This is a genomic window from Paraburkholderia sp. EG286B, from assembly GCF_040965655.1.
Lineage (GTDB): Bacteria > Pseudomonadota > Gammaproteobacteria > Burkholderiales > Burkholderiaceae > Paraburkholderia.
This window is the reverse complement of record NZ_JBFRCF010000033.1, coordinates 1-57,671: the sequence shown is the minus strand read 5'-3', so window position 1 is coordinate 57,671 and position 57,671 is coordinate 1. Positions and strand designations below refer to the sequence as shown.

Genomic DNA, 57,671 nt, shown 5'->3' with positions numbered 1-57,671 from the left:
GACAAAAAGCTCATGCGGTACATACGTCAATACGATAAGCAGGCACTCCCATTGAAATGGAAGTACTTCGATCCATCGCGGCGAATCCGGTGCAATTCATCTGGTTCAACGGACCTAGCGCCGTATTCGTCCACGGAGGGTTGTGTTAGACGCGTCCATTTGCGTGTTCCTCGGAGAAGACTAGCGTGCGATTCCCGCTTTACACCAGCAGGACTTGCTTCCGCTGCCCTCTCTCATTGAATCAAGTTAATTCAGCGAGATTTGCAACTTCCAGCAAGCGCTTTTAGAGCAAGGTTGCGAATCGGACTACGGAGCGCGGCCATACCTGGGTGCTGTGGACGACTAGTCAAAAAGTCGTGCGGACCGCGCCCTGCTGAGCGGCCGCGCACGATCGCCCACGTCGAGGGGCTGGGCAAACCAAGCCTAGGAAACAACCATCCTGCCATCATCGAACAATGTCATAACTGTAATCAGTCTTCGCAATATCAATCGTACTAGCATCGAGCTTCTCGAAGAATTCGTCAAGTAGTGCCAATAGAACGCGCAATGCTCCCTCATACCCCCAAGTCGGAAAGCGGTGATAGTGATGCCGGTCAAAAATAGGAAACGCGAGTCGCACTAGCGGTGTCCCCGTATCACGCTCCAGGTACTTCCCGTGAGTGTTGCCGATCAGGAAATCGACTGGTTCGGTAAACAGCAGCGAGCGCAGATGCCAGAGATCGCGCTTCGGATAGGCGTTGCATCCGGCCCCGTATGGCGACGCGTCTAACAACGCCCTGACCTTCTCGGCCCAGCCGTCGTTACCGTTTGTCGACACAACATGCACCGGCTCTGCACCGCACTCGAGCAAGAATTGCGTGTAACCTAGCATCTGGTCAGGATCGCCGAAGAGCGCATAGCGTTTGCCATGGAGAATAGCCTGACTGTCCGCCATTGCATCAACGAGTTGCCCCCGCTCCCTCTCCAGTTCAGGTGGAATCGGTTGGCCCGTGACACGGGATATCTCCATGAGGAAATGGTCGGTGCCAGCAACGCCGACTGGGGAATTAAGCACAATTACCTCTTGGCCGTGTTCCACGATATACTTCGCCGTCTTTTCGCAGCAATACTCTTGGAAAATGAACGTTGCTTTCGCATTCAGAGCACGTTCAACTTCTTCCTTCGTTGTCCCACCCTCGTACATGCGGAATTCTCCATCCGTTGGCGTATTCCATGTATCGGAAGGATCGCAGATGATGTTGACCCTCACGCCGAACAGATCGAAGATACGACGAATCTCCTTGATGTTGCCCACCACGAAACCGTCAAAGCCACCGATAAAATTTACACTCTCGTCCTGCACACGCATGAGTGGTGTTGCGGTACCGGCCTTCCCGTCCCAGAAGTGTTTGAGAATGCCGAGTAGAGCATTGTCATAACCCGTCACGTGACTGCCGACAAACGCGGGCGTATGAGCGAACGGCACATCGTAGTCTTGCGGAACGCTCCCCTTCTGCTTACTGTTCTTGATGAATGCATCGAGGTCGTCACCGATGACTTCTGCCATGCAGGTCGTCGATACGGCGATCATCTCGGGCTTATAAAGGTTGTATGCATTCGCCAGACCGTCGATCATATTATTGAGGCCCCCGAAGACCGCCGCGTCTTCTGTCATCGACGAACTCACGCACGACGTCGGTTCCTTGAAGTGCCGAGAAAAGTGTGAGCGGTAATAGGCCACGCAGCCCTGAGAGCCGTGCACGAACGGCAGTGTTTTATGAAAGCCGTTTGCCACGAATACCGCCCCCAGAGGCTGGCAGGCCTTCGCGGGATTGATGGTTAGCGAGTCGCGCGCGAAGTTCTTCTGCTTGTAGTCTTCAGTCTTCGTCCATTCGGCAACCTCCCTCACTGCCTCATCAGGATGACCGAACTCAAAATCTTGCTTCTTGTTGCGCAAAAGCGCCTGATATTCCGGCTCGCGAAAGAGCAGTTCGTGATCGAGAATGTTGTCGCTTGATTGGGGCATGACTCGCTCCTGAATCGATTTCCTGAAGAGCCATCAGGCGACACAACCGTATCGCCAGCGGCCCGCCTAGCTCACACTGCCTTTTTCCACGGCGCCTTGGAAAGAGTCCAGACCGGACTAGAAATTGCAATGTCCATGTCGCGCGCAAAGATCGCGAATCCGTCGTAGCCGTGGTACGGGCCTGAATAATCCCAACTGTGCATCTGGCGGAACGGAACACCCATCTTCTGAAAGACGTATTTTTCCTTGATTCCTGAACCGACGAGGTCCGGCCGCATGCGTTCGACGAACCGCTCGAATTCGTAGCCGGTCACGTCGTCGTAAATTAGCGTGCCGTCGTGAACGTGATGCGTAGTGCGCTGATAGTCATCGTTGTGGGCAAACTCGTAGCCGGTTCCAACGACTTCCATGCCGAGGTCTTCGTACGCCCCGATGATATGGCGCGGGCGAAGGCCGCCTACAAAAAGCATCACTTTCTTACCCTCGAGGCGTGGCTTATACCTCGCGATTACCGCATCCATCAGCGGGCGGTATTTGGCGATCACCTTCTCCGCATTGGTCTTAATTGTGTCGTCAAATCGGCTCGCGATCTCCCTCAGGCTCCTTTCAATCATTGTTGGACCGAAAAAGTTGTATTCCAGCCAAGGAATACCATACTTCTCTTCCATATGTCGGCTGATGTAATTCATTGACCGGTAGCAGTGGAGCAGGTTAAGCTTTGCGCGCGGCGTATGCTCCAGTTCAGCGAGCGTACCATCGCCCGACCACTGCGCAATAACGCGCAAACCCATCTCCTCAAGGAGAATGCGGCTTGACCATGCGTCGCCGCCGATATTGTAGTCACCGATGATCGCAACGTCGTACAGAGTTGATTTGAGCGCGGAATGTTTATTCGGGTCGGCACGGTCGAGCACGCAATCGCGAATCGCATCGTTCGCGAGATGATGCCCAAGCGACTGTGATACGCCGCGAAATCCCTCGCAGCGTACGGGTACGATTGTGTGCCCGCCGTACTGCGTGCTCTTCTTCTTCGAGACTGCCTCGATGTCATCGCCGATCAGACCGATCGGGCATTCCGTTTGAACTGATATGCCTCTGTTGAGCGGAAACAGCTCCTGAATCTCATCGACGATTTTGTCGAGTTTCTTGTCGCCACCGAACACGATGTCCTTCTCCTGAAAATCAGAAGTGAACTGCATCGTGACGAACGTATCGACTCCGGTTGTTCCGACATAATAATTGCGGCGCGAACCCCACGAATACTGGCCGCAGCCGACGGGTCCGTGACTGATGTGAATCATGTCCTTGATCGGTCCCCAGACGACGCCCTTCGAACCGGCATATGCGCAGCCGCGAATCGTCATAACACCAGGCAGCGACTTAATGTTGGACTTCACCCCACAGTCCGGCCTACCCTGCTCAAAAGTGCCTAAATGCTTGGCCCGCCGCTTGGCCATCTTTTCCGGGTAAGCTCGCAGCACTTCGTCAATGAGAGCCTTGTGAGCGGCCTTACGTTCTTCAACCGTTGCGGTCATTGCATATCCATAAATGGAGAAATGTGATCGGCGAAATCAGTTGCCGTACGCCGCACGGCAACCGTCATCCCTGCAGCCGTCAGACCGTCAGTTCAGCCGCTGTCTTGCCAACCTTCGACTCATCGACCTGCACCATAATTCCTTTTTCCATCAGGAGATCTTCGAGTTGGTCCATCGTGATCGGCGTTGGGATCACACCATTGCCAGCGTTGTTATGCACCTTCTCTGCAAGCGCGCGATACTCGGCGGCCTGTGCACTCTCTGGCGCGTACTCGATCACCGTCATACGGCGTAGTTCCGCATGCTGCACGATGTTGTCGCGCGGCACGAAGTGGATCAGACGTGTACCGAGCATCGCTGCGAGCGATTCCGCAAGCTCGAATTCCTTGTCTGTCTTGCGCTCATTGCAAATGAGGCCGCCCAAACGCACACCACCGCTGTTAGCATATTTGAGAATCCCTTTTGAGATATTGTTCGCAGCGTACATAGCCATCATCTCGCCTGACATCACAATATAAATCTCCTGTGCCTTGTTCTCTCGAATTGGCATTGCAAAGCCCCCGCACACCACGTCGCCCAGCACATCGTATGAGACGTAGTCCACTCCGTCGTAGGCACCGTTCTCCTCCAGGAAGTTGATCGATGTAATCACACCGCGACCCGCGCAACCGACACCCGGCTCAGGACCGCCCGACTCCACACAGCGTATGTCTTTGTAGCCAATCTTCATGACATCCTCGAGTTCGAGGTCCTCCACCGAGCCAGCTTCCGCCGCGAGGGAGAGAATTGTGTCCTGCGCCTTCGCGTGCAGTATCAGCCGTGTCGAGTCTGCCTTCGGATCGCAGCCGACAATGAGGATCCTTTGCCCGAGGTCGCTGAGCGCCGCGAGCGTGTTTTGCGACGTGGTCGATTTTCCAATCCCGCCCTTTCCGTAGAAAGCGATCTGCCGAAGTTGAACCATCGTGATACTCCATTGAGATAGAAGGATTAAACCAAGGTTGCCAATCAAGGCTGCAAAGCCGCGATCATGTCCTCAGCGTGCAGTGTCCATATGATCTTCTTCTGTGGAGTCACGCATCGGCCGGATGCTGTCCGCGCGAATCGCTATAGTGCAGTTTCTATGCCAAGGCTCCAGAATCGTCGAAGTGCCTTGCAAATCGCGCTTTGAGCAAGCATGCCGGCATGGCGCCTACCGACGTTCGCAGCGTCGGCTTCCTGACAAATCGTGCGTTGTTGTCGCAAACGAGATTTTCACCACCATTGTCGGCCCGCCTCGGTCAATGGCAGCGGGCCAGAAAGGGAGGGATTGGTGGTACGAAAGTTGCGAACGAAACGTCATACTTCTTGACCAATTGCGAACTGTCACTGCCATTTCACAAGTTATTCAAACTTAAGAGGAAAACCAAATGAACGATATGACTATCGACAAGGGCCTTGACCAGACCGTTTTCGCCCGCTTGCAGCGCGAGGGCCGTTTGCTCAATGCAGTGTTCAAGGGTCCCACCAGTACACCTCGTCGCATCGGTTTTCGCGGCGAACTTGCGCTGCGCTTCGGACCGCAACTCGCTGACGAAGCGCGCCCGCCTGAGCTGTCTTGCGAGCAGGTCATGGCAGTGGCCGACGTCGGCAACCCGCATCTCATATTTTTTGCGGGGTGGCTATTGAGCTTCGAAGATCTGAAAGACGTCGCCGAAGTGTTGGGAGACGCACTCTCGCCCAACGGAAAGTACTTTCTGTTCTGCGACAACATCGATCTTTCGAGTCGCTATCAGGCGCACTACCAGGGCGCAGTATTCTATGTCCTGCCTATCGTGGAATCGACGGTCTACAACGAAATACTTGAACTCCTGTATCTCGACAAGGCAGAGCTGAGGAAAAAGGACACCGCGGGAAAACTCGACGCGGTCGCCGATGCTGGGTCGAAGTTCGACTTGTGTTTCGATCCCATCAGTTACGCGCAGGGACTCGAACTGATGGGTCCAGTCCGTGATCCTAACGAAAACAGACCGGTCTAAGCTGCATTTCGCCGCGGTGCTTCTACATGAAGATGCCGCCATGCACACAAGTTACCAAAACGCTCACGTAATCTAACTGGAGAATTTCTATGGCCTTGCTAATCGATGCTGCCGCACGTCGAAAAGGGAACGGTCAAAGCCTCCCGCTCGCTGATGAGGGTCTGCAAGCTCGGCCACGTTCGTCAGTCGCTAGATGGCTGTCGGCACACGACTTTCCGGATGCCCATTCCTGCAGCGTTGACGGCATAACGCCGCTGATGCTCGCAGCGATGCATGGGGAAGACCGTATCGTCGCCGCGTTGCTCGACGAAGGGGCACCGGTCAGTGCGCTCGACGACAACGAAAACGATGCGCTATGGTACGCATGTCTATGCGGAACGCCCGGACCGATTCTACGGTTGGTCAGTGCCGGTCTTAATGTCGATCATGCCAATGCGCATGACGTCACATGCCTGATGCAGGCAGCCGCCAACGGCAGAGTCGACGTCATGTGGTTGCTAATATCCCTTGGTGCGAGTAACAGCTTGGTCGCGCCAGATGGGCGAACTGCTTTCGACATGGCCACGGATTTTGGACTACAGCTGCTGCTAACGGTAGACCGACTCAAAAACGCCATGCGCGAATCGTCGCGTTTCGCCGATGATGCTCCGTCGCACAACCTTGCCCATTGAGGAGAACTTCTCATGCCGCTTTACGACTACGTATGCCGCAACTGCAATTTTCGGTTCGAGACACTCGTACGCACCAATTCGTTGGCGTCCTGTCCGCGCTGTAGCAGTAATGCGATGGATAAGCAGGTCAGCGCACCGTCCGCCCCTCCACGCAACAAGGCACTCATTACGGCAGCACGCCGCCAGGCCGCTCGTGAAGGGCATTTGAGCAATTATTCCGCGGCTGAGCGCATGCAATTATTGCATCGACCTTGAAACGCCACAAGGAGCTGGCGCCTGTCATTCCATATCTGCCTTGCAAAAAAGTTAACTCCAAAATCATATGTCGCCGCAGTCTATTTACCTCATCGCACAAGAATTCTCCGTTGTAAATCCCGACAACGGGAAACAACTCGGTAGACTTGCAAACACAATTCGGTATGCCTCTTCTGTGTGTCTGATCTGGATATTAACATGGACAATGCCCGCATACTCGCAGAGCATGGATTCCCATATCGAATCATTTGACAGATTCATGGCTGACACGAGAGCGGCCGCCGCTCAGGATTTTATTGGTCGCTCTTGGCCCGAGTCTGGGGCGCATCTTGAGTCAGATCATCAACCTCCAATCTCGCGCAACTACAAAGTCAATGATCCGTCTGCTTTTGAAGGGATGCGCCAAGCGATTATTGAACGTTACAATGGAGTACACGTCTCAAGGAGTTTTTTTGCGAACGGCCAAACCTATGACTGCGTTCCGTTGATGGAGCAACCAGCTGTCCGGAGATATCAAATAAGGCAAATCGCAACACCTCCACAGTTAGCGTCAGCGACAAACCTCAACGGTGACTTATCCAGCCGATCGGTAGGGTCGTCTGAACAGTTGCAAAACGGTGTGAATACGCCAAGCTGTGGTACGGGCAGCGTCCCCTTGAATAGAGTCACATTGGAAGAGCTTAGTCGATTTACGACAGTAGATGCATATCACAGAAAGGCGCCTCCACCGATGACCAGGCTCCCGTCAAGCGGCGAATCAGCGAATGCACCCTTTTTCGCGAGTCAATTACTCTCCGCGGATCCCTATGCACACAAATATGCGACATTCGTGCAAAACGTCGAGAATCTCGGGGGCAACGTCACGTTCAATGTCTGGAATCCGAAAGTGGATGCTGCGGCGGGTCAGTATTTCAGTTTGTCCCAGATCTGGATTCTTGGTGGAGACAGAGCCGGCGGCGCAAACCCTCTTCAGTCGGAAGAGACTGGCTGGGTAGTCTCTCCTTCCATGTTTGCGGACAATCTGCCGCACTTCTTCATCTTCAGCACCGCCGATAACTACGTGAACACCGGATGCTGGAACAACAGCTGCGGGGATTTCGTGCAGGTTTCGGAGAAAGCGGTACTCGGGGGCGCGTTAGTTGACATCAGTTCTCCCGGCGGTCAACAGCACGAGTTCAGTGCCGGATATCATCGCGACGCACACGGGAACTGGTGGCTCCTTCGTAACGGAGTCGCGATTGGTTACTACCCCGCGGAGTTCTATCAAGGCGGACAGAACAGTCATAACGCGACGTCGATTGGGTTTGGTACAGAAACAACTGGGCTTACGTCTTGGCCAGGCGCCGGTAGTGGTAATTGGGACAGTCAACTATATGGCCACGCAGCTTATCAGCGCAACCTCTACTACTACGACCTCGCTGATACTGTTGCCTGGGACGATCCGCACTTGTTGGGACAATCGACTTGCTACCACGCGGCCGGGCCATTCAGCAACGGAGATGGCGGCAATATTCCGGCCGATAACTACCATCCAAGTTGGTGGACCCGATACATCTTCGTTGGTGGCCCAGGCGGAACACAGTGCAGATGAAGACGGCATAGAGCGCGTGATTCGTATTGTTCTATGATGCATAGCTCCGCCTAACATCCCGACTCCTCGCGCTTGCGCGGTTTCCACATGTTGCGTTTGGCAATTGGTTCATCGAGGCATCCTACGTGCGCGATGCCGAACGAGGCGGAGAGCTCACCCGGAGCCAGCCTTAAACGGCACACGAGAAGAGAACCGCGCGACACCGACGGTCAACCCACCTTCCCGTGACCAAAAAAACCGGTATTGCAATTCGCAGGCCAAGCGTTCGCCGTCACTGACTAATTGCGTACGTCCGCTTACCGATATTCCGCACTGTCCTCTTCACGTCGAGGCAGGTTGATATCGGCAAATACAGGCGAGGCCCTAACAGGTTGCGGAAATGCACCCGCGACGGAAGCGGGCGTATTCGATTTACGCGCCCACCGTTGCTAAATTTTTCGCATTGTGCAATTTCAACGCGAATCCACCTTTTTTTAAGCGTCGTGAGGCCGACTTCTGGCCTCATTGCCGCCTTCTTGCGCCACTATGGGCGCATTTGTGCCAGCGAGCGCATGCGCACGAGGTTGTAGGCCGCCATGTTCAACACGAACATCTGGTCTACCTTCTTCAAGCCACGCACCATCACCTGGCGCGTGCGGCCCACAGTCTTGGTCCAGCCGAAGCTTTGTTCGATCAACTTGCGCTTTTGCTGCGAAATGGCATAGTCCGGCCCACGCCTGGATCAGCGTGCCGTCCACGCTGAAATGTTCACCCGAGAGCAGGCACTTCTTCTGGGCGATGGCCACCCCTCGTCATCCATTGCCAGGCCGATGAACCAGCGAAACAAGAGGTTGTACTGGACTTGCTCCATCAGTTGGCGCTCGGAGCGGATGCTGAAAAGCACTTGAATCAGCGTGGCCCGCAGCAACTTCTCTGGAGCGATGCTCGGCCGCCCGCCCTTTATGTCCGCTTCGTACATCTGGGCGAACAGTCGATCCATCCTCGCCAGCGCGTCGTTCGCCATTACGCGGATCGAACGGAACGGATGCGACTTGGGGACGAAGTCGTCCAGCTTGCGCATGGAAAACAGACTCTCGGTGAATGTGTCGGCGCCGCGCATGGTCTCCGTGGGGCAAGTGGTGGTCCATCTATCAACGCTTCACGAGCTCTGCGCGATGACGTGTTTCAGCGGTAATTCAGCGGCCTGCTAAGCCGGCCAAGATAATTCCACGTGCAATCTATGGGATGGGATGTGCAGGGCGCGCTGGTAATTGCGTCACCCGCCCGATGCCCAGCACACGCAGGGCCATCGAGCTGCCGAGCGTCGAGTCACGGTGACAACGGCATCGCTGCGCCGAGCGACCGTAAGCTCGGACGAATCGAGCTCGGACCATTGCTCCAACGACTCGAAAGCCCGCGAAAACAAGCTAGATCGCCGTGGTGTGGTATGCCAGCTCGCAAAGTGCGATTTCTTCAGTCGCCATCGCAAAACGCCTCCTCTGCCAATATGAGGATATCCGCTTGCGCTGCCTCCGTGGTTACATTAATGCAAAAGCCGGTCCATGTCGCTAGATAGACCCGACGACCACGGAACTTGAGGAAGGGCTCCTCATCGCTTAGCTCGACTGCGGTGATCCGAATGATACGCACATCGGGATAGCGCTTTCGCCAAATTACCGCGGCTTCCTGCAACGTCGGTTCGGTACAAACCAGTTCAGTTATCGCATGAATCTGTTCCATAGTAAGGCCCATGTCATTCGCACCCGCCTGACACGCGCCGCGCCTCGACAGTTACCGGAAGCGTGGTATCGCTCGCAAGTTCGGGCAACTGAAACTGCCAGCCGTTAGCAAGCGTAATACGTCCACCCCAGAGCTGCGCTCCATCGATGTAGACGATTGGCTCCTCGAGATCCTTCTTCAGAACATAGGCCCTGAATACACCATTGTCATCCTTTCGGATCGTGACCTTCACGTTTATATCTCCCGGGTTGGTTAAGCGATTCGCGCCAGACGTATGGCTGCAACAACCGGCGGAGATGCCGCACGTGCGCAGTACGATGCCGCCTTATCCCACACAAACAGGCCGAGTTAAGGGAGTCCACCATCATCGAACGGCTCGCTAATGCGCTCAGCGCTTAGCGTCGGCATCTGCGCGCAGTTCTCCTTCTCCATATCGGCGTGCCACGAACCGATCCAGCGAAGCGCGTCGGCGCGCTTCCCCAGTTGGGCGAGCACCTCCGGCGGCAGGCGGTCGAGCGTGCAGAGCTCCTTCGCGCGCATTCCAACCCGGCGGTCTCCTTCGAAAAAGTGAACCGCATAGACGTAGAACCGCTGCAGAAACGTGCCGATTGCAGTGACATAACCGGCCTCGCCTTGGCTCACGAGCAGTTCCCCCATAGCCTTACCGTTGTATGTACCGTCGTTACGAATCACGGCGCGTGCAATCACTCGCTCGCCAACGGCGAACCGTGGTGGAAAAGCAAGTTCGACTGCATCGTCGCTCTCAACGTCCCTCACGCCCAGCTCATTTGAATACCGGGATGCACGCTTCATGACACCTCCCGTGGCAATGAGTTACGTCGGCGTCCGATCGCACTCGCGTCGATACGCGAGTCGCTCAACTTGCCTGCGCCATCGCGCGCGCGCGCGGCGACGCCAAATGCTTCGTTGCCCTTGTTGAATGCAAGGCCACACCTGTCTAGTGTTTCGACGAAGTCGACGGTAAAGCCGTCGAGCAACAGCCGACTTTCTGCCGGCAAGAAAATCCGCAGTCCATTGATCTCCGTAGTCTCGTCACCGGGTTGCGCATCGGCGGTGGCGCTCAGTTCGGCTTCGTATCCGGAGCAACCGCCAGTACTCACACAAATACGGACGCCCGCACCGGATGGCAGACCGGAAAAGCGCGCGATACGGTGAAGAAACTTTTCGGCGGCAGGTGTCACTGCAAAATTTGGCAACATGATTTAGAAATCGTCGAATTGAACAATCGTCGGGTACACTGCGCAAGGCAAGCGGAACCGCAGCGCTAGGCCGGCACGATGCACCCGTCCACAGGGCACGCCGCCACGCATTGTGGACTATCGAATTGCCCTTCGCACACGGTACATTTCCTCGGATCAATTGCGAAGACGCCGGCTTTCTCGATGATTGCGACGTTTGGGCATTGCGGCTCGCAAGCCGAGCAGCCAGTGCAGGCGGAGGAAATGATCTTTAGGACCATACCATGGACTCCTTGTGATGATTTTTGGTGTAACCGAGCACGTCGGGACGACTACGCGACCTGCCGCTCAAACAGGGGCGTCTTCTCCCACTCTAGTCAACCCGATCTGTGGGATTGTCGCGTCGCCGCGGTCCATGTGGTCAATTTCGCAAGTCGCGAGACGGCCACAATAGTCGGTGAGCCATGCAAGCGCGGCTTTTTCGATTGGTTCGTGGGCGTACATATCCACGGGTTCGATTCCCGCTTCTAATAGCGACTTCCGTGGGCACAAGCCAATCTTTGCAACCAGCACAGCATGGCAATCGTTGATCGCGTGTATGATCGACCCCAAGTCATCCTCATCGCCATCGCCGCCGCGGCAATAGGCGCCCACGCGGCGGTGCGCGACAAACAGGGCTCCAGCGGCGCTGACCTGGAAAATCTGGAACTCGGAAACGTGGCCGAAATGAGCGTTGACGAGCCCGCCTCCCTTCGTCGCAACGGCAATCCGCACCTCGACATCGCCTAGCACCAGGGTCGCTCCTGACAAGCTTCGTGTCTTATGTTTCATCTCGCGCTCTCCATCGCATTCGGCGTTCACGCGGCGTTGACGTGTACGGCCAAGATCAAGCTTGTCCACGGGGTCCATGTGTTCGATGCTTGCGAGCGAAAACTCGTGATGGCGGTCTTCGCCCAGAAGGCCTACTGCATCTGCACGACATTGCCGGCAATGGCGCATTAGGGCCGCGCCGCCCATGCAGGCGTCCTGCACGGCCTTCAACTCGCGAGCGGTAGGCTCGCGCTGGCCACGGCCACCGAAATACGTGCCGTGCGTAGGATCCGAGATCAGCGGCATGATGTTGTGCAAAAACGCACCCCGCCTTTTTACTTCGCGATTCACTTCGACCAGGTGCTCGTCGTTGATGCCAGGGATGAGTACCGAGTTGATCTTCGTAAGTACGCCACGCGCGCTCAACATGTCGAGCCCTAGCATCTGCCGCTCGTGCAGAATTCGCGCGGCCTCTTCGCCCGTGACTCTTCTGTGATCCCAAAAGATCCATGGATAGATCTTTGCGCCGATGACAGGGTCCACCATGTTGATAGTGATCGTCACGTGATCAATGCCGTAATCGCAAATTTCGTTGACATAGTCAGGCAGAGAAAGGCCGTTCGTCGAAAGACATAGCTTAATGTCCGGCTTGAGTTCGCGAAGCATACGAAAGGTGTCGAACGTTTTGTTCGGATTGGCCAGTGCATCCCCCGGGCCCGCGATCCCGACGACAGTCAATTGCGGAATCCTCGAGGCGACGGTCATCACCTTTTTCACGGCCTGATCCGGCGCGAGCTTCTCTGATACCACACCAGGCCGCGACTCGTTCGAGCAATCATACTTTCGGTTGCAGTAGTTGCATTGGATATTGCAGGCGGGTGCCACTGCGACATGCATGCGCGCATAATGGCGATGCGCGTCCTCCGAATAACACGGGTGATCTCTAATCCTTTCCCACACCTCCGCACTGATGTTTTCTGGTGCGTCGGTCGAACAGCAACTTGACCCGGCTGGTGCGCCATTTGAATCAGAGCGGCCGTATCCGGCAAGTGGATCCGCGGCCGACACCGATGGCATGATGTGTGTGACTCTGGCGCCGTCGGCCAAGATCAGAGCGCCGGCATTCGCGCAATCGTGCATGGCATCTCTCCGCAATGAACAGTGGGTGTGCCATTGCTCCCAGCGAAATCCATGCCATCGCGAAAACGCACGATGTGCGAGTGGACGATACTTGAAGCCGAGAGCATCGCCGAGTGTTCCGTCGCCATGACACATGGGTAGTCCAGCCACGCTGGCGCTGTGTCTCAGTTCTTATTCATTTGAATTACTCGCGATAAAAGCAACCGCTTTCGCGTTCGCCGATAACTCGATCGGCCAGATTCAAGCGCGACACTGTTGGGAATGGGACATTCCCGACGCGACTTATCACACCACGTACTCCGATTCCCGACATGATGCCTTTCAGGTTCAAACAGAACCATACTCCCGCCGTAGCGTCCCATTGGCACGATGTTTGCAGCGCGATCGACACCTCTCGGGAGACTTGACATGCATCTTCCAATTATTAATGACACGACGCTACGCGATGGTGACCAGGTTGCAGGAGTCGCATTTCGCGCCGAGGAAAAATGCGCGATCGCGAGCGCCTTGTCTCAGGCCGGCGTGCCGGAACTAGAAATCGGGGTTCCCGCAATGGGCGGCGAGGAAATGGCGTGCATAGCGGAAATTTCCGGGTTAAATCTCGGCTCTCGTATAGTCGTCTGGGGACGCCTCACCGAAGGTGACCTAGCGGCGGCATTGCGTTGCAATGCCGATATCGTTCACCTCTCTATCCCTGTTTCGGATATTCATCTGCGCCACAAGCTTCAGCAGTCGCGTACGTGGGTTCTGCATCAAATTGACCGGATAGTCGAGATAGCAATCGGAAGTCGCGCAACCATTTCTCTCGGCATGGAAGACGCCTCGCGCGCGGATCCTTCCTTTGTCATCGAAGTGGCTCAATGCGCACGGCAGCACGGGGTTCAGCGCTCGCGTTTCGCAGACACGGTCGGCGTGCTGGATCCGGTTAAGACATACCACGCGATTGCGGCGCTGCGCGTTGCCGTGGACCTCGAGATCGAAATCCATGCGCACGACGATCTCGGACTTGCCATAGCCAACACGTTGGCGGCCCTTGCGGCAGGCGCAACACATGCCAGCACCACCGTCAACGGTCTTGGCAAGCGAGCCGGCAACGCGGCGCTAGAGGAAGTCGTGATGGGAGCACGTCATCTTCTGCGACGAGATACGGGCGTCGACACTAAAGCGCTGCCCGGTATTTCGTCGCTGGTCGAACATGCGTCGGGCCGAGCCGTCTCCTCTGGAAAAAGCATCGTCGGTCGAGGCGTTTTTACTCACGAAGCGGGAATTCACACGGACGGCTTTTCCAAACACCCCGCAACCTACGAAGGATTCGATCCTGCAGAGGTGGGCCGGCAACGGTCTACAGTGCTCGGCAATCATTCCGGGTCTCAAGGTGTACGTGACGCATATGACGCTTTGGGCCTGAAGGTATCGGAGCGGCTTGTGCCGCTACTGCTACCGCACATCCGGGCCTTCGCCACGCGACATAAGCAGCCGCCTAGCGCAATCGATCTCCGCCGCTTTTTGAGTGAGGTACGGAGCACGCGAGTCAGAGCGTCCTGAAGGCCGCTCATAGCGAGAAACAGACTTAGGAGGAGCAAACCCGTGGAAGGACTCATCCGAGACTTCGTCCACTTTCATCTATGGAGGATTTCCGCGTCTCTTTTGCATTGCCCTCGACAAAAGGATAGTGAGGTTGAACCGCCTGCACATCATGAAACGTTTCTTTCGGTACATCGAACAACAGAACGACACGCCGCCCTCCACGAAGGCTGACCTATCACGGCTTGCTGCGGAAGGCCTGCGACGACTTCGTTGTATCCAGGCCCCCTGAACAACGAGTGTTTAAAGTCTTTAGAAGGTCGCCGACCGGCATGTCGTCTTCCTGAAAAGCCAGTGCGCGTCGCTGTCGGCACCCAGCGGCGTCTGATTAGGAGAATCTCAATGCATATTGTCGTTTGCATCAAGCAAGTACCGGATTCTGCCCAGATTCGGGTTCACCCTGTGACCAACACCATCATGCGGCAAGGCGTGCCGGCGATCGTCAACCCTTACGATCTCTTCTCGCTAGAAGAAGCGTTACGGCTAAAAGACCGCTTCGACGCATGGGTCACGATACTTTCTATGGGACCACCACAGGCCGAGGACGCACTGCGTAAATGCATCAGCTACGGTGCAGACGACGCCGTGCTCATCACCGACCGGTCGTTCGCTGGCGCCGACACGCTCGCCACTTCTTATGCGTTGGCCGCCGCGATCCGCCAGATCGCGAGTGAACGCTCGGTGGATATGATCTTTACGGGCAAACAAACGATCGACGGTGATACAGCCCAAGTCGGCCCGGGCATCGCGACGCGCATGGGCATCCAACTGCTTACCTACGTGTCAAGAATCCTCGAGATTGACCTCGGCAGACGCACGATCATGGCCGAACGCCGTGCTGAAGGGGGCGTTCAGGTACTCGAGACTGCGTTGCCGTGCCTTGTTACTATGCTTGAAAACACGAACGATCTGCGTTTCGCAACACTGCCCAGAGTAATCCATGCCGCTGGCTTCCCCGTACGCAAGTGGAACCGCCAGCAGGCCGGGATCGATGACGTCAGCAAGATCGGGCTGAAGGGTTCACATACCGTCGTACGTAAGGTATTCGGCGCAACGCCGCGTGCAGAAGATGCCGAGATGATCGAATTCGCCGAGTCGTGTCTCCACGACGCGGCGGCTCAACTTGTGCGTAAGATCTTTACTCGCCATCCGACGCTAGAGGTGGACCTGCGGCTCACGGAGAGGAATGCATGAATTCGCTTGTTGCTTGGAAACAAAAACCGGCCGAGCCGATCGCACACGCTAACGGCTGCAACGTAGAACTTCCCGACCGTATGAAAGACTATCGGGGCGTGTGGGTCTTCATCGAGCACGATCGTGGCCGTGCGCACAGCGTATCGTGGGAACTGGTCGGTGAGGCTCGCAAGCTCGCCGACAAACTTGGTAGCAACGTCGCTGTCGCGGTACTCGGTGGTACTGAAGAGCCACTCGAGCAATTTGCCGCTGAGGCGTTCACCTTGGGTGCGGACAAAGCGTATGTCATCCACGATCCGGTGTTGCGCGGTTACCGCAACGAACCGTTCACGAAAGGCCTGTCAGATCTGGTTAGCAAGTATTGCCCCGAGATACTGTTGCTCGGTGCGACTTCAATGGGCCGAGATCTCGCGGGCTCTGTCGCAACACGGCTTCTGACTGGCCTTACTGCCGACTGCACTGAGTTGAATATCGATCCCGCCTCGCGTGTACTAGCTGCGACGCGGCCGACCTTCGGCGGCTCTCTGCTTTGTACGATCATGACGCTCGAATCCCGCCCTCAGATGGCGACTGTGCGCCCACGAGTCATGTCCATGCCGCCGGCGCAGCAAGGCCGCAGTGGCGAGATCGTGCAGGAAACGCTCAGGATGATCGAGGCCAATATAGTAACTAAATTGCTTGACTTCATCCCGGACGAGACGAGTGATCAAATCAACCTCGCCTACGCGGACGTGATCGTGAGCGGCGGCAAGGGACTCAAGAATCGCGAGAACTTCATGCTGCTGTTCGAGCTAGCGCAGGTGCTCGGTGGCGAAGTCGGCGCGAGCCGCCCATGCGTGCAGGCGGGTTGGGTCCGAGCCGAACGCCAGATTGGACAGACCGGCAAAACTGTCAGGCCCAAGCTTTATATCGCCGCGGGAATCTCTGGTGCGATCCAGCATCGGGTCGGAATGGAAAGCTCTGACGTCATCGTCGCAATCAACACCGACCCAAACGCACCGATTTTTGATTACGCGCACTACGGCATTTTGGGGGACGCAATGCGCGTACTACCGGAACTAACACAGGCCTTTAAGCAACACCTGACACCGCAGCGGCTAGACTCGTAAGGAATACAAATATGGCAACCTCCCCCAAATTCGATGCCATTGTGGTCGGAGCTGGACCATCAGGCAACGCCGCAGCCTACGTTATGGCGAAAGGCGGACTGAAAGTGCTTCAGATTGAACGCGGCGAGTATCCCGGAAGCAAAAACGTTCAGGGCGCGATTCTTTACGCCAATGCACTGGAACAGATCATTCCGGACTTCCGTGACGATGCCCCTCTCGAGCGCCACATCATCGAGCAGCGCCTGTGGATGCTCGACGATACCTCGTTTGTTGGCACGCACGCGCGCAGCGAAGACTACAACAATCCCCCATATAACCGCTACACAATCATACGGACACAGTTCGACAAGTGGTTTTCATCGAAAGTACGTGAAGCAGGCGCTTTGCTGATCTGCGAGACCACGGTGAATCGCCTGATAATGGACGGAGACCAGGTTGTCGGCGTGCAATGCGACCGCCAACACGGTGACGTCTATGCGGACATCGTGGTCCTCGCGGACGGCGTCAATTCGACATTGGCGCGTAAGGCAGGCTTTCATGGCGAAATCAAGGCAGGCAATGTCGCGCTGGCTGTGAAGGAGATTCTCTTTATGCCTGAGGAAACAATTTGCCAGCGTTTTAACGTTGCCGATAACGAAGGCGTCGTCATTGAGATGGTCGGCCGAATCACCGACGGCATGGCTGGAACCGGCTTCCTGTACACTAACAAGGAGTCGCTGACAATCGGCGTCGGCTGTATGCTGAGCGACTTCAAAAACAACTCGAACCGTACAAGCCCGTACGTGTTGCTTGAAAAAATGAAGCGTCATCCGTCCATCGCCCCGCTCATCGCCGGCGGTGAAATGAAGGAGTACTGTGCGCATCTGATCCCCGAAGGGGGCTTCAATGCAATCCCGGAAGTGTACGGCAATGGCTGGATGATCGTCGGCGATTCCGGTGGCTTCGTCAATTCCGCACATCGCGAAGGTTCTAATCTTGCCATGACGACAGGACGTCTCGCCGCGGAGACCGCGATAGCCGCAAAAGCCTCCGGAGGCCACAGCTATCGGGCTAGCGCCCTCTCCGGGTACAAGGCTGCGCTCGACAGGAGTTTCGTGATGAAGGACCTGCTCAAGTACCGAGACATGCCGAAGATCTTGCATCACAATCCGCAGTTTTTCACCACATACCCTGATCTCGTCGCTAAAGCGGCTCGGACAATGATTACGGTCGATGGCGTGGACAAGCAGACAAAGAAAGGAGAGGTCATGGCGAGTTTCCGCAAAAGTCGCTCACTAACAGGCCTGATGGGCGACGCATACAAACTCTGGAGGGCCTTCCGATGACCAGACTTACTGTGAACATCGACGAGAAGCTATTCCAAAACCGTTACCGAGTTGACGTTGGCCGACCACACGTCCAAATAAGAAATCCCGAAACCTGCATTAATGAATGTAGCGATAAAAGCTGTACGTTCGTCTGCCCCGCTTCCTGTTATCGGAATGAGAACAACGGCGCCGTGACTCTAATTACCGACGGCTGCCTTGAGTGCGGCAGTTGTCGCATTCTATGCAGGGAACACCATAACCTTTCTTGGGAGTATCCGAGAGGTGGCCACGGAATCCAATTCAAGTTTGGATAGACGAATACGACCTCGTCATTTTGGCCTCCGCCCACCTACCACAGGAAGGGCCTTATCGTTTTGGAGCAAGTCAATGAATATCCTTACTGGCATTGAGTCGGCAGATCTGTTTGGCGGCGCCGTGCCTCCTGCCGTATTGCGCTTAATCGAGGACGCACGTGGCGGCCGCTGTGACGATGTGACCGCTGCATTGTGGACCGCCGTTCTTTCTCACCCGCGCTGCCTGCCACCCTACTATCTGCTATACAAGTTTTACGCGAACCGGGGCGAGCTTGGCGAAGCGAAGGAAGTTGCAACCAAGGCTTTGACAGCTGCAGCCCGGGAAGCGTCAATTGACATTGACTGGTGTGCCGTACAGCCAGGCGACACAGATTTCACGATTCCTGGCCCGGCACGCTTTTGGCTCTTCACGCTGAAGGCGCTGGCCTTTATCAGCGTTCGCCGCTGCGAACGCGCGGTTGCCCTGAAGCTCCTTGCCAAGCTGCGCCGGCTGGACCCGGCCGACTGCGTCGGCTTTACCGTGGTGGAAGCCCTTCTCGCGCGGTCCGGGCGCCGATGAGCCCTACCGGCACGCCAGCCGTCGGCTCTGGTGCAAATGGCGCGGAGCGCGAATCGGTTAAGGTGTCGGGCTGAACGAATTAAGAACTTGTTGGACGCACCCGATGCAGATACGTGGTTCGGACAGCGCGATCGTCTATTGCTCGCGCTGCTCTACAACACCGGCGCCAGAGTATCTGAGCTGAGCGGGATGCGGGTGGCCGATGTAACGCTTGCTGTAACGCCGTGGGTACGCCTGCATGGGTCGAAAGCAGCGTGCCGTACCCCTGTGGCGTGAAACTGCTGCGGCGATACGCCACTGGATACGTGAGCAGGGTTTGCAACCGGATCAGCCGCTGTTGCCAAGCTGCCATGGTGGACCAATGACGCGCGGAAACGTGGCTGAGCGATTTTCGCTGGCACTGACGGCAGAAGGGAGGACCTGCCCATCGCCTGTCGATTAACGGAGTTGCGTCTGTAGCCATGCGTTGTCGCGAGGCTCGGGAAATTGGGCACCAGACATGCGACCGGTGTCCGGGCGTCGTGGTTACGCAGCCCGTTGCGCCCTACCGATCGTGACTGCCAGCTTACGTGAAATGAAGTGGCGTCTTGCTCGGCATAGCCGGAAATCGCCGTACGGATGGGCTGTACTTTCGTTAAGGATTTCCCTACAGCTGCCGTGCAATGCGCATTGCGGGCGCGCCGCAGTAAGAGCAGACAAATGGAATCGCCTCTCCTGAAAAAATTGACGTAGACGAGCGTAACGGTAAACTACGGCAGATGAACGCTCTACACGCTTCCGACGCAGACGGCAGCGCCAGTATCCTGCGAGAAGATGGCGAGCTCATCCTCTACCGGGTCCGGCCCCCGGGTGGCGCCGACAGTGTGCTGATTGTGCGTACCGCCGACGAACATCCCTCTGCGGCCGTCCTCGAGCGTCTCGCTCACGAGTTCGCGCTGAAGGACCTGCTCAACGATGAGTGGGCAGTGCACCCTGTGAAGCTGGTGCGCGAAGACGGACGGATGGCGCTGGAGCTCGAGGATCCACTTGGCGAACTGCTCGAGCGGCAGGTCGGCGGACCTCTCGAGGTGGGACACGTCTTGTGCCTCGCCGTGGACATCGCCGCAGCGCTGGGTAAGCTCCATCAGCGCGGCCTCGTGCATAAGGACATCAAACCCGCGCATATTCTGGTGAACTGCGCCGACGACCACGTGCGGCTCACTGGCTTTGGCATCGCCTCGCGAGTGGCACGCGAACGACAATTGCCCGAGCCGCCGGAAACGATCGTCGGCTCCCTCGCATACATGGCGCCCGAGCAGACCGGGCGGATGAATCGCTCGATTGATTCGCGCAGCGACCTCTACGCATTCGGGGTCACGCTCTATCAGATGTTCACAGGGGTCCTGCCATTCACGGCCGCCGACCCGATGGAATGGGTGCATTGCCATATTGCACGCAAGCCGGTCCCGCCCAGCATGCGGGTAGACACGGTTCCGGCTGCCGTCTCGGAACTTGTCATGAAACTGCTCGCCAAGACACCCGAGGAGCGGTATCAGACTGCGGCAGGCGTCGAGCGGGACCTGCGGCGTTGTCTGACCCAATGGCAGCGTCACCGCCACGTCGACGCCTTCCTGCCGGGCGAATACGACATGCCCGACCGGCTCCGGATCCCCGAGAAGCTCTACGGGAGGCACAGCGAGGTCGAAGCCCTGGTCGCTGCGTTCGATCGAGTGGTCGAGACCGGCACACCTGAACTCGTGCTGGTGTCCGGTTATTCGGGCATCGGCAAGTCCGCGGTTGTCAGTGAACTGCACAAGGCGCTGGTACCACCGCGTGGACTTTTCGCATCGGGCAAGTTTGACCAGTACAAACGCGACATACCCTATTCGACACTGGTACAGGCCTTTCAGGGCCTCGTGCGACCGCTCCTTGGCAAGCGCGACAGGGAACTGGCGATCTGGCGCGACGCGTTGATCGGGACACTCGGGCCGAATGCGCGCCTCATGACCGATCTGATCCCGGAACTGAGGCTCATCATCGGTGATCCGCCGCCCGTCCAGGAGCTCGAACCGCATCAGGCGCGACTGCGTTTCCAGCTCGTTTTCCGGCGCTTCATCGGGGTCTTTGCCCAACGTGAACATCCGCTGACACTGTTTCTCGACGACCTTCAATGGCTCGACGCCGCGACGCTCGACCTGCTGGAGGATCTCCTCACCCGCGCGGATCGGCAATACCTGTTGCTGATCGGCGCCTATCGCGACAATGAAGTCGACGCCGGCCATCCGCTGATGCGCAAGCTCCAGAGCGTCAGGGCCACGGGCGCGAGGCTCGACGAAATTGCTCTCGCGCCTCTCGCCCGCGAGCACGTGGTGCAGCTGATTTCCGACGCACTTCGCTGCGCAAGCGAACGCGCCGCACCACTCGCGACGCTGGTCCATGAGAAGACGCACGGCAATCCGTTCTTCGTGATCCAGTTCATGCACACGCTTGCCGATGCCGGTCTGCTCGCCTTCGATCACGACGCGACCTGCTGGTGCTGGGATTTGCCCCGCATTCACGGCAAGGGATACACCGACAACGTGGTAGACCTGATGGTCGCGAAACTGGCGCGTTTGCCCAACGAAGCGCAGCGCGCGCTGGAACAGCTCGCCTGCCTTGGCAACACTGCGCCGGTCGCGATGTTGCCGAAGGTTTTGGGGGTCTCGACGCACGCGGTCCAGGCGCTACTACAGCCGGCAGTCGATCAGGAGCTGGTCGAGCGACTGGAAGGCACCTACCGGTTCGCACACGACCGGATACAGGAAGCGGCCTATTCACTGATCCCGGAACACTCGCGTGCCCGCGCCCACCTGCGTATCGGACGGCTGCTCGCGGGGCAGACGCCCGCTGGCAAACGTGAAGAAGCTGTCTTCGAGATCGTCACGCAGCTCAATCGTGGCGCCGCACTGGTGACCTCCCGGCAGGAACGCGAGCAACTGGCCTGGTTCAACCTGAGCGCCGGCCAGCGAGCCAAGGCGTCGACAGCTTATGCGTCGGCGCTCACCTACCTCACTGCCGGCTCGGAACTCCTCACGGGCGATCGCTGGGCGCAAAGGCATGAGCTGATTTTCGCGCTGGAGTTGAACCGGTCCGAATGCGAGTTTCTCACCGGGCGCTTGTCGGACGCGCAAGAGCGGCTGGCCATGCTGTCAAGCCACGCGAAGACCACCTTCGAACAGGCGCAGGTCACGTGTCTGCGAATGGATGTCTACCTGACGCTCGATCGGAGTGATCGCGCAGTCGAGGCCTGTCTCGGCCACCTCCGGCAAGTCGGTATCGACTGGGTAGCCCACCCGCATGAAGACGACGTACATCGGGAGTACCAAAACATCCGGTCACTGCTCGCGGGCAGGAGTATTGAAGCACTCATCGATGTGCCATTGATGACGGACCGCGAGTCCCTTGCAGTCGCCGATGTGCTGAGCAAGCTCCTGAGGCCGGCCTGGTTTTTTGATGCGAATCTGGCATCCCTGGCCATATGCAAAGTGATCAGCCTTAGCCTGGAGCATGGCAACTGCGACGCGGCGTGTTTTGCGTATGCCATGTTCCCCCGGATTGCAGGACCACGCTTTGGCGATTACCACGCCGGAATCCAGTTCGGCCGGCTTGGCATTGATCTGGTCGAGCGCCGCGGACTCAAACGCTTCGAGGCTGTGACGCATCTCTGCTTTGCGCTGTACGTCGTGCGCTGGACGAAACACGTGCGCGAGAGCAGCAAGGTGCTGCGACACGCGTTCGAAACAGCGAACCGGATCGGGGACGTGCCGTCCGGCGCCTATACACGCTGCCATATCGTGTCGGACCTGCTTTTCGCCGGTGAACCGTTGATCGAACTCGAGCGCGAAGCCGAACAGGGCCTCGCGTTTTCCAGCAAGGCGCGTTTTGGCCTTGTAGTCGATAACATCACTACGCAACTCGCGTTGATCCGGATGCTCCGCGGCTCGACGCTGAAATTCGGTCGCTTCGATTACGATGAGTTCGACGAACTACGTACGGAGCGGCATTTGTCCAGCAACCCCGCGCTCGCGACGGCCGCGTGCTGGTACTGGATCCGGAAACTGCAGGGACGATTCCTTTCAGGCGACCACGTGGCCGCCATTCACGCGGCATCGATGGCGCAGCAGCTACTGTGGAGTTCCTCATCGCACCTGGAGGAAAGCGAATACCACTTCTACGGTGCACTGGCACGGTCCGCACACTGCGACCGCGCACCGGCCGGGGAGCGACAGCAGCATCACGACGCCATCGCTGCACACCAGCGGCAACTGGAGATCTGGGCGAAGAACTGTCCGGAGAATTTCGCAGACCGTGTGGCACTGGTGAGCGCCGAGATGGCTCGCCTGAATGGCCGCGATGTCGACGCGATGCGTCTCTATGATGAGGCCATCCGCTCGGCGCGCGCAAACGGCTTCGCACACAACGAAGCGCTTGCCAATGAACTCGCGTCAGGCTTCTACGCGGCGCGCGGTTTCGACAGGATCGCCCGTGCCTATCTGCGGGACGCCCGCCGGGGCTATCGGCGTTGGGGCGCCGAAGGCAAGGTGCGCCAACTCGAGGAACTGTACCCGCACATCAGGGACGAAGAACGAACGCACGGGCCAGGCAGCACGATCGGGGCACCTGTCGAACACCTCGATCTTGCCACCGTCATCAAGGTGTCGCAGGCGGTCTCCGGAGAGATCGACCTGGACAAGCTGATCGATATCGTCATGCGGACCGCAATCGAACAGGCGGGCGCCGAGCGAGGCTTGCTGGTTCTTCCGGACGCGAGAGGACAACGGATAGCCGCGGAAGCAAGGACGGAGGGTGACACGCTTTGCGTGCGGCTGCGCGATAGACCTGTGAGCGTCACCGCGATGCCCGAGTCGGTCCTCTATCATGTGCTGCGAACGGGGCAGAGCGTCATTCTGGACGATGCCGCAGGCTCGCCCACCTTCGCCGCGGATGCCTACATCAGGCAGCACCGGACCCGCTCAATTCTCTGTCTGCCCCTAACGAATCAGGCCAAGCTCATCGGCGCCCTGTACCTCGAAAACAATCTGCTCACCCGCGCGTTCTCGCCCGCCCGGATTGCCGTGCTGCGGCTGCTCGCGTCGCAGGCGGCGACCTCGATCGAGAATACCCGCCTGTACCGTGACCTGAAGGAACGGGAGGCCAGGATCCGGCGACTCGTCGACGCCAATATCATCGGTATTATCGTGTGGAACAACGAGGGTGACATCCTCGAAGCCAATGACGCGTTTTTGTGCATGGTGGGATATGAGCGCCAGGATCTCGCCGCGGCCTGTCTACGATGGCAAGATCTGACGCCGGTGGAATGGCGAGAAAGCGCCGAACAGGCCCTGGTACAGATCGGGCAGGACGGACGCATTCCACCCGCGGAGAAAGAGTACGTCCGGAAGGACGGCAGTCGTGTGCCCGTCATGGTCGGCCGGGCTGCGTTGGACGCCAGCGGGAAGGAAGGCGTCGCCTTCGTGATCGATCTGAGCGCACTCAAGGAGGCGGAGCGCCGGTTGCGCGAGTCCTACGAGATGCTGCGCGAGCTCACGTCACATCGCGAAATGGCTCGTGAGGAAGAGCGCAAGCACATCGCGCGTGAAATGCACGACGAACTTGGACAGCACCTCACCGCGCTTCGCCTGCAGGCGTCGGCCTTACGGATGCAGCTGGGCAACGATCGCCCGGAACTGGTCGGGCAGACCCAGGCGCTGATTGCGCTGGTGGACAAAACCATGCAGGTCGTAAGGGGCGTCATCGCGGCGCTGCGCCCGGCAGCGCTGGACACCGGCATTGCGGCTGGGCTTGAGTGGCTTGCAGCCGGGTTCAACCGCAATGGCCGCACCGTATGTCGCCTCCACTTGCAGGACGAGAATATCGTCGTGAGCGAGGACTGCGCTGTCGTGCTGTTTCGCCTCGTCCAGGAAGCGCTGACCAATGTAGCTCGTCACGCGGCCGCCCACCATGTGGTCATCATGCTCGAACGTGCGTCCGACTGCTGTCTCCTGGAAGTGCGCGACGATGGTCGAGGGTTCGATGTTCAGGCGGCGAGAAAACGATCATTCGGACTCGCAGGTATGGAAGAACGCGTTCTGATGCTGGGCGGTCGCATCGACGTTATCAGTTCGCCGGGAGCCGGTACCACAATTAAGGTGAGACTTCCTGACCAGCCGGCTCCATCGCCATAGCCGGCCTGGCCTGTGCCAGATGGTTCTCAACGAACACCGCTTCGCGAGCGCAGCAGCGCATCAGGGATCAGAATGTCTCCCAGCCTTCGCCAGACGAGCTTGCCACAGTTGCCGGGACGGGCGCGGCAGCCCGAATGCCCGGCTTCGCGACTGGCTTTGGCACCCGGGTTGTCGCCCGAACCGCTGGACTGGCAGCGGGCGGGCGCAGCTTGCTCTGCGGCGCAAGCACGCGCGAAATTGAAGGGCCTGCGTCGGCAAGCCTGAACACCGCAACCGCGGCGGTCAGATTCATTGCCTGCTCTTCGAGCGAATGGGCGGCCGCCGCAGCCTCCTCGACGAGCGCGGCGTTTTGCTGGGTCACGTCATCCATCTGCATGACGGCCTGATTGACCTGCTCGATGCCGCGGCTCTGCTCGCCGGACGCCGCCGCAATTTCGCCCACGACGTCGGACACCTGCTTGATCGCCTGCTTGACCTCGCCCATCGTCGCTCCCACGTCACCCGCCTGCTGCGCACCATGCCTGATCATCTCCACCGACGAACCGATCAGCTCCTTGATCTCCTTTGCTGCCGCCGCGGAACGCTGTGCCAAGCTGCGCACTTCACTGGCGACCACCGCGAAGCCCCGACCCTGCTCACCGGCCCGCGCTGCCTCCACTGCGGCATTGAGCGCGAGGATGTTGGTCTGGAACGCGATGCCCTCGATCACGCCGGTGATCTCCGAAATCTTCGTCGAGCTGCCGCTGATCCTCTCGATCGTGCCGACCATGCCTTGCACGGCCTCGTTGCCCGAATCGGCCATATCGGTGGCCCGGGTCGCCAGCGTGTTGGCCTGGCGGGCGTTGTCGGCGTTCTGCTTAACGGTTTCGGTCAACTCGGTCATGCTCGATGCGGTTTCTTCGAGCGACGCTGCCTGCTCTTCGGTGCGGGCCGACAGGTCCGTGTTGCCGGCTGCGATTTCCCGGGCCGCCACGGTAACCGACTCAGCGCTCGACTTGATGCCCCGCACGGTATGGCTCAACTGCAGGTCCATCTTGTTCAGCGCTTCGAGCAGTTGGCCGAATTCGTCGCGCGTGCGCGCCGTAATCCGGTTTTCCAGCTGCCCGGCGGCGATCTGGTTTGCGATGCCCACCGCTTCGCCAAGCGGCTTCGTAATTGCACGCGACAGATAGAGCATGGCGCCCATGGCACCGACGAGACCCAGGCCAATGAGCGCAACCGAGACCCAGCGAATCGTGCCGAAGGTGGCTTCACTGTCGTCGACAGACTCCTTTGCCTGGCGCCGATTTTCGGCCACGTCGTCGTCGAGCGCCTTGCTGGTCGCATTGGCCACTTCGCTATACTGATCAACGAGCATCGAGACGGCGTCATAGTTGCCCGCTTCCAGCGCCGTTACCTCGACGTCTACACCTGTCTCGAACTTCGGCAACAAATTCTTGATGGTGTCAGCGATTTCGCGCTCCTTGTCACTGGAAACGCGACCAGGGTAGTAGTCGCTCCAGCTTTTGGTGAGGTGGTCTTGAGCCGCGTGAATCCTGTCGATGCTGGCTTTCGTCTGGGCCGCGTCGTGAAGGGACTGCGCGCGGCGAACCTGTAGGCGCATTTCCAGCAGTGCAGCTCGCATGTCGCCGAGATCAAGTACCGGCAGCAGGTTCCCCTCGTAGGAATCGTTGACGTTCGAATTCAGCCTCGAAAGCCCGAACTGCCCAAAGAGGCCATTTGCGGCGATGAGCGCCACACATACGCTGAATGCAAGTACGATCTTTAGTTTGATGCTTTGTGTGAGGCTGTTCATGCTGTCTACCTGATGGTTCGCGTGGCCAGCGCTCACCGGAGTCCAGTATCGCTGTCTTCGTGGCCGACGAATACCATCATGTTTACGGTATCTCCCCACGAGATCTGAATCGGCACCACCCGTCAGACTTTCCTGAATCTAAGGTAGGGAAATTTCGCTTGCCGGCGTAGCGTCATGCGAAGATGTGCCGGTCATCGCATATTCGACCTCTCTTCCCGGCGAGTCAGTCCCGTCACATTGCAAACACTCTGTTACGAGAATACCGGGTAACGATCGGAGGCCGGTGCTATGCTTCGCCGCAAGCTCGCTGAAGAAACCACGGCGAACCCAGGCCTGTATAGCCTGTTAAAACCAGAGCGAGACCACCGAAACTGTCTGAGAACAAGGAACAATACGGGTATGTATATGAAGATTGCCCCTACGATCGTTATCGCGGCGCTGGCCAGCGCGATCGCGCTGCCGGCGGCGGCTAACGATTTGAACAATGCACTTGGCGGCGCGCTCGGCGGTGCGGCTGGCGCGGCGGTTGGCGGTGCCGTCGGAGGCCAGACCGGCTCGGTGATCGGAGGTGCACTCGGTGGTGGCGCAGGTGGCGCTGTGACCGCGAACCGTCAGGAGCGCACCGGCGCAATCATTGGCGGTGCGTTGGGCGGTGGCGCCGGAACGGCGGCGGGCAACGCAATGGGTGGCCGCACCGGCGGCGTTCTCGGTGCCGCAGTCGGCGGCGGCGCAGCGCTGGGCGGAAACCTGCAGCGCAGCTCGTACAATAACAACGACGCCTATGGTCGCGACTATCATCATCCCCGCAAGCACCGCCATCACCGTCACGATGACTGACGGCGCTGGCTTGTGAATCGCAGTATCCGGCACGCTATACGCGTGCCGGATACGTTTACGGGACTCGCAGGTTCCCTGTTCATGCAGCGCAAGCGTCCTTGAAACCCGTTTGAGAAGTCCGGGCAACGATGCAGGGAAGGAACAGGCAATCAGCCACGAATCGTTGCTTCGGGCGAAGGGGCGTAGCATCGGCCCCAGATCAGCATAGGTGCCGGTGCTCACCCATAAAAAAAGAATCTATGGTCACCCCGTTTTTGCAACCTTGATCGTTGACGTTGTGGTTGGCTTGCCTAAATCTATCCGGCGTCGTTGTGGGGATCACTCCCCGCGCCACGATGAGAGTCGCGCCTGATGGTCCTTAAAACCGCCGCGGCTTCGAGAGCCGATTTTTTTAACAGGTTGTCCGTCAGGCCGGTGTGCCGTTCACGTCATCAAAGTTCAGCGGTCGCAAAACCAGGTGGGGGACTGCGGTAAAGCGTGGTTGGGGATCGGGCGCTCAGGCCGGCGCGTTGAGGCCCGGTCGCGCATCGAACGTGCCGTGGCGAGTCGCCAGTGCCCAGGCGGTGCGCGCCAGCTTGTTCGCCAGCGCGCAGGCCACGACGTTCGAGTGTCGGCGCGTGAGCATGGCGCGCACCCACTCGGCGAGTCGGCCACTCTGCCGATGGAGCTGCTGCATGTAGACGCGGGCGCACTGCACCAACAGGCGCCGGATGTTCTTGTCACCCCTCTGATATGACTCCCGGTGTCAATCGGGATTGGTTTTGAACTTCGCATTAACTATCGTTCCCGGTACCTTCGGAATTCCCTGAGGGCGGCGTAGCAGTAACTCTCGACGGTGGATCAGGCTGATATTCGCGGGCTGGGTACCGCATTACAGTGGTCCGTCTCATGAGCCTGCCGCTGACTTGCTTCGCAAGCCGACCTGATGTCGTTGCTAAAAGAGGACGCGGGTTGCTCGAATACCGGGCTGCGCCGCCCTCAGGAAACTCTCATATCGTTACATAAGTTCCATTCTTCGCAGAAGTCAGATTGGATGACCGCACTGCGGGCTTGCCATGGCCATTCCTAGTCGGCCAATGTCCCGGATAAAAGCGGCCAGTTCGCGGGCGACTGCGACGATGGCAACGTGGGCAATCTTTCCTTTGGCCACCAGCTTCCGGTATCGCCGGCAAAGCCGTAGTTGGGCGTCCCAGGCGCGATCGATGATCGCCTTTGAAATGCCTTCATGACGGCGCTGGATATCGATGCTCACGCGTGCCGGATGTCGGTAGCTCCACGCGGATTCGACCAGCAGCTTTCTCGCGTAACTGTTTCCGGTCTTTGTGATGCTGCCCTGTCGCCGTCTGCCTCCTGACGAATGTTCTGACGGCGTCACACCTAGCCACGCCATCAACTGGCGCGGGTGCTCGAAGCGCGACAGATCGCCCAGTTCAGACACGAGGCCCACAGCCGACGTGAAGTTGATTCCCCGCATCGCCTGCAGGGCGAGCACGGCAGGATAGAAACGCCAGTCTGCAACCGCTTCACGCAATGCGGTTTCCAGTCGTTCGCATTGCGCGAGGCGATCCTCGATCGTGCGGCGGTGTTCATTGAACGCCAGTTGTTGCCAGCCGCTGTCGAACGTGAATGTGCTCAACCAGCGTCGGTGTGTCGGCCCCCAGTCCGCACGTCCAATGTAATTCATACCATGCTGGAGCAGGAACGATTTCAGCCGGCATCGCGCCTGTTTAAGATCTTCTCTCGCCGATGACCAGGCACGGGCCAGATCGCGAAACGCTTCGTCTTCCACCGTTGGCACATGCACCGCGGACAGATCGCCGGCTCGCAGCGAGCGCACCAGCTTGATGGCGTCGCGCCGGTCGGTCTTGACGCGCTCGCCGGGCTTGCGCGGGATGAGCGACGGTGCGCATACCATACAGTCGAAGCCCTTCTGCATCAGTTGCCGGTAAAGACCATAGCCGCATGGACCTGCTTCGTAGACGATGCGGATGCGCGTCGCTTTGGACTGCAGTCGTTTGCATAAGCGATCAACTTCGATCTGTGTCGTGCCGATCTTGCCGAGCAGCTCCACGTCGCTCATACCGACCGCATAGGCAACCATGATCGAATCCTTATGAACGTCGAGCCCTACATACAACGTGCTATCGTCTTGCATGCTAGCCTCCGTGCAGGAAACAGACCGTTGAGCGGCGGTTCCGGCCCCACTCAATGCGGCTCTGGCAGCAATGCTAACCCGCGCTTACATCCGCACGGCGGCTAGCCCCCGCCTCACGGGGAGTCATACTGACTTGCTGATGCCCAGCAGGTTCGCCCTGCCGCCCGTGCTGTATTGGCGCGGCACCAGTCCGATCGACGCGGCAAAGTCGCGGCTGCAGCCGTATTGCTTGCCGTCCCCCATTTCGGCGGAGAGCGCGCTCGCCGTGATCGGACCCACGCCGGGGATCGTCAGCAAGCGCTGGCCGAGATCGTCGTCGGCGAGCTGGCGCGCCATCTCCTTGTCGATCTCGGCGATCTCCTCACTGAGGTACTTGAAGTGCGCAAGTGCGCATGCAGGCGCTCGAGGATCTCGATCAGGCGCGGCGGCAGCGTATGCTCGGCCAGCACGGCCGGCAGTCGCTTGATGACGGATTGCCCGACCGGCAGGCTGATGCCGAACTCAAGTAGAAAGCCGTGGATTTGGTTAACGGCCTTCGTGCGGTCACGAATCAACGAATCGCGCACCCGGTGAAGTGCCGAGAGCATTTGCTGCGATTCAGTCTTCGGAGTAACGAACCGCATGGCCGGGCGCGACGCGGCCTCGCAGATCGCTTCGGCGTCCACGAAGTCATTCTTGTTACCCTTGACGAACGGCCGCACGAACTGCGGCGAGATCAGTTTGACCTGATGCCCGAAGCCCGCTAGCTTGCGGGCCAGGTGATGGGCGCCAGCGCACGCCTCCATGACCACCGTGCAGGCGTGAAACGCGGCGAAAAACTCAATCAGCTGCTTGCGCCCCACCTTCTTGCGAAACACGGCCTGGCCGTGCCGGTTTTGGCCGTGAAGGTGAAAGGAGTGCTTGCCCAGATCGATTCCAACCAGCGTCACATCCTACATGATGGCCTCTCCAGAAAAGAAAACACCCTACAGCGTAACCCGCGTGTAGGGTGGGGGTGACCATCTCATTACCGCCTCAAAGTGAGACGGTTCGAAGGTTCTGGACACCCGGGGAAGGTGCCAAAACATGAGAGATTGAATGGCAGTCCTCACGAGCCACATGGCTCCGAAGGCCAATGATTGTCACACGCAGCCTGAACGCGTCGTTTAACGACATGAAACGTATCTGGGCTTCCATGCATCGTCAACTTCCTCTGCGCTTGCGTGCCAACGGACCACACTGGCAATAGCAGGTCGTGCCAGAAAAACCAGTGAGCCGACCGTCGGTCGTCAATCCATCGGCGAATCATTAAGACGTTCGACCTTTGATGGGTCAAGAAGAAGGGGACCGTATATGAGGCTCATCGCGACGGCATGCTTGTGTCACCAGTTCGTCCACGCGCGCAGTTCCACCACCGCTTGCGACGGTACATCGTCAGTGACGAACGCGTTCATGCGCAAGCCTTCCGTCCCTCGTCCCGTATCTCAAGCTACACATTCATGCGGCCTGCCGTTCGACGCCCATCATGGGGCGCACGCGGTCCGGGGGAAAACATGCCAACCGTGCCCCGCATGATGGAAGAAAAACAGCGTGCAAGGACCGTTCACCCGGCGCCTCGACACACACGCTGAAGATCCGGCCCGACCGGGAGCGACGCACCGCCAGTACCCGAACGGACTGTTTTTGCCCCGCGCCAAGCCACTTGCCGACTGCCATCCGTAACGACTGCTCTTGCGCCATCGCCGCGCTCCCACCACCTGTTGAACCCATCGTAGGCGGCTCTCGCAGTCGCCTCAATCGGGACTGGCCGATACTTCCCTAAGGGATCGCTGGTTGCCATGTCAGGATTTTCTTCATGTCGCGAAGAGCCGGTGAGCTGCGCGTCTCACCCGGTAATCAGGCCCTGGCGGATCGCGTAGCGGATTACCTCGGCATTATTGGAAAGCCCGAGCTTCTGCATCAGCCGCATTTTGTGGGTGCTGATCGTTTTGGCGCTGAGGGCGCACGTCCCGGCGATGTCGTTGATGCTCTTGCCAGACGCGAGCATCTGCAGCACCTGGAATTCACGATTCGAGAGAATCTCGTGCGGCGGCACATCGCCCGTGTGCTTTTCAAACACCATGGCGTCGACGAGCTTCGGGTCAATAAAGCGCCCGCCGTCAGCGAGCTTGCGGATCGCCGCGAGCAGCACTTCGGGATCGCTGTCCTTGGTGACATAGCCCGTGGCGCCAGCACGCAGCGCCCGCGACGCGACTTGCGCCTCGTTGTGGATGCTGAGCACGAGCACAGGTAGCGCAGGCCGGTCCGAGCGCACGCGGCGTATGAGATCGATGCCGCTGAGGCCCGGCATGTTCAAGTCCAGCAGTAGCAGATCGATTTCGCTGGTTCTCAGCTTTTCGATGACCTCCGGGCCCTGCCCGGCCTCTGCCGTCACGACGATGTCGGCCGTCGTCGCGAGAATCTGCCTGAGTCCGCCGCGCACGATGGCATGGTCATCGGCGATAAGTATCCTGATCATAAACTCGAACCACCCTCATACGGAACATGTATCGTCACTGTAGTACCCTTGCCTCGATCGCTGTCAATTTCCAGGGTCCCGCCGATCGATCGCGCGCGCTCCGCCATGCCTAGCAGACCATACGCGCGGTGTGAATATGCTGCCGCCAGATCGAACCCGCAACCGTCGTCGCGAATTCCCAGGTCGAGCACGCCGTTGCCCGTCACGAGCGTGACGTCGACGCGGCGCGCTGCGGCGTGGCGCGCAACGTTCGTCAGCGCAGCTTCCACGATCCTGAACAATACCGTCACCTGCATGTCCGACAATACCGGCTCGCCTCCTTCGATGTGCAGTCCGTGCTGGATCGCGTCGTGCTGGCGCAACCGGGCTAAAAGCCACTCGAGGGCCGACACCAGACCGAAGTCCAGCGCGGCGGGTCGCAGCTGGCTTGCAACGTTGCGGACCATCCAGATCGTGCCCTCGACAAGCTCGCGCATGTCATCTGCCCGCCCGATCGCCTCGGGATCGTCCGTGAGCCGCATCCTCAGCAACGACATGTCCATTTTCAGCGCGGTCAGCAACTGACCCAGATCCTCCTGAATCTCGAGCGCGCTTCGTTTTCGCTCATCTTCGCGCACGCCATCGAGGTACGCCGACAGCTCACGTTGTTGGTCGCGCGAGCGCAGAAGATCCTCCTCGGTACGTTTGCGTCCGGAAATGTCGTGCAGGCCAACATAGATGGCTGACCTCCCTTCATGGATCGCCACGCATGCGCTCGCCATCGCCCAAAACTGCGTCCCGTCCGCGCGACGCATCCTGACCTCGGCATCGCGGAAGCCGCCTTCAGAAGCGAGACAGCGAACCAGTCGTTCGCGCGCCGCCGGGTCCACATAGCAATCAGCCAGGTTGATGGTACCGCACGCCTCGTCGAGATGGAGCAACTCGCGCAGTCGGGCGTTAGCATAGAGCAGATAGCCGTCGGGCATCGAGGTAATGCACATCGGGACAGGGCCAGATTCGACGCTCACGCGAAACTGCGCTTCGCTGGCCTGCAGGCGCGCATCGCTCTCGCACCGCGCATCGATCTGCGCTGCAAGCTCCGATTGCACACGGGCCAGTTCGTCAGCACCCCGCGCGACGCGCTGCTCGAGTTCCGCCTGTACGCGCGAGTGCCCGGCCTGCACAAGACGTTGCCTCCGGGCGTCGTCGACCAACTGATGCTGCTGCAACAAGCACCGCTGGCGAGTCAGGTGCAACTCGATGTGCGTCCATACCCGGACCATCAACTCGTCGATGCGCAGCGGCTTCGGCACGTAGTCGGCCGCACCCGCGCTGATGCACTCCGCGAGTTCGTGTCCGTTGCGCGCCAGGGTCATGACGATCACGGGTATATTGCGCGTGCGTTCGTCCCGCTTCAGGCGGCGGCAGGTTGCGAGGCCGTCAAGGCCAGGCACGTCCAGATCGAGCAGGATCAGGTCGGGCTGCGAGCTACGCGCGGCTGCCAGCACCTCAAGGTTGTCGTGTGCAGCCAGCAGGCGGAACCCCTCCTTTGCAAGATGGTCCGCGAACCCGCTGGTATCGGAGGGCGCGCTATCGGCAACCAGGACCGTGCGGGGAGCGTCTGGCCCAATTACCTCGCCTGGGTAGTCGCTCATGGGAACGTGCCCCCCGTTGCGTGGGGAACTGCGCGCACCCCGACGACGACACCATCACGCGCGCAAAAGCGTGATCTGCGCCATGCCCCAACCCTGCTGGAAGTCAGCATGTCCATGAGTGCTCCCGTTCAGGATTTCTTGTTTTGCACTCTTGCCGAACGCACAGGCATTTTGCAGCCCGTCCAACCAATCAACCGTTGATCCCTCTTGCGCACAGAACCGGCGCAGTATCTGGCCGTCGCGCGCAAAGCGGCATCATTAGACGCTGCCTGCGTTCATCCCCGACCCGCGCGCGACCTGCAATTCTGGCAAGCTGCCAAGCGAACGTCCTCGCTGGCATTGCCGCCCGGTCGACCAGTTCATTGAAGCTGTGAACGAGTGCGCCAGGCGTCGACAAAGTTTGGGAGTCAAATGCGTTCGCATACAAGCAGCGCAACGCTATCGTCGTCTGCCGCGGGCGGCAAGATCGCCCCGTGTGCTTTTTCCCGCAGCGCGTCGGCCAGCCCGGCTGCAACCCCGCGCGATTCACGCCAGTGCATCGACAAGTCCCTGGCAGACGATGTTCAATTCCCTAGCGCGTCCCTTGTCAAGCGATCTGCAATTCATCGCTTGCGGCCGCTTGAGCTCTGATCACTGACTTTCCCATGATGAATCAGCCGTCGCTACCCTGCAGTCATCTTCGGCGGCAAACATGAACGGAAAATCCTGATTTTTACGTCAGGGAATCCTTATCATCCTGTCGCGCGGCGTCCCGAATTCGCTCAATCATGTGCCCGGTCTGGAGTTGAGTAAGGGCACCAAAATCGACGGCACCTGTCGCGCACCGTCCTTCGAAAGCATTGAAATGGGGGTAGCGAATCGGATGCGCGGCCGCCAAAGGCTTGAGGCTCCGGCCTTTCCCGTCTCATCGTCGCGTCAGGGTTCGACTGCAAGGACGGGCAGCGCAAGTGCGCTGTCGACAGGTCGGCGACGTCTCCCACTCCTTGCTCTTGTGGAGCAAGTCCCGCCCGTTACCGCAAGGGCATGTCGCTCACGATGAGCGCTTCCGGCGACACGCCCCCGGGATGTCCGCCCGGAGAAACCCTTTTTTCCCGCCAGCGATCCGGGACCTCCGTGGGCAGAATACGTCGACTGTTAGCCGCCTGTACATGACTTTTGAACTGGGCAGATTTCGCCCGCCCCGCTCGACGACAGTCGGGTCGGCTACTTGGTTGCCGATGACGTCCGGGGCGCTTTCGCCAATCGAATGCGCTTCATTTCGACGATAACCTGAACGCTCACGACCAATATCGCGAAACCGGCAGCGAGGTTGGGCGTCACGAGACCGACCGTCCACCAGTACACTGCAAACAGGAGATGCTGGAGCGGAAACGGAATCTCGCAGATGCGCGACCAGTCCCTGCCAGCAAGGGGGCAAACAAGGTAAGCACTTACGAGCTGCAGCGCATAAGTGCTTACCTTGCCGCTACCCCGTTTGGCTTTCGATCACGTCATCCGTCATGACAGAAACCTGCGGGTCGATGATGACGGCTAACACCACAGTTGCAAAGCCATTAATGACCGAAGAAAGATTCGCGCACGTCACCTGCAAATCTGGCTTCAGATATCCGGCGTAGAGGGACGCGAAAACACTGACAGTCCAGATGGCCATCGCGAAGACGTTGAGAGCGATTACCGTCTAGGAGACACCGGCACCGCTCGCTAGCTGAGATATGTTCTGGCGCGACGGAACTTGCGTGCCGTCCCGCATATAGTTGATGCCGCCACGGCTGAAGACGTGAAGCAAAAGGTGCGGCAACAAACGATTAGCCTGGAAGTGATCGACAGCGCGACTGAAGTAGCGCTGGAACGAAACGCATGCGGGAGAATCGGCGAGTTACGGTTGTCGTTGAGTGATCCAGCTGCGGGCCAAACCTGAGGACGTCGACTGGGACAGCAAGCCTTCGCATCTCAAAACGAAGAGAAGTTCAGCGCTCGGCTGCCGGCGCGGTGTCCGCGGCGGTGCCCCACACACGGGGCGACAGCTACGACAGCTCGGATCCGTTTCAGTATTACGACAAGGAACCACGCCATAGAAGGATCAACAGGCGGAAGTGACGCGTGCATAGCTGAGCGTTTCCGACCGCGCCCGGGGCATGGCTGCGAGCGAGCTAGACGTAGCGAACTGGAGCGAAGTCGTACCGTCTGATCTGCTCGTCATGGGTCAGAAGGACGATACCTTCGGCGATCGCCTGGCCGATGAGCAGTCGGTCAAACGGGTCACGATGCAGCGCAGAGAGCGTGGACACCTCGAATGCGTGCTGCGATTCGATAGAGAGTTCCTCATAGCCGGCATCAAGAAGGTTGCGGCGAAGCACGCGTGCGTCGACCTGAAAGTCGTCGCGGCCAAGGCCGCTCTTGATGACAATCTCCCACATGCTGGCCACACTGAAGTACAGCGTGTTGTCTTCGTCTTCGATGACCGCGCGTGCTTCGTCGGGCAGCGACGGATGGTCCGCCGCAACCCAGATCAGCAAATGCGTGTCGAGTAAGAGCTTCATTCGCCTTTTCCTTCGAACAGATCCGCCACGGCTTCGCCACCCATCGTGTCGAAGTCATCGGGAACCTTGATCAGGCCCTTCATGAAGCCGATGCGCTGTACGGGCTTGGCGGTCTCCGCCTCAAGGCGGACGACTTTGACCAGTGGCTTGCCGGCTTTCGCAATCACGAAGGGCTCCCCACCGTTGACAATCTCTTCGATCAGCCGCGACAGATTCGTCTTGGCGTCGTGGATGTTGTAGATATGCATGATCATCCTATGAACTTAGTTCAATGGACTTAGTTTACTCCGACTATGCCGAGACCGCCAGATCTACGGAATTTGGATGCCTATCGCTTGACGCTCTCGGGCGAGTCGATGCGCAAGCGCCGAAATGGTTTGACCACCGACGGCGAGGACGAGTAGAAGAGCTCACCCCGCGTCGCCGCGTCCGCAGCGCTCGCTTTGCAGTGGAATCGCTGCTCGACTTCGCGTGGAATGCCCGCTCGCCTTGCCGTGGAACGGCTGCTCGATTTGCGCGGAATACGCAGTTTCAGGCAGGCGCTCGTAGTTTCTTGCCAGTCGGCGGAAACGGTTGAGCCAGCCGAAGCTGCGCTCGACCACCCAGCTGCGTGGCAGCAACACGAACCCCTTTTTTGCCTCCGACAGCTTGATTACCTGAAGCTCAATGCCTTCATCGAGTGCCGCCTGCGCGGGCTCCTTTCCGGTATAGCCCTGATCGGCGAACGCCACTTTGATTGTGTGGCCCGTGGCCTGCTGAACCTGACGCGCCAGTTCCCCGACCTGCGCGCGCTCCTGTTCGTTGGCCGGCGTCACGTGCACCGCGAGCAGTTGACCCAGCGTGTCCACGGCCATATGCACCTTGCTGCCTTTTTTGCGCTTGTACCCGTCATAGCCCGCGCGTGGACCACTTTCGCACGTCGACTGCAGCGTACGGCCATCGAGAATGACGGCGCTGGGCTGACCGCGACGCTCCTCCTGCGCAACCCGGATAATCGAACGCAGGTCGCTCACCATGGCCTCGAAACAGCCTGCCTGAATCCAGCGTTGTGTCTGCTGATAGACCAACTCCCACGGTGGAAAGTCATTGGCAACAAACGCCACGGTGCGCCAGCGCGAACGATCCAGCGCAGCGCGTTAACCATGTCGCGCAATTCGTAGCGGCGCTGCGTCCTGGCTCATCAAGCTCAGATACGGAGCAGCGAAATACCACTCTTCATCCGATACATCCGTTGGGTAGGGTCTGCGTTTTGTCATCCCGCCAGGATACCAAGTCTGGCCCGTAGTTCCTAACACGCTAGCAGAAATGCAATCCACTTTCTACTGGATAGTGTGGTTGAAATCACCTACGTCTTCTTGCGGTCATCTTCGTCTATCAGTTGCTCGATACTTGTGCGAACTTCCTCGAGTTTAGCTCTGTATGCGTAGTGCTTCGAATCATCCCGCCACCGCTTCATCACGTCAGCAATGTCCGATGCGGTGCAAAGCCTTTCCGGTCTTCCTGCCGAACTTGTAGATCGGAGCTCCTTGATATCGCTCAGCATCTGATCGAAGTCACGCAACGGCTCCTGTTTGAGATCTGGATTGTGGGAGTAAAAGTCCCTAGCCATTGGTTCCAGAACTGCAAGAATCCGCGCGAGCTGACGACCGTATGAAAACTTCTGGGTAATGGCTATTTCAGTTTGCGGGTTGCCGGCACCTAGTAATTTCATGGTTTGATCTACCGCACCGCTTAAAGGATAGTTGTATTGGGGACACCAAAGCCACGTCAGTGGGTACATGTCGATCTCCTGTCTATCGGTGGCCCACGTCTGGAGACTGCTCAAGCTTCGGCGAGCGAGTGCGAAATCCGGGGAATAGCTCTAGTCCAGGCTTGGGCGGTGGCACGGGTCTGCGGCAAAAGTCTGCCTCTGGGACGCGAACGTTTGCGCGCCTCCTCCTGAGGAAGGAAAAATGAACTTCGTCGCTCATGTGATGGGTTTGATGGTACCCCGTAACGGACGGGTGTGCGGGAAACCCGTCCGCGAAGGCCTTTATGGAGGTGGTACGCTAGAAGTCGACAGATTTTCTATAAGAGACCGTTTCCAAAAGACTGCTCGGCACGTCTGAAGATGTTCCAGCAGACGAGCGAGCAACCAAGTTTAAGGAATGCCTCGTGAATGTCGGCTCGACGCTCAAAGCGAATGCGAAGACGACGAAAATTGTGCAGCCATGCGTGAGTCCGCTCGACCACCCAGCGGAATTTGCCGAGTCCGCTACCGTGTTCCGTACGGCGCCTGGCGATCACCGGTTCGATACCGCGCGCACGAAGCCGCTCACGATGCGGCTCGGAGTCGTAGCCGCGATCTGCGTAGATGACCTTGGGCTTGCGAAGCGGTCGGCCGCGTACGCCGCGAATGGGCGGGATCGCGTCAATGAGCGGCAGCAACTGGGTAACGTCGTTACGATTCGCGCCAGTCAGGATTGCACTGATGGGCACGCCGTTGGCGTCGACGAGGATGTGATGCTTCGAACCTGGTCGCGAGCGATCGGTGGGGTTCGGGCCAGTTTTTCGCCCGCCCCAACGGCTCGCACCGAGGATGAATCGACCGCTGCCCGTGAGAAATCGAGTTCGCCGGCCTCGCGTAACTTGGCGAGCAGCAACTCGTGCAACGCGCTCCACACGCCGGCCTTTTGCCAGTCGCGCAAACGCCTCCAGCAGGTCGGCCCCGATCCGAATCCCAGCTTGGTTGAAAGGTCGCACCAGCGTATTCCGGTCTTGAATACGAACAGGATGCCGTTCAGCGCAGCCCGGTCTGAAATCGGAAGCCGCCCCGGGGTTCTTGCGACGCGGCTTCGGCGGCGGTAGCAAAGGTTCGATCAATGCCCACAGTTCGTCATCAATGATCGGTGCGCCCATCCCCTTGGTTCCAGTTGTTCAGACGACCAAGGTTAACAGCTTGCCGAAAAGGTTAACAGCCCCCTTGGGGTCTTTTTGAAATGGTCTCTAAGAATCTTAAAACGGCCGAAAAATTATCGTTTGACTTATGTCATCCCTTCGTTCCGGGCGTGGGCCGCGCGAAAGTCTGCCTCGCTTTCGCGTTGAACGTCACCCCACGAAAGGAGCACGGTGGGTCAGGAAGAATTCTATTCTCTCGTGATGTAAGCAATCCTCTTCACCTTAGGCGCCTGATCGTCGCATCGTCCTTAACGCGACACAACCTGAAATGCGCCGTCCAGTGGCGCGTACACCCAATGGCCGAGATCGCGCGGCTCACCCATCCTTCGGGCGAAACCATGCACCCGCTCAGCAACTCGAGGAAACTGGCTTGCGAGCGAAGCGGCCCGGCGGTAAGCAGAACGTTGATCCATTCACTCAGGTAAAACTCAGAAACTCAGTGCGTTCCGACAAGGACATGGGCAATCGCAAGAGAACCGAAAACGATTCCCATTGGCCGCCGCGCTGCTTGCGCTAAAACCTCGCGCAAGCAGCGCGGCGGACTCACGATTGCCCTTCTATGTCAAGTTTTTCCGAATTGCGAATCATTTGTCAGGGCCCTTCATCGGGGTGCTGAATGTCTAAACTCGAGTAAGACTAATCGATCTTCATCAAAACACGCGTCGCGTCGATGCCCCATTTCAATACCTAATCGGAGTGTTGTCTATGTACCTGGTACTCGTGTTGCCACATCTTCGAACACGGTTCTCGAGCTTTGTCGTTCTGACCGCGGTCATGCTTACGCCTCAACCGTCGGCAGCCTGTCCGCCAGTTGAGGAAAGGATGGCCAGCTTGTTTAATCCAATACCGGAGCCTACCGTCACAGTGCTCGCGCATCGCGGACTCTGGGGCAAGGAGGCGCCGAACCCGCGCACGCCTGAGAATTCGCTCGCGTCCCTGCAGGCAGCAGATGATGCATGCACTGACGCCGTGGAGTTCGACGTGAAGCTAACGAGCGAAGGCATACCGGTCCTCATGCACGATTTCAACTTGGGGCGTACGACCGACGTCTATAACTCAGTGAGGTAAGCCACCGGCTCTGCCGGTGGACTCACCAAGGTTTGACCTTTACGACGGTCGGCGTGAATTTCCTATCTCCGCCAAGAGAAGGAGGTTCACGATGAAAGAGTATCAGAGCCTGAGCCACACGAGATGGGACTGCAAGTATCACGTAGTGTTCATTCCGAAGCGGCGCAAGAAACGGATTTTCGGGGCGTTGCGTCGGCAGCTGGGACAGATATTTCATGAACTAGCATCCTAAAAGGAGTCGAAAATCGTCGAGGGACACCTGATGGAGGATCACGTTCACATGTGCCTGAGCATTCCGTCGAAATATGCGGTATCGAACGTGGTCGGGTACATCAAGGGCAAGAGCGCAATTCAGATAGCCCGGAAGTACGGCGGCCGACAACGCAATTTTACCGGCGAGCACTTTTGGGCCCGAGGCTACTTCGTTTCCACGGTGGGGTTGGACGAGCACATGGTACGAGCGTACATCCGCAATCAGGAGGAGGAAGATGAGCGGTACGACCAGATGAAGCTGGACATGGAGTAAGAGACGGTTTCAAAAAAGAGTTCATAAGGGCTGTTAACCCGTAACGCAACCTGTTAACCTCGAACGTCGTATCAACAGGATCGAGGAGATGGGCAAACCAATCATCGACAACGAACTGTGGGCACTGATCGAGCCACTGCTACCACCAGCGAAGCCACGGCGCTTCAAGCATCCGGGCCGCAAACCGGTACCGGATCGGGCTGCGCTGACCGGCATCTTGTTCGTGCTGAAGACCGGTATCCGCTGGCGAGATTTGCCAGCGGAGATGGGGTGCGGCTCGGGCGTCAGTTGTTGGCGCAGGCTACGCGATTGGCAGCAAGCCGGTGTATGGGATCGATTGCACCTAGTGCTCCTGGCGAAATTGAGGGCGGTCGACAAGATCGATTTCTCACGCGTGGTCGTCGACTCATCGTCGATTCGCGCAGTTGGGGCGGGCGAAAAACTGGCCCGAATCCCACTGATCGAGCGCGACCAGGATCCAAGCACCACCTCGCCACCGACGCCCACGGAACACCAATCGCGGCAATCCTGACTGGCGCCAATCGTAACGACGTCACCCAACTTGTTCCGCTGATTGAGGCCATCGTACCGATTGGCGGCGTGCGTGGGCGGCCTTTGAGCCGTCCCGGCCGCGTCTACGCTGACCGGGGTTACGACCACGACAAATACCGACGCATTCTTCACGAGCGCAGTATTCCCACCAGCATCGCGCGACGCGGCCACCCCCACGGCAGTGGCCTTGGAAAGATCCGTTGGGTCGTCGAACGTACACATGCCTGGTTGCACAATTTCCGCCGTCTACGTATTCGCTTCGAACGTCGCGCCGACATTCACGAAGCGTTTCTCAAACTCGGCTGTTGCCTGATCTGCTGGAACACCCTTCAGCGAGCTCAACAGTCTTTATGAAACCGTCTCTAAGCCGCCACCGGAGGCTCACGGTTTTATGGGCGCCTTTGAGGCGCTCACAATTTCAAGCCACCGGCTTTGCCGGTGGTATCTGACTTCATCGGCAATAAGACGCAATATGACCGATGCTTAATATGAGCTGCGCAGATCGAATCAGGCTCATGATCGCTGCGGCGCGTTGTCCGGCGCGCAGCGAACCGGCAAACAGCCAGTTCCGCCTGTTATGCTGACGTCAGCATAACCGCCGCAATTATCTGTTCGCAGGCTCCGACGGCGGTGGCGAAAGCGCGGCGGTGATCTATAGGCTGATCGGTACGGCGCGCCTGAACGGCATGGAGCCGGTTGCCTACCTGCGCACGGTGTTTGAACGCATCGCCGATCATCCCATCAACCGCATCGACGAGTTACTGCCGTGGCGCCTGATGCCAGCCGAACACGTCGAGCAGCAAGCCGCGTAATAATTCGATGGCCCAAGCCCGCAAGCCCTCCCTCCGCCTGGTCAAGGCGCCAGTGCCCGATTACGTGCTGCGTGTTGAACTGCAATACATCAAGCCGGCGATCTGGCGACGAATCATCGTTCCCGACTGGATCCGGCTGGGCAAGCTGCATGTCGTGCTGCAACAGGCCATGGGCCGGGAAGGCGGGCACCTGCACGAGTCGGAACTTCAAATCTCGAGGTTATCAATAAGGCGTGTGCTGCCGAGACGCGCTGCTGCTAGCACAACGAGCTTTTGCTCGACGACTTCCGGCTCCGTTGGAGAGCGTAAGTCGGCCTGTTTTCGGACCGAGATGTAATCGGGCTTCCAGCCCCGATCGACGAGCGTTGAGAATGCGCGCCGCTCGATTCGCCGAATATCTTGTCGCCCGCCCAGGATATCCTCGCGCACGCTGTTGAGGAGCCGATGCAGCGTGGGCGCCTCCACCCGTTGCTCGGGCGTCAGAAAGCGATTGCGCGATGACAGCGCCAGTCCATCGATGTCGCGGCTGGTTTCGCCGGCTATGACATCCGTGAGCATGGCGAACTGCTTACACATTTCTCGAACTATCATCAGTTGTTGGTAGTCCTTTTTTCCAAACACCGTCACGCGCGGCTGCGCGCATAACAGCAGCTTCATTACGACCGTGCAAACGCCTTGAAAGAAACCAGGCCGGAATTCACCCTCCAGCATGTCGCCAAGGCCGCCAGGAGGCTGGACACGATACTCTTGCACCTGCGGAAAGAGGTCCCGCTCCGTCGGGGCAAAGACAACGTACACATTCTCCTTCTGAAGTTTCTCCAGGTCCGCCTCGAGGGTTCTCGGATAGCGCTCGAAATCTTCGCCTAGTCCAAACTGCAGCGGATTCACGAAAATGCTGGTGACGACCGGATCGCCATGCTGCCGTGCGAGCCTGATAAGCGAAAGATGCCCTGCATGCAGATTGCCCATGGTCGGCACGAAGGCCGTGCGGTTTTGTCCGCGCAACTGAGCTCTCAACTCCTCGATAGACCGAATCAGTTTCATACTAGAACTTGCCCCTGAGATTCACCTGGCACTGCTCACATGTTCGGATAATTCGGACGCCACCGCCTTCGGGCGTCACCCACACGATGTTCTGCGTCGGGTCCTTGATGTCACAGGTCTTGCAGTGCACGCAGTTCTGCGCGTTGATCTGCAGACGGTCGCTGTCATCGTCGTTCTTCACGAACTCGTACACCGCGGCCGGGCAGAAGCGCGCTTCCGGGCCCGCGTAGGTGCGCAGGTTCACGTTCACGGGTACGCTCGCATCCTTGAGCGTCAAGTGCGCGGGCTGGTTCTCTTCGTGGTTCGTGTTCGAAATGAACACCGACGAGAGCCGGTCGAACGTGAGCTTGCCGTCGGGTTTCGGGTACTCGATCGGCTTGCACTGCGACGCAGGCTTGAGCATTTCATGGTTGCGATGCTGGTGATGCAGCGTCCACGGCACGTTGCCGCCCAGCAGCTTCTGCTCGATGCCCACCATCAGCGTGCCCAGGTACAGGCCCTTGCTCATCCACTGCTTGAAGTTGCGCGCCTTGTACAGCTCCGTGTAGAGCCACGACTGCCTGAACGCTTCCGGTTCAACGTCGAGTGCAGACGAGCATGATTGTAGAAGCTCAGCCAATCAAGCACCTCGTCCATCGCCTCGCGACGCGTCGCAAAGCGCCGGCCGTGAATGCGCGCCTGCTTGAGCGATCCCCACAGGCTCTCGGTCGGCGAAGTGTCCCAGCAATTGGCCTTTCTGCTCATCGAGCAACGCATGCCGTAGCCCTTGAGCAGCGCCTGGAATTCGTCGCTGCAATATTGGGCTCCCACGGTCGCTGTGCAGGATCAGGCCGGCTTCGGGGCGACGGCGGAACCACGCCTGTTACCCATTGCTCAATCCCCCGTCACTGAAGTTTTACACACTCTCAGTAACGGATACGTTTTTCGAGGGCAAGGTCAAACGTGTCCGCACGTTCGCAATGGTCAATGCAGTTTACGTACCAGCTACGAAAAACCCGACACAACATATTAAATCGTTGAGTGACTGTCCTGAATGTGCGGTTTACGACATCGCGTGTTGGCAAACGGACGGGTGCACGCGCATTGCCGAAAGCGAAACACTTCGCCGGGGGGCTGTTCTCAGCATTGACGGGCGTGGTTCAAAAAGCGCGATTTTTGCGTTACACAGACGAGCGGAAGCAGCCTGCGTAAGAAAGCAGGAATAATAAGGAGTGCGGTTCAAATGGAGGTCGGCGACGACCTGCCGATGTCAGGTTCGCTGAGGCTGGAGTGGGCCGAATCCGAGCAGCGTCAGCCAGTGATCGTGAGATTGCCGCTCATCTGTTCCCTTGGGCTCTTTCCAGTTCGCTCAGGGCATCGGCTGCGGGCAAAGCGGCGATGGTTGAAGACAAACTGCAGCAGACCAAGCCAGGCCCGCCCGCCCTTCAGATGACGCCGGTTGGTCAGGTAGACGCGCAGTCGCGAGTTGAGATTTTCGACCAGAGCTGCTGCGTGTGCTATGCAGCGCCCCGGATACGGGCGGCGTAGACGCCGTGAAACGGGCGTCCGATGCGGGCTAGCAGGCGATTCCACCCTTGCCAGAACGCACTCGACGTTTCGGACTTGCGATGCAGCATGCAGACCTCGCGCACGAGATGGCGCGCCACGTTGTGCGTTCGTGCAATGGCGTCGAGTTTTGTGTCGAGCAGGCCCGCGAAAGCGAGCAGGCCGTCGCGCTGGTTCTGCAGGGCACGCCGGTATGCGCCTGTACGTGACAGATCCCGTGCTTCACGTTGCTGCAGTTCGGCAACCACGAAATCGAACAGCCGTTGACGCGTCGCGAGGTCCGGCCCAGCCAGTGACAGGATGTCACGTTCGAGCCACTGAACCAGGGTGCGCAGGTCGGCAGCCAGCTCGTGCGCATGGGCTTCATTGCGCCGAAGCGTTTCCAGCGCGGCTTCGAGGAGGCTATCCTCACCACGTCGACAGGGATTGGCCAGACGCGCTTCGAGCTGCTCGCGCCCGGTGCGAGCGCCACTGGCGACACGATGCCAGAGCGTCGCCAGTGATTTACCCTGCTGGATGATGTGGAACACGTCGCCGTGACACGGCGTATCGGGCTAGGCCATTTTTTGCCCGGCACGCAGACCGGTTCCCGCATCGGCGATCGTGTGCTCAGGATCGAGGCCCTGTGCCTGCAGGTCCAGCAGATGGATGGCCCAGGTGTCGCCGTCGCGATGGGCTTCGGGGGCGAGCAGATAGCAATAGGTCGAGGCGACATCGATACCGGCGACCACGGGTCGGGAACCCTGAAAGAGTTCGTCGTGCAGACCGACCCGGATGGGAGAGAGATCGATACCGGCGTTGACGGCGATGGCCTGCTTTGCGGCCCGCTGAAGAACGGTGTGAATCGTGCCTAGGCTGGTCGAGACGCCGAGCAGGTCGTGCATGAGTTCAAGGGTACTGCGAAACGAAACGTGGCCCACCATCGTGAGCGCCACGATGACCTGATCGAGCCATTGGCGGGTGACCGGCAGCATGAAAAGCACCTGATCTGCGTCGGCTGCCCGCGTGGTATCAAAGGCTTCATCGAGCGCTACACTGGCCGTGCCGATCTGTCGGTAGACCGTCGGGCGGCTCGGGGTCCCCGTGATTTTGATGCCGTTTACCGGGTTAGCGGGCTCCAGACCTGACAAGGCTTTGCGGTCTAGCCCTTTATAAAGTCTCCGTAAAATCAAGAGCTTGCTGTTTGCCTTCCCCGGTGGCCCGCAGTGCCTCGCCCCCAATTGTCAAGGCGATATTGTTGGCATAGCCTGAGCGGTTCCTCTTGCGGCTGCGGAGCGGACGGCGATGGAACACTGGCGGCAGGGCCTATCTCGGGATGCGGTCCATCCCGCACACGCTCAACGAGTTCGAGCTCGCCACGTTCTTCACGTTTTCCGCGAGGGAATGCGCGTTGATCAATGCGCGTCGCCGACACGTCTACCGCTTCGCGCTGGCGCTTCACATCGGTTTCGTGCGCATGACCGGTCGCACGCTCGATGCTTGCCGGTACGTGCCACACAATCTCTGGCAGCACCTGGGGCAACAGCTCCGCATCGAACCGCCCGATCTCGGGACGATGACGTCGCTGTACGACGGCCATACCGACACGCTGGTCGAACATCAGGCCTGCGCATACCAGGCGCTCGGCTTCGGCTCCATGACCGAACACCAACGCCGCTACGTGATGCGCTGGCTCAAAGCCGCGCTCTCGGGCCGGCAGGATCGTAATGGTCTGCTGCACGAACTCAAACGCTGGCTCTACGAACACCGGATCCTGTTGCCGCGCGATCGCACCTTGCGGGAACTGATCGTGCAGGCCATCCGGGACGTCGAAGCCACGCTCACGGGCGAGCTTACGCAGGCCTTTGGCGAAGCCACACTGGATCGTTGGGGCAAGCTGCTGCCGAAGCCCCATGGCGAGGCATCGAGCCTGCAGCAATGGCTGTGGTCGGTGCCGCTGCGCAATTCGACGCGACAGATGAGCGAACTCTTGCGCAAGCTCGACTGTCTGGTCGAGCTCGGCGTACAGGTGCAGTGGCCCGACACATGCAACGAAGCTATCGTCCGGCATTATGCGCGGCGCTGCGCGGACCGCAAACCCTCGGTGAGCCACCGCATCCAGCCGGCCATACGGCGGCTCGAGGCCGCCTGCTTCATGCGCTACGCGTTGTGCTCGGCAACCGACCAGCTCCTGTCGATGCTCGGCGACTGGGTCCGCAAGGCGATCAGGACAGCCAATGATCGGGTGGCCGCCTCGCGCCCGGATCTGAAGGCGCAGCTGCGCGAATTTGCCACGGCAGTCAAGGTGCTCGCAGGCAACAAGGATCTGACACGCGATGCGCTTGCCAGGCAATTGTGCGAACTGGCGGACGCAGTCCTCAAACAGGATGCACCCAGTCGGACCAGCCTGATGCGGGCACAGCTCGTCTCGAAGCGGCGCGTCGCGCGTGCACTGCTTGCAAAGCTGCTGGACCTACCTTTCCAGGCCCAGAGCGCCCATCCGGTCATGGATGCGCTCACCTTGCTGCGCGAGCGCTACTCGAACAAGGCGGTCGATCTGCCAACGGACACGCAGATCCCGCTTGGACGGGCCTGGCAGCGGATGATCGCCAGCGAGAACCGCACCGACGCGCTGATCGCCTTCGAATGGGCGACGCTCTTTGCCTTGCGGGTGGCCCTGCGCAATGGATCGGTCTATGTCGAGCACAGCTTCTCGTTTCGCAGCCTCGGCATGCTGTTGATCCCCGCTGACGACTGGCAACGTCAGCGCAACCATTTCTACGGGCAGTTGGGGTTGCCGCAGGATCCGAGGGTGTTTCTCGAACCCGTCATCAGGCACCTTGACGAAGGCCTCGAGCGTCTGAGCGAAGCGGTCGAACGCGGCGAAGTCCACGTCGACGACGCGGTTCATCTCGATGCCCTGAGGGCCGAGCCGGGACAGAAGGCGGTCGAGGACCTGCGCCGAGCCCTGTTCGCGTCACGCCCGGACGGGCAGCTGCCCGAGATCATCCTGCAGGTGGACAGCGAGGTGCGCTTCAGCTGGATCCTGCTGGGGCGCGAGCCGCGCTCGCGCAGTGAACTGCTGATGCTCTACGCCGCCATCCTCGCGCATGGCACCTCGATGTCCGCCGCCGACATCGCGCGCATGGTACCCGAGCTGTCGGCCGAGGCGATCCGCCAGATGATGCGCCGCATTGCCGATGAACGGCTGCTGCGTCAGGCAGCCGACGCCGTGCTGCAGTTTATGCACAGCCATCCGGTCACCCAGTACTGGGGGCGAGCGGATCTCGCATCATCGGACATGACGTCGCTCGAGACTGCCCGAACGGTCTGGCAGGCCCGCGCCGACCCACGCCGGCGCACGCGCTCGATCGGCATGTACACGCACGTGCACGACCGCTGGGGCGTCTTCTACGATCAGCCCATCCTGCTAAACCAGCGGCAGGCAGGGGCTGCGATCGAGGGCGTCATTCTCCAGGACAGCATTGACGACGTCGCGCAAATTGCGGTGGATACTCACGGCTATACTGATTTCGCGATGGCGCTCGCACGTGGGGCCGGCTTCGATCTGTGCCCCCGGCTGGCGCATCTGCGCGACCGGCGACTGCATGTGCCCGCCGGACACGCGGTGCCCGAACTGCTGAGGGATGTCACCGACGGCGACGTCGCGTCAAGGCCATCGAGGCCATCTGGGATGAGTTCGTGCGCGTGGTCGCTTCTGTCTGCAGCGGGCGCTGCACGGCCGTCCAGGCCCTGTCGCGCTTCGGTTCCGATGCGCGCGGCCAGCCCCTCTATGACGGCGGCATGTATCTCGGCCGGCTGTTTCGCTCGATCTTCCTGATCGACTACTTCACCACCCCGGCGTTTCGGCGCGAACTGCACCATGCGCTCAATCGCGGCGAAGCGGTGCATAGCGTGCAGCGCGCCATCCATCAGGGCAAGATTGCGCTTGAACTCGCGCGGCAGCCGCATTCGCTGGTCGCAGTTTCTTCCGCGCTAACGCTGCTTACCAACGCCGTCATGGCCTGGAACACGATGCACATGCAGCACGCACTCGAAACCATCGAACGGCTTGGCCAGGCCCCTGTCATCGCCGAACACATGCGACGCATTGCGCCCACCGCGCTGGAAGGCATCAACCTGCGCGGCACGTTCGATTTCCCGGTCGCCCAGTACGTCAGTCGCCTCATGCCCAGCACCATCGCCGTTCCGGTATCGGCCCTCGCCGGGGCAAGGTAACATGCGGCTGTCGTGACCATGGTAACCCACCACCATGACCCATCGCCCCGGCCGCAACGATCCCTGTCCCTGCGGCAGCGGCAGCGGCAGGAAGTACAAGCACTGCTGCCTCAATGCCGACCTTCCCCGCGACGAGGATCCGTCCAGCGCCGTTCCCCGTGCGCTGACCTGGCTCGAGAACCGGCACGGACGTGCCGTGCGCGAGGCGATCGACGATGCCTTGTTCGAAGACCTCGACGATGACGATCTCGAGGATTTCGGCGACCTGGATGAGGATATCCGCGAGTTCATCATCGGTCAGACCTACGAGTGGTTGCTGGCCGAAGGCGAGATTCAGGTGCGCGGCGAGCCGCGTCGTGTCGCCGACCTGCTGCTCGGCACGGGTGGCCCGACATTCAGTGACACCCAGCGCGCCTGGCTCACGCAGCTGGCCACAACGCCGCTGCGGCTCTACACCGTGACCGACGTCAAGCCTCAACGATCGATGACCGTGTGCGATGTGCTCGATCCGGACGTCGAGCCCGCTATCGTCTCCGAAAGCGTGGGCAGCAAGGCCGACCTGCTCGGCGCGACCATCGGCTTGCGCGTGATCCGGGAGAACGGGGCATTCGTCCTGTCGGGCACGATGCATGTTTTCGTCCCGATGCAGGCCGCCCATCTGCTTCGGTGGATTCGCGAGACCAGCGAACCCGGACAGGAGCCGACCGCTTCGGAGCTCAGTTTCATGATCCGTCGCGCGTGGCTCGCGCAGTTTTTCGAGGACCTTGAGCCGCCCACGCTGATCGACGCCGCGAGCAACGAGCCGTTGCTGCTCGTGACCGACCGCTATCGCGTGCGCGATTGGGAGAAGGTGGCTGCGGTGCTCGCCGCGCAGCCCGATGTCGAGGGCAATCCCGGGCAGGGCTGGGAACGGCGCATCGACTGCGATAATGGTCAGGTCCGCAGCGCCATCAGCCGCACGCGCGACGGTGAACATCTCATCGTGTTCTGCCGCACGCAGCACGATGCCGATGACAGCCGCAACTGGTTCGACGCGATCATGAGAGACGCCGTCGAATTTCGCATTCGCGACATCCAGGATCCCGTCGGCGCACTCGGCCGCATGGGCGACGATCCATCCCCCACATCCGGGGCCGCCGATCTGCCGCCCGAGCTCGCGACATCGGCCATCCGGCAGGCGCTGATGCGTATCTACGCGGACTGGCCCGATGAACCGATGCCGATCCTGGACGGGCGATCGCCTCGCGAGGCGATAGTCACGCCCGCTGGGCTGGAGCGCGTCAAGGGCCTGCTGCGCACCTACCAGCGGGATGAGAACCGGCAGGCGCAATTGCAGCAGCGCGAGCCCGTGTCGCTTCAGTTTCTCTGGGACGCCCTGGGCCTCGCGCCCGAATGAGGTGCGTCGTGCGACGCGAACGTCCCCTCGACGAACGCGCGCAACTGCGAGAGATCCGTTTTCGCGTACGCAGCGGTTGTCTGCACCGACGCATGGCCGAGCAGCGCCTGCGCCACCGGCAGCGGGACCTGGTGGTCGACGATCATCTGTCGCGCGTAGGCATGCCGCAGCCAGTGCGGCGACGCCTGCCGCAGGCGGGCGGCCCCCTCGGGGTCCGCGTTTGCAAGACGTTCCGCGGCCGCCACGAAGATCGCCTTGACTTCGTCGTACAGGCCCGAACCCTTCAGCGAGCCGCCCTTGAGTCCATGGACCAACGCGGCGTGTTCAAGGAGCGGTGGTTGCGACGGCAGGCCGCGCAACTCACGGTAGGTCCGCAACACGGACACGCAGACCGCCGGCAGGGGAATCGCGCGCGTCCTGCGGCCCTTGCCGAGCACCGTGAGCGTCCAGCTGCCATGCCCGTCGACCTCGACCTTCGGCAACTGCGCCTCGTCGGACCACACGAGTTCGATCAGCCGCACGCCGGCATAGCGGTACAGCGCCCAGATCGCACGGCGCCGCGCGGTGATCAGGGGATCGTCGCCCGCAGCGGCTTCGGTCACCCACGCATCGCATGCGGCGAGCAACGCCGGCGGCAGCATGCGCTGGGGCGCGAAGCTCGCGCGCGAACGGCCGCCGCGCACGACGCCGGCAGCGGGGTTGGCACTCAGATACCCGGTTTCCGTCCAGTAACGGAACAGGCTCGCGATGACGGCGAGCGCCCGGGACTGCAATGCCTCCGACATCCTGCGCGGCGTATCACCCACGGTCTCCGGCGCTGGCTGGCGCAGGGCCTGCCGGTACGCGAGCAGGTCATGGCGCGTCAGGTCGGACAGCGGCCCGAGCTGTCGCGTCTCGCACCAGGTGACGAGGCGGCGCAGCTCGGTGCGGTACGCGCGCAGTGTGTGCGGCGAACGGCTCGCCCGGTCGCGCAGGAACAGCGCCGCCGCCTGGGCGTCGTCACCGACGCCGAGCGTATTCGTTGCGCTCGCCACCGCCGCGAAACGCCCGGCGCGCGCGAGCCACTCGACCAGCGGCCGGGGCAAGGTCATCAGGGCCGTGGCCTCCCGTTTCGGCTCACCGGTCGCAACAAGCTCCCCGCCTTCGGGTACCGGCTTGAAGCGCCGGCGATGCGTATGCAGCACGCGGGCCAGCACGGCGTCGGGAGCGGGCGCCGCGTCGACAGTGACCGTACGCACACGACCGCGGTCCCAGTATTCGACAGCGGCCTCATGATCCAGCAGCACACGCATGACGGCCGGCCGTGCCGCCTTCGCGTCGGCCAGTGAGGCATGACGCTACCTGATCATGCGTCCAGCGCGTATAAACGACGTGACCGAGCACATCGGCCAGATACGCGATGGCATCTCCGGCGCCGGCCGGCAGGCGCTGCGGGGGCAGCGTGCCGTGATCGATCCAGTCCGACGGGTTCATCGGGGCGCTCATGCTTTCTTCGCGCGCGTGGTGGCACTCCCTTTCGCTGCGGTCTTTGTGCGCCGAGCGCTCGCCAGCCCCGCGGAGGCGCCCGGCGGCCGACGCGGCACATTGAGCCCGGACACCACGCGCATCAGTTCGTCGATGCTGCGCATGCTGGCTCGAGTTGACGGCCTTCAGCGCGAGCGCCTCGCCGACCGCCTGCTGGCGTGTCGCCCGCTCACCGGCAAGCTCCGCTTCGAGCCGCTCGCGCTCGCCCTCGAGCGCGGCGATACGACGCTCGGCGAACTTCAGCTGCGAGGCGAACTGCCCGTGTTCCTTCTTCAGCGCCTCGCGCTGGTGCGCCGTTTCCTGGAGCAGCTGTTTCGACAGCGCCTCGTACCGCTGCTGCGCCTGGGCAAGTCCTTGCGCGTGCGCGTGCGCGTGCTCGAGCGTCGCCCGTCCGGTTGTGGGGGCATCGAGCTGGCTCTGCAGCTCAGCCAGCTCCGCGTCGCGGCTGGTGAGGGCCGCGCGCAGTTCGGTCACTTCCTGGCGCAGCAGCTCGACACGCAGCCCGGCGTCGGTACGCGCCGCCTCGGCCGCAGCGACCGCCTGCTGCGCCTCGGCCTTCAGGCGTACGACGTCGTCGAGCTGGACGGTAACGGCGGCCTGCCAGAGCGCGTGCATCTGCTCGGCGATATCCGGCGGAATGCCGGGGATCGCGATTTCGGCCAGCCCGGCGCGCACGACCTCGGCCTCGATCACGTTGAGGGCACGCGCGAGCGTGGCCGGGTCGCCGGCACCGAGCCGTGCGCGCAGTTTGCGCACCGACACGAGCTGCCGGAAGCGCGCCCCGCTCACGGGCGTCGCGTCACCCGCTTCGGCGAGCATCGCCAGCACGGTGGCGCGGATCTGTTCAGGGGTGGCGGCGGCCGGACGGGACATGGCGAGCTCCAAGCGGAAAACGGGTGATTTTTCAGGCCATTGTTCCATACATTTCTAACGTTAGAAAATCAGTTTTACTACGGGAATATATAGCTACCAAGAATAATACTTATCGCCGCCATGCAGGCCCGACTGACCCGCTCGAGAGCCCAACAGGCTGGATAAGCCCCTCCGGCTTGGTTCTTCACGCAATACAAAAAGACCAGACAGCAACCATTTGATTTATTTTGAAATTAATGTAGGGGCAGACCGGAAAACCTTGTCGCCAGCTAACCCGGTAAACGGCACGAAAAGCACGGGGACCCCTGCATGCGCCAGAAGTCGAATGTTTGGCGAAAGGCAAGGCTCGCTCGCCCTACGAATTCGGTGTGAAAGTGTCGATCACGACGACACACAAGGAAGGGCTTGTGGTCGGCGCCCGCTCGATGCCAAGCAACCCATACGACGGTCACACGCTGGCAGAAGCGTTGGAGCAGGCCGCGATCCTGACCGATGTGAAGCCCGAAGTCGCCATCGTGGATCGCGGTTATAAGGGTGTCGCTGTCGAGGGAGTGAAGGTCTACCACCAAGGATTGCGGCGCGGTATCACGAGGGGCCTGCGTGCGATGATCCAAAGGCGAAACGCGATCGAGCCTGCCATTGGTCACATGAAGGCCGACGGCAAACTCGATCGAAACTGGCTCAAAGGCGCGCTCGGTGATGCGATTCACGCTGTGCTTTGTGGCGCCGGCCACAACCTACGCATGATCCTCAGGAAGCTGCGGTTTTTTTGCGCCCTTGTTCTGTTCGCTTTGCTCAACAGCTCGACCACTGTCGTCTTCAAGGCATGAGGGCTAGCGCCGCACAAAACGATTTATTCAGGCCGGACTACTGATTCTTGATCTGGCCGCGACGCCATGGATATGGCGTGCGCAACCAGATGTCCAGGTGGTGTTAGCGAATCTTAAGCCATCAGGCGATCGGCAGCAGCAACCAAGACGGTACGCCGTCAACGCTTACCTCCGACTGCTCTCGACATGGAAGCATCCCCGATAGCGTTTAGATCTGCTAGCGTCCTGATGCTACTTTCTTGCTGCCGCGAAGTGGTGCTCGTCTATTTCATCGTTATTGTGCACAACGCCGAGTTTTGGACTCCCTGACAGGTGCACGCCACTGCGTTGAAGTACATTCAGCGTCGGTACAGGCAGAGAACTCCACTCCTGGTTCTTCCCGCCATTGTACGGCCAGATCAGAACCGGATTTCCGGGGACTGTGATGCCGCCGGAATTGTCGAGAACCATGGTCGGATATTCGACGTTCGAAATGTACGGCGGGCGTCCCACCCAGTTCCACAGTTGGCTGTTTCGTCCCAGCACGAGGTCCGCAACAATTACCTGACCCTTCTGCCCATCGAATCCCTGAATATCAAGACATTTCGTCGGATCGGCGGCCAATGTGATGTAGCCGCTATTGGGATCCATGTTCCACTGGGATAGTTTCCCGCCAATACCGGCCAATTCTTGCAACGTGACGAGCGAGCCGGCAGCCGCGCTGGTTGCACCAATGCACAAGTTGGAATTTTGCAAACTCTGGATTACATATGCTGTCATATTTGCCTCCGGTTTTGAAAAGCCGACACATCCGGTAAAAGCCCGCCTTCTACCTCGGTCGGCAGATCGCACCAACCAGCATCCATATGTGTGCCCGAATTTGGCACTGGCAAATGCATATTGAGCAACACGAATCGAAAAGTCAGAGCAAGGCACACGCTGCTTGGCAAATGAAGTCTACTGAGAAGCGCACTTTTTCATGTTGACCGGAGTCAATGACACTGCTGAGCGCTGCATCGAGCCCTCCTACGTCAGGATCAAGGCTGCGAATTTCGTGAAACTTCCTCGTTGCGAGTATTTTTTGCATCAGTCGGCGGCTTAAGACTCGCTGACACAACTTGGACATCTAGTGTTCCGTTCCGCTGATTCGCGTACATAGTCTTTGTAGCTTGGCGAGGATGGAGTCAGCGGTAGCGGTTCACATGAATGGCTCGCAGTTCTGGTTGTAGTGGGAGACAAATTGATCGATACGTTTAACCAGTTGCTTGACCGAACCAAACGAACCACGGCGGATGGCCTTGCCGGTGATCAGAACGAAGAAGCGTTCGACCTGGTTAAGCCACGAACTGTAAGTCGGGATGAAATGCATATGCCACCGAGGACGTGCTGCCAACCACGCTTTGACCTTCGGATGCTTGTGGGCACTGTAGTTGTCCACGATGCAGTGGACGTCAAGGGCGGCCGGCACCGCCTTGTCGATTTCGCGCAGAAACGACAGGAATTCCTGATGCCGGTGACGCGGTTTGCAGGTGGCGAGCACTGCACCGTTGAGCACGTTCAGCGCCGCGAACAGCGTCGTTGTGCCATGGCGCTTGTAGTCATGAGTGACTCCTTCAACGTAGCCGAATCCCATCGGCAGCATGGGTTGCGTACGCTCGAGCGCCTGACACTGGCTCTTCTCGTCCACGCACAAGACCAGAGCATTCTCCGGCGGACTCAGGTAAAGGCCGACCACGTCGCGCAATTTCTCGATGAAGAACGGTCGAGAGCTTGAAGCTTTCGCTGCGATGCGGTTGCAGACCCAACAGCTTGAAGTAACGGTGCACACTGGTCGGCGAGATCGCTGTTTCGGCAGCAATCGTACGTACGCTCCAGTGCGTGGAGCCATCGGCGGGTTTGGTGTGCAGGGTCTTGTGAATCAGCTGAGCCACCCGCTCATCGTCGATCGTGCGCGGCTTGCCGCGGCGCACTTCGTCATAAAGTCCGTTGATGCGCTGATCCAGAAACCGAAGACGCCACTTCCCCACCGTGGCGCGCGTGAGTTGCAGGCGCTGCGCGATCGCACTGTTGGGCTCTCCGTCCACCGCCGCCAGCACGATGCGCGCCCGCGTGACCAGCGCAGCCGAAATCGAGCGAGAACGTGTGATCGATATCAGTTGCAAGCGCTCGTCTTCGTTCAGCACCAGTTCCGCCTTAGGTCGCCCCATCGACATGCTGATGTCTCCCGTTCCACTGACGTCAACATGCTACGCGAACATAGATTAATTAACAACGGAACGGAACACTAGACCTCCAGTATCTGTCGATCGTCATGGAAGTCGACCGTCTCGGCAGAGTGACGGCCGCTGCCGAACGCCTGAATGTCACGCAGTCCGCGCTGTCACACATGGTCCGGAAGTTCGAGGAGCGGCACGGCGTCAAGCTGTGGACGAAGAACGGCCGCGGATTGCGTTTCACGCACGCAGGGGAATATTTGCTAAGTCTCGCGGGACGCGTGATCCCGCAGATGGAACACGCCGAACGCACGCTGACCAATTTCGCCGAAGGTCGCCGCGGAGCGTTGCGCGTGGGAATGGAGTGTCATCCGTGCCAGAAGTGGTTGACGCGCCTGACGCCTCATTATCTCGCCGCGTGGCCTGACGTCGATTTCGACGTGCGCACCGCTTTCCGCTTCGAAGGCGTCGTTGCGCTGCTCGGCTACGAGATCGACATGCTGATCACGCCGGACCCCATCGACCTGCCTGACATCGCTTTCGCACCTGTTATAGACTACGAACTGATGCTCGTCGTGCAGGACGCGCATCCGCTTGCCGCGCGCGAGTTTGTGCTGAAGCAGGATCTGATGAACGAGGAGCTCATCACCGTTCCCGTCAGCAAGGAGCGTCTGGACATCTTCACGCGGTTTCTCGTGCCCGCGCATTGCAAGCCGAGGTATCACCGGACGGCGGAGGAGACAGAACTGATGCTGCAACTCGTCGCGGCCGGACGCGGCGTCGCGGTGTTGCCGGACTGGCTTGTAGCGGAAGAGGGCGAAGGGTTGGCTGTACGGGCCATTCGTCTGGGCGAGCCGGGTATCAGCAAATGCATCAATGTAGGTGTGCGGAACGGAGAAGAGGAAATCGCTTACATCGCGGGGTTTCTCGACCTTGCGCGAGAGCTCGGCGCGACGTGTAGTCGTCACGCTTAAAGCGAAGTACGTTGAGGCTTTGGAACCTCGTGGTTCGATCCGATGCACATACTTCTTTACTCAAGCTGCTTGTTGCGGTGTGGGTAACTCGAAGACGTTGTACAGGCCCCTACCACTCGGCCATGGGGAGATCGCTCGCTGCTGTTCGGGATCCGGACGGCAATCTGGTTGACTTCTTCGCGCCGGTCAGCGCGGAGGCACTCGCAAGTACATGAAAGGGATGCGGCAGCGGGTTCCGCTGCCGCATCCCACTCGGTGTCCGACCGCTGTCCCTCCTTCCCCCAAACAGCGCAGTGCGCCTCCGGCCGCACAAGTGAGTCCCTACTCGCCTCTCCCGCAGACGCGGTGACGTCATTACCAGGTTCATCTTGGGGGGCGAACAAGGTAAGCACTTATGCTCTGCAGCGCATAAGGCTGATTAGGCACAGTTCCCGATTACGCTCAGTTCGCGGGCAGGGGCGATTCACTTGGGTTGCTGGGCATTGGTTGTTGCTGTCCGGGACTGGAAACGT

General features: G+C 59.5%; 40 protein-coding genes and 17 pseudogenes (1 of these 57 running past the window's edge). 24 read left to right on the top strand and 33 right to left on the bottom strand.

Features of this window, described 5'->3' with window-relative positions:
- Window positions 1-114: pseudogene (locus AB4Y42_RS38960) on the top strand (IS630 family transposase) (its annotated part extends 939 nt beyond the left edge of the window); the annotation flags it as partial.
- Between the two features lie 331 nt (window positions 115-445).
- On the opposite strand, the gene nifK reads toward AB4Y42_RS38960, so the two are convergent.
- The 3 genes from nifK to nifH form a co-directional block, all read right to left on the bottom strand.
- A complete protein-coding gene (gene nifK, locus AB4Y42_RS38955) occupies window positions 446-2,005 on the bottom strand; it encodes a nitrogenase molybdenum-iron protein subunit beta (RefSeq protein ID WP_368692163.1) in 1,560 nt (519 codons plus the stop codon).
- 71 nt (window positions 2,006-2,076) lie between these two features.
- Window positions 2,077-3,540 carry a nitrogenase molybdenum-iron protein alpha chain gene (gene nifD / locus AB4Y42_RS38950; RefSeq protein WP_368692164.1) on the bottom strand — a complete coding sequence of 488 codons (1,464 nt, stop codon included), beginning with the start codon at window positions 3,538-3,540 and terminating at the stop codon, window positions 2,077-2,079.
- A 79-nt stretch (window positions 3,541-3,619) separates the two neighbouring features.
- Window positions 3,620-4,501, bottom strand: a complete 882-nt coding sequence (nifH, locus tag AB4Y42_RS38945; RefSeq protein ID WP_368692165.1) for a nitrogenase iron protein — start codon at window positions 4,499-4,501, stop codon at window positions 3,620-3,622.
- 445 nt (window positions 4,502-4,946) lie between these two features.
- On the opposite strand from nifH, the gene AB4Y42_RS38940 reads away from it, so the two are divergent.
- The 4 genes from AB4Y42_RS38940 (at window position 4,947) to AB4Y42_RS38925 (ending at window position 8,072) form a co-directional block, all read left to right on the top strand.
- A complete protein-coding gene (locus AB4Y42_RS38940; RefSeq protein ID WP_368692166.1) occupies window positions 4,947-5,555 on the top strand; it encodes a hypothetical protein in 609 nt (202 codons plus the stop codon).
- Window positions 5,556-5,644: 89 nt separating this feature from the next.
- On the top strand, window positions 5,645-6,226 hold the full coding sequence (locus tag AB4Y42_RS38935) for an ankyrin repeat domain-containing protein (protein ID WP_368692167.1): 582 nt from the start codon (window positions 5,645-5,647) through the stop codon (window positions 6,224-6,226).
- Window positions 6,227-6,238: 12 nt separating this feature from the next.
- Window positions 6,239-6,481, top strand: a complete 243-nt coding sequence (locus tag AB4Y42_RS38930; protein WP_368692168.1) for a zinc ribbon domain-containing protein — start codon at window positions 6,239-6,241, stop codon at window positions 6,479-6,481.
- A 226-nt stretch (window positions 6,482-6,707) separates the two neighbouring features.
- On the top strand, window positions 6,708-8,072 hold the full coding sequence (locus tag AB4Y42_RS38925; protein ID WP_368697217.1) for a neprosin family prolyl endopeptidase: 1,365 nt from the start codon (window positions 6,708-6,710) through the stop codon (window positions 8,070-8,072).
- Window positions 8,073-8,595: 523 nt separating this feature from the next.
- On the opposite strand, the pseudogene AB4Y42_RS38920 reads toward AB4Y42_RS38925, so the two are convergent.
- The 7 genes and pseudogenes from AB4Y42_RS38920 to nifB form a co-directional block, all read right to left on the bottom strand.
- Window positions 8,596-9,171 (bottom strand): annotated as a pseudogene (locus AB4Y42_RS38920) (transposase).
- 353 nt (window positions 9,172-9,524) lie between these two features.
- Entirely contained in the window at window positions 9,525-9,791 is a 267-nt protein-coding gene (locus AB4Y42_RS38915) for a hypothetical protein (protein WP_368692170.1), read from the bottom strand.
- 13 nt (window positions 9,792-9,804) lie between these two features.
- Entirely contained in the window at window positions 9,805-10,023 is a 219-nt protein-coding gene (gene nifT / locus AB4Y42_RS38910) for a putative nitrogen fixation protein NifT (protein WP_368692171.1), read from the bottom strand.
- Between the two features lie 116 nt (window positions 10,024-10,139).
- A complete protein-coding gene (locus AB4Y42_RS38905) occupies window positions 10,140-10,604 on the bottom strand; it encodes a nitrogen fixation protein NifZ (protein WP_368697216.1) in 465 nt (154 codons plus the stop codon).
- Complete coding sequence (locus AB4Y42_RS38900; RefSeq protein WP_368692173.1) at window positions 10,601-11,011, bottom strand: HesB/IscA family protein; 411 nt, start codon at window positions 11,009-11,011, stop codon at window positions 10,601-10,603. The genes AB4Y42_RS38905 and AB4Y42_RS38900 overlap by 4 nt, the downstream gene beginning before the upstream one ends.
- Before the next feature lie 65 nt (window positions 11,012-11,076).
- Entirely contained in the window at window positions 11,077-11,271 is a 195-nt protein-coding gene (locus tag AB4Y42_RS38895; protein WP_368692174.1) for a 4Fe-4S binding protein, read from the bottom strand.
- A 67-nt stretch (window positions 11,272-11,338) separates the two neighbouring features.
- Window positions 11,339-12,805 (bottom strand): annotated as a pseudogene (gene nifB / locus AB4Y42_RS38890) (nitrogenase cofactor biosynthesis protein NifB); the annotation flags it as partial.
- 543 nt (window positions 12,806-13,348) lie between these two features.
- Here nifB and nifV point away from each other — a divergent pair.
- From nifV to AB4Y42_RS38845, 9 genes and pseudogenes are all read left to right on the top strand, one after another.
- Window positions 13,349-14,485 (top strand): homocitrate synthase, encoded by a 1,137-nt coding sequence (gene nifV, locus AB4Y42_RS38885; RefSeq protein ID WP_368692176.1) that lies wholly within the window; start codon window positions 13,349-13,351, stop codon window positions 14,483-14,485.
- A 151-nt stretch (window positions 14,486-14,636) separates the two neighbouring features.
- Window positions 14,637-14,811 (top strand): annotated as a pseudogene (locus AB4Y42_RS38880) (nitrogenase-stabilizing/protective protein NifW).
- Between the two features lie 55 nt (window positions 14,812-14,866).
- Entirely contained in the window at window positions 14,867-15,718 is an 852-nt protein-coding gene (locus AB4Y42_RS38875; protein ID WP_368697215.1) for a nitrogen fixation protein FixA, read from the top strand.
- The gene (locus AB4Y42_RS38870; protein WP_368692178.1) at window positions 15,715-16,827 is read left to right on the top strand and encodes an electron transfer flavoprotein subunit alpha/FixB family protein; all 1,113 of its coding nucleotides are present in this window, start codon (window positions 15,715-15,717) and stop codon (window positions 16,825-16,827) included. Before AB4Y42_RS38875 ends, AB4Y42_RS38870 begins: the two co-directional genes overlap by 4 nt.
- Window positions 16,828-16,838: 11 nt before the next feature.
- The gene (locus AB4Y42_RS38865) at window positions 16,839-18,152 is read left to right on the top strand and encodes an FAD-dependent monooxygenase (protein WP_368692179.1); all 1,314 of its coding nucleotides are present in this window, start codon (window positions 16,839-16,841) and stop codon (window positions 18,150-18,152) included.
- Window positions 18,149-18,448: a ferredoxin family protein gene (locus tag AB4Y42_RS38860; protein WP_368692180.1), complete on the top strand. Its 300-nt coding sequence runs from the start codon at window positions 18,149-18,151 to the stop codon at window positions 18,446-18,448. Before AB4Y42_RS38865 ends, AB4Y42_RS38860 begins: the two co-directional genes overlap by 4 nt.
- Window positions 18,449-18,521: 73 nt before the next feature.
- Complete coding sequence (locus AB4Y42_RS38855) at window positions 18,522-19,007, top strand: hypothetical protein (RefSeq protein ID WP_368692181.1); 486 nt, start codon at window positions 18,522-18,524, stop codon at window positions 19,005-19,007.
- A 36-nt stretch (window positions 19,008-19,043) separates the two neighbouring features.
- Entirely contained in the window at window positions 19,044-19,283 is a 240-nt protein-coding gene (locus tag AB4Y42_RS38850) for a tyrosine-type recombinase/integrase (RefSeq protein ID WP_368692182.1), read from the top strand.
- A 482-nt stretch (window positions 19,284-19,765) separates the two neighbouring features.
- Window positions 19,766-25,210: an AAA family ATPase gene (locus AB4Y42_RS38845; RefSeq protein WP_368692183.1), complete on the top strand. Its 5,445-nt coding sequence runs from the start codon at window positions 19,766-19,768 to the stop codon at window positions 25,208-25,210.
- A gap of 67 nt (window positions 25,211-25,277) precedes the next feature.
- Here AB4Y42_RS38845 and AB4Y42_RS38840 read toward each other — a convergent pair whose 3' ends face one another.
- Complete coding sequence (locus tag AB4Y42_RS38840) at window positions 25,278-27,005, bottom strand: methyl-accepting chemotaxis protein (RefSeq protein ID WP_368692184.1); 1,728 nt, start codon at window positions 27,003-27,005, stop codon at window positions 25,278-25,280.
- A gap of 399 nt (window positions 27,006-27,404) precedes the next feature.
- On the opposite strand from AB4Y42_RS38840, the gene AB4Y42_RS38835 reads away from it, so the two are divergent.
- Window positions 27,405-27,842, top strand: a complete 438-nt coding sequence (locus AB4Y42_RS38835) for a hypothetical protein (RefSeq protein ID WP_368697219.1) — start codon at window positions 27,405-27,407, stop codon at window positions 27,840-27,842.
- Between the two features lie 496 nt (window positions 27,843-28,338).
- On the opposite strand, the pseudogene AB4Y42_RS38830 reads toward AB4Y42_RS38835, so the two are convergent.
- The 12 genes and pseudogenes from AB4Y42_RS38830 to AB4Y42_RS38775 all read right to left on the bottom strand — a co-directional run.
- Window positions 28,339-28,572, bottom strand: a pseudogene (locus AB4Y42_RS38830) (IS110 family transposase); the annotation flags it as partial.
- A 294-nt stretch (window positions 28,573-28,866) separates the two neighbouring features.
- Window positions 28,867-29,997, bottom strand: a complete 1,131-nt coding sequence (locus AB4Y42_RS38825) for an IS110 family transposase (protein WP_368692185.1) — start codon at window positions 29,995-29,997, stop codon at window positions 28,867-28,869.
- Window positions 29,998-30,129: 132 nt separating this feature from the next.
- Window positions 30,130-30,926 (bottom strand): annotated as a pseudogene (locus AB4Y42_RS38820) (IS110 family transposase); the annotation flags it as partial.
- A 935-nt stretch (window positions 30,927-31,861) separates the two neighbouring features.
- Entirely contained in the window at window positions 31,862-32,494 is a 633-nt protein-coding gene (locus AB4Y42_RS38815; RefSeq protein WP_368692186.1) for a response regulator, read from the bottom strand.
- Window positions 32,491-34,128: a response regulator gene (locus AB4Y42_RS38810; RefSeq protein ID WP_368692187.1), complete on the bottom strand. Its 1,638-nt coding sequence runs from the start codon at window positions 34,126-34,128 to the stop codon at window positions 32,491-32,493. Before AB4Y42_RS38810 ends, AB4Y42_RS38815 begins: the two co-directional genes overlap by 4 nt.
- 1,480 nt (window positions 34,129-35,608) lie before the next feature.
- Window positions 35,609-35,980: pseudogene (locus AB4Y42_RS38805) on the bottom strand (DUF2837 family protein); the annotation flags it as partial.
- A 298-nt stretch (window positions 35,981-36,278) separates the two neighbouring features.
- A complete protein-coding gene (locus AB4Y42_RS38800; RefSeq protein ID WP_368692188.1) occupies window positions 36,279-36,668 on the bottom strand; it encodes a type II toxin-antitoxin system VapC family toxin in 390 nt (129 codons plus the stop codon).
- Window positions 36,665-36,916, bottom strand: coding sequence for a type II toxin-antitoxin system Phd/YefM family antitoxin (locus tag AB4Y42_RS38795; RefSeq protein ID WP_368692189.1), 252 nt, complete (start codon window positions 36,914-36,916; stop codon window positions 36,665-36,667). Before AB4Y42_RS38795 ends, AB4Y42_RS38800 begins: the two co-directional genes overlap by 4 nt.
- Window positions 36,917-37,078: 162 nt before the next feature.
- Window positions 37,079-37,771: an IS5 family transposase gene (locus AB4Y42_RS38790; RefSeq protein ID WP_368692190.1), complete on the bottom strand. Its 693-nt coding sequence runs from the start codon at window positions 37,769-37,771 to the stop codon at window positions 37,079-37,081.
- Window positions 37,772-38,013: 242 nt separating this feature from the next.
- Window positions 38,014-38,448: a hypothetical protein gene (locus AB4Y42_RS38785; RefSeq protein ID WP_368692191.1), complete on the bottom strand. Its 435-nt coding sequence runs from the start codon at window positions 38,446-38,448 to the stop codon at window positions 38,014-38,016.
- Between the two features lie 287 nt (window positions 38,449-38,735).
- Window positions 38,736-39,329 (bottom strand): IS5 family transposase, encoded by a 594-nt coding sequence (locus AB4Y42_RS38780; RefSeq protein WP_368697218.1) that lies wholly within the window; start codon window positions 39,327-39,329, stop codon window positions 38,736-38,738.
- Window positions 39,330-39,373: 44 nt separating this feature from the next.
- Window positions 39,374-39,439 (bottom strand): annotated as a pseudogene (locus AB4Y42_RS38775) (hypothetical protein); the annotation flags it as partial.
- An 871-nt stretch (window positions 39,440-40,310) separates the two neighbouring features.
- On the opposite strand from AB4Y42_RS38775, the gene AB4Y42_RS38770 reads away from it, so the two are divergent.
- The 5 genes and pseudogenes from AB4Y42_RS38770 to AB4Y42_RS38750 form a co-directional block, all read left to right on the top strand.
- Complete coding sequence (locus AB4Y42_RS38770; protein ID WP_368697214.1) at window positions 40,311-40,673, top strand: glycerophosphodiester phosphodiesterase family protein; 363 nt, start codon at window positions 40,311-40,313, stop codon at window positions 40,671-40,673.
- Window positions 40,674-40,764: 91 nt separating this feature from the next.
- Window positions 40,765-41,199: pseudogene (gene tnpA, locus AB4Y42_RS38765) on the top strand (IS200/IS605 family transposase).
- An 88-nt stretch (window positions 41,200-41,287) separates the two neighbouring features.
- A protein-coding gene (locus tag AB4Y42_RS38760; protein ID WP_368692776.1) for an IS5 family transposase occupies window positions 41,288-42,105 on the top strand; the annotation gives its coding sequence in 2 pieces (ribosomal slippage) (window positions 41,288-41,636 and window positions 41,636-42,105; 819 coding nt in all).
- A 242-nt stretch (window positions 42,106-42,347) separates the two neighbouring features.
- A pseudogene (locus AB4Y42_RS38755) lies at window positions 42,348-42,563 on the top strand (transposase domain-containing protein); the annotation flags it as partial.
- 7 nt (window positions 42,564-42,570) lie between these two features.
- Window positions 42,571-42,726 (top strand): annotated as a pseudogene (locus AB4Y42_RS38750) (plasmid pRiA4b ORF-3 family protein); the annotation flags it as partial.
- A gap of 44 nt (window positions 42,727-42,770) precedes the next feature.
- Here the strand turns inward: AB4Y42_RS38750 and panC are convergent.
- The 5 genes and pseudogenes from panC to AB4Y42_RS38725 all read right to left on the bottom strand — a co-directional run bounded on the left by panC (window position 42,771) and on the right by AB4Y42_RS38725 (window position 46,282).
- On the bottom strand, window positions 42,771-43,607 hold the full coding sequence (panC, locus tag AB4Y42_RS38745) for a pantoate--beta-alanine ligase (protein WP_368692777.1): 837 nt from the start codon (window positions 43,605-43,607) through the stop codon (window positions 42,771-42,773).
- A gap of 35 nt (window positions 43,608-43,642) precedes the next feature.
- A pseudogene (locus AB4Y42_RS38740) lies at window positions 43,643-44,181 on the bottom strand (4Fe-4S dicluster domain-containing protein); the annotation flags it as partial.
- A pseudogene (locus AB4Y42_RS38735) lies at window positions 44,112-44,466 on the bottom strand (integrase core domain-containing protein); the annotation flags it as partial. The pseudogenes AB4Y42_RS38735 and AB4Y42_RS38740, both read right to left, overlap by 70 nt.
- Window positions 44,467-45,103: 637 nt before the next feature.
- A complete protein-coding gene (locus AB4Y42_RS38730) occupies window positions 45,104-45,682 on the bottom strand; it encodes a hypothetical protein (protein WP_368692778.1) in 579 nt (192 codons plus the stop codon).
- Between the two features lie 24 nt (window positions 45,683-45,706).
- Complete coding sequence (locus AB4Y42_RS38725) at window positions 45,707-46,282, bottom strand: hypothetical protein (RefSeq protein ID WP_368692779.1); 576 nt, start codon at window positions 46,280-46,282, stop codon at window positions 45,707-45,709.
- Between the two features lie 154 nt (window positions 46,283-46,436).
- Between AB4Y42_RS38725 and AB4Y42_RS38720 the strand changes: the two are divergent.
- Window positions 46,437-49,370, top strand: a pseudogene (locus AB4Y42_RS38720) (Tn3 family transposase).
- A 34-nt stretch (window positions 49,371-49,404) separates the two neighbouring features.
- Complete coding sequence (locus AB4Y42_RS38715; RefSeq protein ID WP_368692780.1) at window positions 49,405-50,766, top strand: YecA family protein; 1,362 nt, start codon at window positions 49,405-49,407, stop codon at window positions 50,764-50,766.
- On the opposite strand, the gene AB4Y42_RS38710 is transcribed toward AB4Y42_RS38715, so the two are convergent.
- From AB4Y42_RS38710 to AB4Y42_RS38700, 3 genes and pseudogenes are all read right to left on the bottom strand, one after another.
- The gene (locus tag AB4Y42_RS38710; protein WP_368692781.1) at window positions 50,727-52,058 is read right to left on the bottom strand and encodes a tyrosine-type recombinase/integrase; all 1,332 of its coding nucleotides are present in this window, start codon (window positions 52,056-52,058) and stop codon (window positions 50,727-50,729) included. The genes AB4Y42_RS38715 and AB4Y42_RS38710 overlap by 40 nt on opposite strands.
- Entirely contained in the window at window positions 52,036-52,251 is a 216-nt protein-coding gene (locus AB4Y42_RS38705; RefSeq protein ID WP_368692782.1) for a hypothetical protein, read from the bottom strand. The genes AB4Y42_RS38710 and AB4Y42_RS38705 overlap by 23 nt, the downstream gene beginning before the upstream one ends.
- Window positions 52,248-53,163 (bottom strand): annotated as a pseudogene (locus AB4Y42_RS38700) (DNA-binding protein). The gene AB4Y42_RS38705 and the pseudogene AB4Y42_RS38700 overlap by 4 nt, the downstream one beginning before the upstream one ends.
- Window positions 53,164-53,468: 305 nt before the next feature.
- Here AB4Y42_RS38700 and AB4Y42_RS38695 point away from each other — a divergent pair.
- A pseudogene (locus AB4Y42_RS38695) lies at window positions 53,469-53,993 on the top strand (IS5/IS1182 family transposase); the annotation flags it as partial.
- A gap of 231 nt (window positions 53,994-54,224) precedes the next feature.
- Here AB4Y42_RS38695 and AB4Y42_RS38690 read toward each other — a convergent pair.
- Together AB4Y42_RS38690 and AB4Y42_RS38685 are read right to left on the bottom strand one after the other, a co-directional pair.
- Window positions 54,225-54,752: an RICIN domain-containing protein gene (locus tag AB4Y42_RS38690; RefSeq protein ID WP_368692783.1), complete on the bottom strand. Its 528-nt coding sequence runs from the start codon at window positions 54,750-54,752 to the stop codon at window positions 54,225-54,227.
- Window positions 54,753-55,098: 346 nt separating this feature from the next.
- Window positions 55,099-56,185: pseudogene (locus AB4Y42_RS38685) on the bottom strand (IS630 family transposase).
- 86 nt (window positions 56,186-56,271) lie between these two features.
- Here AB4Y42_RS38685 and AB4Y42_RS38680 point away from each other — a divergent pair.
- Window positions 56,272-57,159, top strand: a complete 888-nt coding sequence (locus AB4Y42_RS38680) for a LysR family transcriptional regulator (protein WP_368692798.1) — start codon at window positions 56,272-56,274, stop codon at window positions 57,157-57,159.
- The last annotated feature ends 512 nt before the right edge of the window (window positions 57,160-57,671 follow it).

Coding starts and splice junctions, on each gene's coding strand:
- AB4Y42_RS38705 (WP_368692782.1), bottom strand. CDS start 52,251: ATGAGCGCCCCGATGAACCCGTCGGACTGGATCGATCACGGCACGCTG.
- AB4Y42_RS38940 (WP_368692166.1), top strand. CDS start 4,947: ATGAACGATATGACTATCGACAAGGGCCTTGACCAGACCGTTTTCGCC.
- AB4Y42_RS38715 (WP_368692780.1), top strand. CDS start 49,405: ATGACCCATCGCCCCGGCCGCAACGATCCCTGTCCCTGCGGCAGCGGC.
- panC (WP_368692777.1), bottom strand. CDS start 43,607: ATGAAACTGATTCGGTCTATCGAGGAGTTGAGAGCTCAGTTGCGCGGA.
- AB4Y42_RS38770 (WP_368697214.1), top strand. CDS start 40,311: ATGTACCTGGTACTCGTGTTGCCACATCTTCGAACACGGTTCTCGAGC.
- nifH (WP_368692165.1), bottom strand. CDS start 4,501: ATGGTTCAACTTCGGCAGATCGCTTTCTACGGAAAGGGCGGGATTGGA.
- AB4Y42_RS38690 (WP_368692783.1), bottom strand. CDS start 54,752: ATGACAGCATATGTAATCCAGAGTTTGCAAAATTCCAACTTGTGCATT.
- AB4Y42_RS38845 (WP_368692183.1), top strand. CDS start 19,766: ATGAACGCTCTACACGCTTCCGACGCAGACGGCAGCGCCAGTATCCTG.
- AB4Y42_RS38850 (WP_368692182.1), top strand. CDS start 19,044: ATGGCGCGGAGCGCGAATCGGTTAAGGTGTCGGGCTGAACGAATTAAG.
- AB4Y42_RS38925 (WP_368697217.1), top strand. CDS start 6,708: ATGGATTCCCATATCGAATCATTTGACAGATTCATGGCTGACACGAGA.
- AB4Y42_RS38860 (WP_368692180.1), top strand. CDS start 18,149: ATGACCAGACTTACTGTGAACATCGACGAGAAGCTATTCCAAAACCGT.
- AB4Y42_RS38795 (WP_368692189.1), bottom strand. CDS start 36,916: ATGCATATCTACAACATCCACGACGCCAAGACGAATCTGTCGCGGCTG.
- nifV (WP_368692176.1), top strand. CDS start 13,349: ATGCATCTTCCAATTATTAATGACACGACGCTACGCGATGGTGACCAG.
- AB4Y42_RS38810 (WP_368692187.1), bottom strand. CDS start 34,128: ATGAGCGACTACCCAGGCGAGGTAATTGGGCCAGACGCTCCCCGCACG.
- AB4Y42_RS38815 (WP_368692186.1), bottom strand. CDS start 32,494: ATGATCAGGATACTTATCGCCGATGACCATGCCATCGTGCGCGGCGGA.
- AB4Y42_RS38900 (WP_368692173.1), bottom strand. CDS start 11,011: ATGTTGCCAAATTTTGCAGTGACACCTGCCGCCGAAAAGTTTCTTCAC.
- AB4Y42_RS38800 (WP_368692188.1), bottom strand. CDS start 36,668: ATGAAGCTCTTACTCGACACGCATTTGCTGATCTGGGTTGCGGCGGAC.
- AB4Y42_RS38865 (WP_368692179.1), top strand. CDS start 16,839: ATGGCAACCTCCCCCAAATTCGATGCCATTGTGGTCGGAGCTGGACCA.
- AB4Y42_RS38835 (WP_368697219.1), top strand. CDS start 27,405: ATGTATATGAAGATTGCCCCTACGATCGTTATCGCGGCGCTGGCCAGC.
- AB4Y42_RS38840 (WP_368692184.1), bottom strand. CDS start 27,005: ATGAACAGCCTCACACAAAGCATCAAACTAAAGATCGTACTTGCATTC.
- AB4Y42_RS38935 (WP_368692167.1), top strand. CDS start 5,645: ATGGCCTTGCTAATCGATGCTGCCGCACGTCGAAAAGGGAACGGTCAA.
- AB4Y42_RS38875 (WP_368697215.1), top strand. CDS start 14,867: ATGCATATTGTCGTTTGCATCAAGCAAGTACCGGATTCTGCCCAGATT.
- AB4Y42_RS38905 (WP_368697216.1), bottom strand. CDS start 10,604: ATGAAGCGTGCATCCCGGTATTCAAATGAGCTGGGCGTGAGGGACGTT.
- AB4Y42_RS38930 (WP_368692168.1), top strand. CDS start 6,239: ATGCCGCTTTACGACTACGTATGCCGCAACTGCAATTTTCGGTTCGAG.
- AB4Y42_RS38895 (WP_368692174.1), bottom strand. CDS start 11,271: ATGGTCCTAAAGATCATTTCCTCCGCCTGCACTGGCTGCTCGGCTTGC.
- AB4Y42_RS38710 (WP_368692781.1), bottom strand. CDS start 52,058: ATGCGTGTGCTGCTGGATCATGAGGCCGCTGTCGAATACTGGGACCGC.
- AB4Y42_RS38870 (WP_368692178.1), top strand. CDS start 15,715: ATGAATTCGCTTGTTGCTTGGAAACAAAAACCGGCCGAGCCGATCGCA.
- AB4Y42_RS38855 (WP_368692181.1), top strand. CDS start 18,522: ATGAATATCCTTACTGGCATTGAGTCGGCAGATCTGTTTGGCGGCGCC.
- AB4Y42_RS38785 (WP_368692191.1), bottom strand. CDS start 38,448: ATGTACCCACTGACGTGGCTTTGGTGTCCCCAATACAACTATCCTTTA.
- nifK (WP_368692163.1), bottom strand. CDS start 2,005: ATGCCCCAATCAAGCGACAACATTCTCGATCACGAACTGCTCTTTCGC.
- AB4Y42_RS38915 (WP_368692170.1), bottom strand. CDS start 9,791: ATGGAACAGATTCATGCGATAACTGAACTGGTTTGTACCGAACCGACG.
- AB4Y42_RS38825 (WP_368692185.1), bottom strand. CDS start 29,997: ATGCAAGACGATAGCACGTTGTATGTAGGGCTCGACGTTCATAAGGAT.
- nifD (WP_368692164.1), bottom strand. CDS start 3,540: ATGACCGCAACGGTTGAAGAACGTAAGGCCGCTCACAAGGCTCTCATT.